The sequence below is a fragment of the Butyrivibrio sp. MC2013 genome (assembly GCF_000424585.1).
Classification (GTDB): Bacteria; Bacillota; Clostridia; order Lachnospirales; family Lachnospiraceae; genus Butyrivibrio.
Window position 1 is genome coordinate 1 of record NZ_AUKE01000021.1, and the last position, 57,671, is coordinate 57,671.

General features: G+C 43.6%; 64 protein-coding genes, 1 pseudogene and 1 other annotated feature (1 of these 66 running past the window's edge). Of the genes and pseudogenes, 6 read left to right on the plus strand and 59 right to left on the minus strand.

The features are described 5' to 3' along the window. From G636_RS0111175 to G636_RS0111225, 11 genes are all read right to left on the minus strand, one after another. The coding region (locus tag G636_RS0111175) for a reverse transcriptase domain-containing protein (protein ID WP_035779591.1) at positions 1–639 on the minus strand (639 nt) is incomplete at its 3' end. A 562-nt stretch (positions 640–1,201) separates the two neighbouring features. Beyond that, a complete protein-coding gene (locus G636_RS0111180; RefSeq protein WP_026508129.1) occupies positions 1,202–2,974 on the minus strand; it encodes an ammonium transporter in 1,773 nt (590 codons plus the stop codon). 110 nt (positions 2,975–3,084) lie between these two features. Further along, entirely contained in the window at positions 3,085–5,184 is a 2,100-nt protein-coding gene (locus G636_RS0111185) for a glutamine synthetase III family protein (protein WP_026508130.1), read from the minus strand. A 270-nt stretch (positions 5,185–5,454) separates the two neighbouring features. Further along, positions 5,455–7,164, minus strand: coding sequence for an asparagine synthase B (gene asnB, locus G636_RS0111190; RefSeq protein ID WP_026508131.1), 1,710 nt, complete (start codon positions 7,162–7,164; stop codon positions 5,455–5,457). Between the two features lie 131 nt (positions 7,165–7,295). Continuing rightward, positions 7,296–7,595, minus strand: a complete 300-nt coding sequence (locus G636_RS0111195; RefSeq protein ID WP_051226931.1) for an STAS domain-containing protein — start codon at positions 7,593–7,595, stop codon at positions 7,296–7,298. Positions 7,596–7,629: 34 nt separating this feature from the next. Beyond that, positions 7,630–8,040 carry an ATP-binding protein gene (locus G636_RS0111200; RefSeq protein ID WP_026508133.1) on the minus strand — a complete coding sequence of 137 codons (411 nt, stop codon included), beginning with the start codon at positions 8,038–8,040 and terminating at the stop codon, positions 7,630–7,632. Positions 8,041–8,094: 54 nt separating this feature from the next. Further along, entirely contained in the window at positions 8,095–8,511 is a 417-nt protein-coding gene (locus G636_RS0111205; protein WP_026508134.1) for a hypothetical protein, read from the minus strand. 1 nt (position 8,512) lies between these two features. After that, the gene (preA, locus tag G636_RS0111210) at positions 8,513–10,012 is read right to left on the minus strand and encodes an NAD-dependent dihydropyrimidine dehydrogenase subunit PreA (protein WP_051226935.1); all 1,500 of its coding nucleotides are present in this window, start codon (positions 10,010–10,012) and stop codon (positions 8,513–8,515) included. Positions 10,013–10,453: 441 nt separating this feature from the next. Further along, positions 10,454–11,548, minus strand: coding sequence for a nucleotidyltransferase domain-containing protein (locus G636_RS0111215; RefSeq protein ID WP_026508136.1), 1,095 nt, complete (start codon positions 11,546–11,548; stop codon positions 10,454–10,456). Positions 11,549–11,558: 10 nt separating this feature from the next. Continuing rightward, complete coding sequence (locus G636_RS0111220) at positions 11,559–12,440, minus strand: LysR family transcriptional regulator (RefSeq protein WP_026508137.1); 882 nt, start codon at positions 12,438–12,440, stop codon at positions 11,559–11,561. A 44-nt stretch (positions 12,441–12,484) separates the two neighbouring features. Further along, positions 12,485–13,957, minus strand: coding sequence for a sulfatase (locus tag G636_RS0111225; protein WP_026508138.1), 1,473 nt, complete (start codon positions 13,955–13,957; stop codon positions 12,485–12,487). A 253-nt stretch (positions 13,958–14,210) separates the two neighbouring features. Here G636_RS0111225 and G636_RS0111230 point away from each other — a divergent pair, with 253 nt between their 5' ends. Next, positions 14,211–14,792: a chromate transporter gene (locus tag G636_RS0111230; protein ID WP_035779592.1), complete on the plus strand. Its 582-nt coding sequence runs from the start codon at positions 14,211–14,213 to the stop codon at positions 14,790–14,792. Further along, a complete protein-coding gene (locus tag G636_RS0111235; protein WP_026508140.1) occupies positions 14,789–15,361 on the plus strand; it encodes a chromate transporter in 573 nt (190 codons plus the stop codon). Before G636_RS0111230 ends, G636_RS0111235 begins: the two co-directional genes overlap by 4 nt. 7 nt (positions 15,362–15,368) lie before the next feature. Here the strand turns inward: G636_RS0111235 and G636_RS18300 are convergent, their stop codons facing one another. The 12 genes from G636_RS18300 to G636_RS0111295 all read right to left on the minus strand — a co-directional run bounded on the left by G636_RS18300 (position 15,369) and on the right by G636_RS0111295 (position 28,143). Then, positions 15,369–16,268: a helix-turn-helix domain-containing protein gene (locus tag G636_RS18300; protein WP_051226937.1), complete on the minus strand. Its 900-nt coding sequence runs from the start codon at positions 16,266–16,268 to the stop codon at positions 15,369–15,371. Next, positions 16,207–17,268, minus strand: a complete 1,062-nt coding sequence (locus G636_RS18305; RefSeq protein ID WP_081668393.1) for a Gfo/Idh/MocA family protein — start codon at positions 17,266–17,268, stop codon at positions 16,207–16,209. The genes G636_RS18300 and G636_RS18305 overlap by 62 nt, the downstream gene beginning before the upstream one ends. 34 nt (positions 17,269–17,302) lie before the next feature. Continuing rightward, positions 17,303–18,982 carry an extracellular solute-binding protein gene (locus tag G636_RS0111250; protein WP_026508141.1) on the minus strand — a complete coding sequence of 560 codons (1,680 nt, stop codon included), beginning with the start codon at positions 18,980–18,982 and terminating at the stop codon, positions 17,303–17,305. Positions 18,983–19,035: 53 nt separating this feature from the next. Then, positions 19,036–19,905 (minus strand): carbohydrate ABC transporter permease, encoded by an 870-nt coding sequence (locus tag G636_RS0111255; RefSeq protein WP_026508142.1) that lies wholly within the window; start codon positions 19,903–19,905, stop codon positions 19,036–19,038. 13 nt (positions 19,906–19,918) lie between these two features. Then, a complete protein-coding gene (locus G636_RS0111260; protein WP_026508143.1) occupies positions 19,919–20,839 on the minus strand; it encodes an ABC transporter permease in 921 nt (306 codons plus the stop codon). Positions 20,840–20,860: 21 nt separating this feature from the next. Beyond that, positions 20,861–22,018 (minus strand): Gfo/Idh/MocA family protein, encoded by a 1,158-nt coding sequence (locus tag G636_RS0111265; protein WP_026508144.1) that lies wholly within the window; start codon positions 22,016–22,018, stop codon positions 20,861–20,863. A gap of 118 nt (positions 22,019–22,136) precedes the next feature. Further along, complete coding sequence (locus G636_RS0111270; protein ID WP_026508145.1) at positions 22,137–23,042, minus strand: sugar phosphate isomerase/epimerase family protein; 906 nt, start codon at positions 23,040–23,042, stop codon at positions 22,137–22,139. An 867-nt stretch (positions 23,043–23,909) separates the two neighbouring features. Further along, the gene (locus tag G636_RS0111275) at positions 23,910–24,608 is read right to left on the minus strand and encodes a DUF975 family protein (RefSeq protein WP_026508146.1); all 699 of its coding nucleotides are present in this window, start codon (positions 24,606–24,608) and stop codon (positions 23,910–23,912) included. A 119-nt stretch (positions 24,609–24,727) separates the two neighbouring features. Further along, complete coding sequence (locus tag G636_RS0111280) at positions 24,728–25,549, minus strand: alpha/beta fold hydrolase (RefSeq protein WP_026508147.1); 822 nt, start codon at positions 25,547–25,549, stop codon at positions 24,728–24,730. Between the two features lie 103 nt (positions 25,550–25,652). Next, positions 25,653–26,258: a hypothetical protein gene (locus tag G636_RS0111285; RefSeq protein ID WP_026508148.1), complete on the minus strand. Its 606-nt coding sequence runs from the start codon at positions 26,256–26,258 to the stop codon at positions 25,653–25,655. Between the two features lie 386 nt (positions 26,259–26,644). Next, on the minus strand, positions 26,645–26,935 hold the full coding sequence (locus G636_RS0111290; protein WP_026508149.1) for a hypothetical protein: 291 nt from the start codon (positions 26,933–26,935) through the stop codon (positions 26,645–26,647). An 86-nt stretch (positions 26,936–27,021) separates the two neighbouring features. Beyond that, a complete protein-coding gene (locus G636_RS0111295; RefSeq protein ID WP_026508150.1) occupies positions 27,022–28,143 on the minus strand; it encodes a DUF362 domain-containing protein in 1,122 nt (373 codons plus the stop codon). 249 nt (positions 28,144–28,392) lie between these two features. Between G636_RS0111295 and G636_RS0111300 the strand changes: the two genes are divergently transcribed. After that, positions 28,393–29,283, plus strand: coding sequence for a flagellin N-terminal helical domain-containing protein (locus G636_RS0111300; protein WP_026508151.1), 891 nt, complete (start codon positions 28,393–28,395; stop codon positions 29,281–29,283). A 4-nt stretch (positions 29,284–29,287) separates the two neighbouring features. On the opposite strand, the gene metG is transcribed toward G636_RS0111300, so the two are convergent. The 15 genes from metG to G636_RS0111375 form a co-directional block, all read right to left on the minus strand. After that, positions 29,288–31,048 carry a methionine--tRNA ligase gene (gene metG / locus G636_RS0111305; RefSeq protein WP_081668397.1) on the minus strand — a complete coding sequence of 587 codons (1,761 nt, stop codon included), beginning with the start codon at positions 31,046–31,048 and terminating at the stop codon, positions 29,288–29,290. Beyond that, positions 31,032–31,288: a binding site (T-box leader), on the minus strand. (Overlaps the previous gene by 17 nt.) Positions 31,289–31,380: 92 nt before the next feature. Continuing rightward, a complete protein-coding gene (locus G636_RS0111310; RefSeq protein ID WP_026508153.1) occupies positions 31,381–31,974 on the minus strand; it encodes a TIGR04100 family radical SAM protein in 594 nt (197 codons plus the stop codon). Positions 31,975–31,994: 20 nt separating this feature from the next. Next, on the minus strand, positions 31,995–32,507 hold the full coding sequence (locus G636_RS0111315; RefSeq protein WP_035779593.1) for a TIGR04002 family protein: 513 nt from the start codon (positions 32,505–32,507) through the stop codon (positions 31,995–31,997). Further along, positions 32,504–33,373 (minus strand): pyridoxamine kinase, encoded by an 870-nt coding sequence (locus tag G636_RS0111320; RefSeq protein ID WP_026508155.1) that lies wholly within the window; start codon positions 33,371–33,373, stop codon positions 32,504–32,506. The genes G636_RS0111315 and G636_RS0111320 overlap by 4 nt, the downstream gene beginning before the upstream one ends. 52 nt (positions 33,374–33,425) lie before the next feature. Then, on the minus strand, positions 33,426–33,899 hold the full coding sequence (locus G636_RS0111325) for a GNAT family N-acetyltransferase (protein WP_026508156.1): 474 nt from the start codon (positions 33,897–33,899) through the stop codon (positions 33,426–33,428). 27 nt (positions 33,900–33,926) lie between these two features. Further along, positions 33,927–34,694, minus strand: coding sequence for a GNAT family N-acetyltransferase (locus G636_RS0111330; protein ID WP_026508157.1), 768 nt, complete (start codon positions 34,692–34,694; stop codon positions 33,927–33,929). A gap of 46 nt (positions 34,695–34,740) precedes the next feature. Beyond that, positions 34,741–35,532, minus strand: coding sequence for a ZIP family metal transporter (locus G636_RS0111335; protein WP_330363966.1), 792 nt, complete (start codon positions 35,530–35,532; stop codon positions 34,741–34,743). 14 nt (positions 35,533–35,546) lie between these two features. Continuing rightward, positions 35,547–36,218: a methyltransferase family protein gene (locus tag G636_RS0111340; protein WP_026508159.1), complete on the minus strand. Its 672-nt coding sequence runs from the start codon at positions 36,216–36,218 to the stop codon at positions 35,547–35,549. Between the two features lie 46 nt (positions 36,219–36,264). After that, entirely contained in the window at positions 36,265–37,128 is an 864-nt protein-coding gene (locus G636_RS0111345) for a GNAT family N-acetyltransferase (protein ID WP_026508160.1), read from the minus strand. Between the two features lie 109 nt (positions 37,129–37,237). Continuing rightward, a complete protein-coding gene (locus tag G636_RS0111355) occupies positions 37,238–38,314 on the minus strand; it encodes an acyltransferase family protein (protein ID WP_026508161.1) in 1,077 nt (358 codons plus the stop codon). A gap of 207 nt (positions 38,315–38,521) precedes the next feature. After that, on the minus strand, positions 38,522–38,956 hold the full coding sequence (locus G636_RS18310; RefSeq protein ID WP_242826961.1) for an AAC(3) family N-acetyltransferase: 435 nt from the start codon (positions 38,954–38,956) through the stop codon (positions 38,522–38,524). Positions 38,957–39,053: 97 nt separating this feature from the next. Further along, positions 39,054–40,193 (minus strand): RNA-guided endonuclease TnpB family protein, encoded by a 1,140-nt coding sequence (locus G636_RS0111365; protein WP_026508162.1) that lies wholly within the window; start codon positions 40,191–40,193, stop codon positions 39,054–39,056. Then, on the minus strand, positions 40,174–40,590 hold the full coding sequence (tnpA, locus tag G636_RS0111370) for an IS200/IS605 family transposase (RefSeq protein ID WP_026508163.1): 417 nt from the start codon (positions 40,588–40,590) through the stop codon (positions 40,174–40,176). The genes G636_RS0111365 and tnpA overlap by 20 nt, the downstream gene beginning before the upstream one ends. 131 nt (positions 40,591–40,721) lie before the next feature. Beyond that, positions 40,722–40,835: an AAC(3) family N-acetyltransferase gene (locus G636_RS21190; protein ID WP_256379607.1), complete on the minus strand. Its 114-nt coding sequence runs from the start codon at positions 40,833–40,835 to the stop codon at positions 40,722–40,724. Positions 40,836–40,860: 25 nt separating this feature from the next. Further along, positions 40,861–41,412 carry a TetR/AcrR family transcriptional regulator gene (locus tag G636_RS0111375; RefSeq protein ID WP_026508164.1) on the minus strand — a complete coding sequence of 184 codons (552 nt, stop codon included), beginning with the start codon at positions 41,410–41,412 and terminating at the stop codon, positions 40,861–40,863. A 153-nt stretch (positions 41,413–41,565) separates the two neighbouring features. Here G636_RS0111375 and G636_RS0111380 point away from each other — a divergent pair, with 153 nt between their 5' ends. Next, complete coding sequence (locus tag G636_RS0111380; protein ID WP_026508165.1) at positions 41,566–42,462, plus strand: ketopantoate reductase family protein; 897 nt, start codon at positions 41,566–41,568, stop codon at positions 42,460–42,462. Positions 42,463–42,567: 105 nt separating this feature from the next. Here G636_RS0111380 and G636_RS0111385 read toward each other — a convergent pair whose 3' ends face one another. From G636_RS0111385 to G636_RS0111400, 4 genes are all read right to left on the minus strand, one after another. Continuing rightward, the gene (locus G636_RS0111385) at positions 42,568–42,915 is read right to left on the minus strand and encodes a type II toxin-antitoxin system HicB family antitoxin (RefSeq protein WP_026498728.1); all 348 of its coding nucleotides are present in this window, start codon (positions 42,913–42,915) and stop codon (positions 42,568–42,570) included. Continuing rightward, positions 42,912–43,046 (minus strand): hypothetical protein, encoded by a 135-nt coding sequence (locus G636_RS20995; protein WP_256379608.1) that lies wholly within the window; start codon positions 43,044–43,046, stop codon positions 42,912–42,914. The genes G636_RS0111385 and G636_RS20995 overlap by 4 nt, the downstream gene beginning before the upstream one ends. A 112-nt stretch (positions 43,047–43,158) precedes the next feature. After that, a complete protein-coding gene (locus G636_RS0111395) occupies positions 43,159–44,106 on the minus strand; it encodes an L-lactate dehydrogenase (protein WP_026508166.1) in 948 nt (315 codons plus the stop codon). An 80-nt stretch (positions 44,107–44,186) separates the two neighbouring features. Then, positions 44,187–44,957: an ATP-binding protein gene (locus G636_RS0111400; protein ID WP_026508167.1), complete on the minus strand. Its 771-nt coding sequence runs from the start codon at positions 44,955–44,957 to the stop codon at positions 44,187–44,189. Positions 44,958–45,064: 107 nt separating this feature from the next. Between G636_RS0111400 and G636_RS0111405 the strand changes: the two genes are divergently transcribed. Continuing rightward, on the plus strand, positions 45,065–45,724 hold the full coding sequence (locus G636_RS0111405; RefSeq protein WP_026508168.1) for a Crp/Fnr family transcriptional regulator: 660 nt from the start codon (positions 45,065–45,067) through the stop codon (positions 45,722–45,724). On the opposite strand, the gene G636_RS20560 is transcribed toward G636_RS0111405, so the two are convergent. From G636_RS20560 to G636_RS18335, 13 genes and pseudogenes are all read right to left on the minus strand, one after another. Beyond that, positions 45,721–45,858 carry a hypothetical protein gene (locus G636_RS20560; protein WP_196803099.1) on the minus strand — a complete coding sequence of 46 codons (138 nt, stop codon included), beginning with the start codon at positions 45,856–45,858 and terminating at the stop codon, positions 45,721–45,723. The two genes, G636_RS0111405 and G636_RS20560, sit on opposite strands and share 4 nt — an antisense overlap. A 157-nt stretch (positions 45,859–46,015) precedes the next feature. Beyond that, positions 46,016–46,531 (minus strand): GNAT family N-acetyltransferase, encoded by a 516-nt coding sequence (locus G636_RS0111415; protein WP_330363968.1) that lies wholly within the window; start codon positions 46,529–46,531, stop codon positions 46,016–46,018. Between the two features lie 35 nt (positions 46,532–46,566). Then, positions 46,567–47,022: a GNAT family N-acetyltransferase gene (locus tag G636_RS0111420; protein WP_026508170.1), complete on the minus strand. Its 456-nt coding sequence runs from the start codon at positions 47,020–47,022 to the stop codon at positions 46,567–46,569. Between the two features lie 80 nt (positions 47,023–47,102). Then, positions 47,103–47,522, minus strand: a complete 420-nt coding sequence (locus G636_RS18315; RefSeq protein ID WP_081668401.1) for an SDR family NAD(P)-dependent oxidoreductase — start codon at positions 47,520–47,522, stop codon at positions 47,103–47,105. Further along, the gene (locus G636_RS0111430) at positions 47,513–48,127 is read right to left on the minus strand and encodes a hypothetical protein (protein ID WP_330363970.1); all 615 of its coding nucleotides are present in this window, start codon (positions 48,125–48,127) and stop codon (positions 47,513–47,515) included. The genes G636_RS18315 and G636_RS0111430 overlap by 10 nt, the downstream gene beginning before the upstream one ends. Positions 48,128–48,147: 20 nt before the next feature. Then, complete coding sequence (locus tag G636_RS18320; RefSeq protein WP_051226941.1) at positions 48,148–48,765, minus strand: class I SAM-dependent methyltransferase; 618 nt, start codon at positions 48,763–48,765, stop codon at positions 48,148–48,150. A gap of 139 nt (positions 48,766–48,904) precedes the next feature. Next, positions 48,905–49,327 (minus strand): GNAT family N-acetyltransferase, encoded by a 423-nt coding sequence (locus G636_RS0111440; protein WP_026508172.1) that lies wholly within the window; start codon positions 49,325–49,327, stop codon positions 48,905–48,907. An 87-nt stretch (positions 49,328–49,414) separates the two neighbouring features. Then, on the minus strand, positions 49,415–49,825 hold the full coding sequence (locus tag G636_RS18325) for a MarR family winged helix-turn-helix transcriptional regulator (RefSeq protein ID WP_051226942.1): 411 nt from the start codon (positions 49,823–49,825) through the stop codon (positions 49,415–49,417). Beyond that, positions 49,818–50,465 (minus strand): alpha/beta fold hydrolase, encoded by a 648-nt coding sequence (locus G636_RS18330; protein ID WP_051226944.1) that lies wholly within the window; start codon positions 50,463–50,465, stop codon positions 49,818–49,820. Before G636_RS18330 ends, G636_RS18325 begins: the two co-directional genes overlap by 8 nt. Before the next feature lie 187 nt (positions 50,466–50,652). After that, complete coding sequence (locus G636_RS0111455) at positions 50,653–51,510, minus strand: SDR family NAD(P)-dependent oxidoreductase (protein WP_051226948.1); 858 nt, start codon at positions 51,508–51,510, stop codon at positions 50,653–50,655. Positions 51,511–51,567: 57 nt separating this feature from the next. Continuing rightward, positions 51,568–51,990, minus strand: a complete 423-nt coding sequence (locus G636_RS0111460) for a MarR family winged helix-turn-helix transcriptional regulator (protein ID WP_026508174.1) — start codon at positions 51,988–51,990, stop codon at positions 51,568–51,570. A 30-nt stretch (positions 51,991–52,020) separates the two neighbouring features. Next, positions 52,021–52,251 carry an HPr family phosphocarrier protein gene (locus G636_RS20335; protein ID WP_026508175.1) on the minus strand — a complete coding sequence of 77 codons (231 nt, stop codon included), beginning with the start codon at positions 52,249–52,251 and terminating at the stop codon, positions 52,021–52,023. 142 nt (positions 52,252–52,393) lie between these two features. Further along, positions 52,394–52,708 (minus strand): annotated as a pseudogene (locus tag G636_RS18335) (GNAT family N-acetyltransferase); the annotation flags it as partial. Between the two features lie 47 nt (positions 52,709–52,755). On the opposite strand from G636_RS18335, the gene G636_RS0111475 reads away from it, so the two are divergent. Beyond that, positions 52,756–53,124: a hypothetical protein gene (locus G636_RS0111475; RefSeq protein WP_196803100.1), complete on the plus strand. Its 369-nt coding sequence runs from the start codon at positions 52,756–52,758 to the stop codon at positions 53,122–53,124. Between the two features lie 567 nt (positions 53,125–53,691). Here the strand turns inward: G636_RS0111475 and G636_RS0111480 are convergent. The 4 genes from G636_RS0111480 to G636_RS0111495 all read right to left on the minus strand — a co-directional run. Continuing rightward, positions 53,692–54,846, minus strand: a complete 1,155-nt coding sequence (locus G636_RS0111480; RefSeq protein WP_242826962.1) for an MFS transporter — start codon at positions 54,844–54,846, stop codon at positions 53,692–53,694. A gap of 208 nt (positions 54,847–55,054) precedes the next feature. Then, positions 55,055–56,050, minus strand: coding sequence for an SIR2 family NAD-dependent protein deacylase (locus tag G636_RS0111485; protein WP_035779594.1), 996 nt, complete (start codon positions 56,048–56,050; stop codon positions 55,055–55,057). A 20-nt stretch (positions 56,051–56,070) separates the two neighbouring features. After that, entirely contained in the window at positions 56,071–56,853 is a 783-nt protein-coding gene (locus tag G636_RS0111490) for a protein-ADP-ribose hydrolase (RefSeq protein ID WP_026508179.1), read from the minus strand. Then, positions 56,840–57,671 carry the 3' portion of a helix-turn-helix domain-containing protein gene (locus G636_RS0111495; RefSeq protein WP_196803101.1) on the minus strand. Its footprint extends 593 nt past the window's final position, so 832 of the gene's 1,425 nt are visible here — the last part of the coding sequence; its start codon lies off the right edge, out of view; its stop codon occupies positions 56,840–56,842. Before G636_RS0111495 ends, G636_RS0111490 begins: the two co-directional genes overlap by 14 nt.

Genomic DNA, 57,671 nt, shown 5'->3' on the forward strand with positions numbered 1-57,671 from the left:
ACTTTTCAGATAGCGCTTTATTAGTTGAACTACACGTTCATCCTTCACATTCTTTCTGAGGAGATTGATAAGGATTTCATGATTCAAGGTGTCGAAATACTTTGATAAATCCAAGACTACTGCAAAAGTGTAACCTTGTTCTGCGTATTCTTTTACCTTCTGTATAGCGTCCTTTGCGCTTCTGTTAGGACGATAGCCGTAGCTTCCGTCCACAAACAACGGTTCATAGATTGGCACTAACTGTTGAGTTATTGCCTGTTGGAGTGTTCGGTCTATCACGGTAGGTATGCCAAGCTTACGCACACCACCATCTGGTTTTGGAATCTCAACTCGCCTGACTGGCGATGGAGTATACTTACCGCGGTATATGCGGTCAATTAACTCCTGCTGATGTTCCTTAAGGTACGGAAGTGCCTCTTTGATGGTCATACCATCAATACCTGGCGCTCCCTTGTTTGCCTTAACTCTTTTATACGCTCTGTTAAAGTTGTCCTTATACAGTATCGCTTCCAAGAGCTTCGGCTGTGCACTGTCTCTTTCTTTCCATATCCGATTGAATGACCTAGGCGCTTTCGCATACCCTTCGTGTTCCGCACTATCTCTTTGCAAACAGCCATTATTATCCATGTTTTCTGCCATTAACGGTCATTCCTCCTTTCTCGGTCATACTTAAGACTCCTACTGATTCGGTCCTTCGGTTAGCATGTCCATGTTTCCATGTCCATATCCCTACTATGACCTCTGCTGACTTCTGCGTGTTCAGCACCGCCTCGTTTCCTTGTACGGTGGTTACTCCTTTCAGAGCGTTTCACACAGACCTCCCTAGGTACCACACGTTTCTTCCTCTCCATCCATCTGTCTCATTTATCATGCATGATTCCGTGTAGTTATTGGGCTTTGACTTGAATTGCAGCCTTACCCTCATGCATGACCTCATATGAGATTTCTGTTCGTCAGACCAGAGATTTGCCCGTGGGTTAGTGTGTTTCCCACATCCAGCTTCCTTCAGATTCCACCTCGCGGCGGACACCCTTGCCTTCGGCTATATCCTTCCCACTACCAGGCGGATTCGGGACTTTAACCCGTTAGAAACGTGCGCCGCTAGGCGCACAATAAAAAGGCACTTCGAGCATCTACTCGAAGCGCCTTTGCTTCACGAAAAGAATAATACTTCCATCGCGAAGCGGTGTCAAGAACTATTTTATTCAACATCCTGAAGAGCTTCAAAGTCTTCTTCACCGGTACGGATCTTGATAACCTTGCTAACAGGATATACGAAGATCTTGCCATCGCCTATCTTGCCGGTGTAGAGAGCTTTCTTGGCAGCTTCTACAACGCTTTCTACAGGGATCTTGGATACTACTACTTCCAGCTTGATCTTGGGAAGGAGGGTCATATCCATCTCTACGCCTCTGTACATCTTGCCAGCACCCTTCTGGATACCGCAGCCTGTAACCTGAGTAACTGTGATACCTGTTACGCCCAGTTCATTGAGAGCTCTCTTGATCTTGTCATAACGGGAAAGCTTGGTGATGATGACTACCTTGTTCATGCCGGTCTCAAGGCTGGTGCCTGCAGCATGATCAGCAAAGTTAACAACAGGTACGGAAGCCTTCTTTGCAGCGTCACTTGCTGCATCATATTCACTGATTCCTACGCTGGTGTTCTCGTTTTCGCTAAGGTATGCACCTGTCATATCAACGATGGAGAAGCCTTCATAAGCAGATGCAAGGCCATGCTCCATGGAATCCAGACCTTCGATCTCTTCTTCCTCAGATACACGAAGTCCAACAGTCTTCTTGATAACAGTAAATGTAAGAGTGATAGTAACAACAGTCCAAAGGATGGTCACGCCCATACCGCCAAGCTGCTTGATAAGCTGACTTGCTCCACCGCCGTAGAAGAGACCCTTAGTGATTCCTGCAAGCTCAAATCCGGGAGCTGTATCAGTAGCAAAGAGACCTACTGCAATGGTACCCCAGATACCGTTGAGCATATGTACAGCAACAGCACCTACCGGATCATCAACATGAGATACATGATCATTGAACCATACGCCCAGTACTACCAGGAGACCTGCTACAGCGCCGATTATAGCTGCGCCTGCGCAGTCAGTAACATCACAAGGAGCTGTGATAGCTACAAGGCCTGCAAGAGATGCATTGAGACACATGGATACATCAGGCTTGCCATATTTGATCCATGTAAAGCACATACATACAACAGTTGCTACAGCAGGTGCTACAGTGGTAGTAAGGAATACAGATCCCAGTGTAGGTATATCAGTTGCAGCGGCTCCGTTAAAGCCGTACCAACCAAGCCAAAGAATGAATACACCAAGTGCTGCGATTACCAGGTTGTGTCCGGGGAAAGCATTGACTTTTGTAACTTTACCATCTTTGTCCCTTTCAAACTTGCCAATACGGGGTCCAAGCATCCATGCACCGATAAGAGCACAGATACCGCCTACCATATGAATGCAGTTAGAACCTGCATAATCGTGGAAGCCCCACTGTGCCAGGAAGCCGCCGCCCCATGTCCAATGTGCTTCAATAGGATAAATGATTGCTGAAATGATCGCCGAGTACAAACAGTAACTTGAGAATTTGGTACGCTCTGCCATGGAACCTGACACTATGGTAGCTGTGGTTGCGCAGAATACAAGGTTAAATACAAATGCGGAATAATCAAAACCGCTATAGCTGGAAAATACATCAAAGGATAAAGCTCCTGCAAAACCATGCAGAACATTTTCTCCCAGCATAAGTGATGCACCGCAGATAAACCACATCACAGTACCTATACAAAAGTCCATAAGGTTCTTCATGATGATATTACCTGCATTCTTTGCCCTGGTGAAGCCTGCCTCACACATTGCAAAACCTGCCTGCATCCAGAATACCAACGCCGCGCCTGCCAAAAACCAGACGCCAAATACCTGACTAGTGATCACTTCCATAATCTGATCTGTCATATTTTTTTCCTCCCTTAATGAAATAATAAAAGCAGCCATCCCTGCAAATGTATGGTTTCCACAACGCTGCGGGATGACTGCTATTTTCTATTTTCTATTTTTGCCAAGAATTAATATACTGAGAAGAGAAGCTTGCCATAGCTGGGGAAAGGCCAGCATTCTTCGCTGGAGAGCATCTCTGCTTCGTCTACGTGCTTTCTGAGGTGCTCCATCTTTGGAAGCACATCATCTCTGATTGCCTTGGATGTCTCTAGCACGTCATCGTATTTCTTGAGATTCTCCAGTGCCTCTTCCAGATCTCTGACTCTGAGCAGGATGTAATCTGTCAGCTCTGACAGACGCTCCATGGTAGCGATCTCATAATTGCACTTTACATTAGGGCTTACTGACTTCATAAGAGATGTGGTCTCTGCCAGTCTGTGGAGATAGTGCTCAATTGCAGGCAGATAGTTCTTTCTGACCATATCTACCATGGTGAGACCTTCGATATTTACTGTCTTGCAGTAGTTCTCCAGCATGATCTCACATCTGGAATTAAGCTCTGTCTCTGTGAATACCTTGTGCTCAGTGAGCATGTCCACATTCTTCTGATCCAGAAGACGAGGCATAGCATCTGCTGTAGTCTTGAGGTTTAAAAGGCCTCTGACCTCAGTGGCTTCCTTAACCCATTCATCACTGTAGCCGTTACCGTTGAAGAGGATCCTCTCATGAGCCTTGATTGTCTCCTTGATCAGTTCATGGAGCTCTGTTTCAAAATCCTCTGCCTTTTCAAGTCTGTCAGCAAACTGCTTAAGACTCTCTGCAACTGCAGCATTGAGCATGATATTGCAGCATGCGATGGAGTTGGATGAACCCAGTGAACGGAATTCAAACTTGTTACCGGTAAAAGCAAAAGGTGATGTACGGTTCCTATCTGTAGTATCTCTGGAAAATCTGGGAAGTGCATGTACACCCAGCTTCATGGTTACCTTCTCCCGGCCTACATAAGGAGTATCATTCTTGATAGCATCCAGGATAGCTGAAAGCTCATCACCAAGGAATATAGAAATGATAGCCGGAGGTGCCTCATTTGCTCCCAGTCTGTGGTCATTGCCTGCTGTAGCAACAGAGAGTCTCAGGAGATCCTGATAATCATCTACAGCCTGGATAACAGCACAGAGGAATGTGAGGAACTGCGCATTTTCATAAGGTGTCTCGCCGGGAGATAAGAGGTTCACGCCTGTATCTGTAGCCATTGACCAGTTATTGTGCTTACCGGATCCGTTTACTCCTGCAAAAGGCTTCTCGTGAAGCAAACATACCATACCATGACGTCTTGCTACCTTCTGCATGATCTCCATAGTCAGCTGGTTATTATCTGTAGCCACGTTTGTAGTGGAGAAGATAGGTGCCAGCTCGTGCTGAGCAGGTGCTACCTCATTGTGCTCAGTCTTAGCCAGGATACCCAGCTTCCAGAGCTCATTATTGAGGTCTTCCATAAACTCGCTTACTCTTGGCTTGATCACGCCAAAGTAGTGATCATCCAGCTCCTGTCCCTTGGGGGGCATAGCACCAAAGAGTGTACGACCTGTATATACAAGGTCAGGTCTCTTCTCGAACATTTCCTTATCTACCAGGAAGTATTCCTGTTCAGGTCCTACGCTTGTACGTACATATTTTACTTCTGTACCAAAGAGCTTTAATATACGCTTAGCCTGACGGTTAAGTGCCTGCATGGATCTAAGAAGAGGAGTCTTCTTATCCAGGGCATCACCTGAATAGGAACAAAAGGCTGTAGGGATACACAGTGTATGATCCTTGATAAAGGCATAGGATGTGGGATCCCAGGCTGTATAGCCTCTTGCTTCAAAGGTAGCTCTCAGTCCACCTGAAGGGAAGGATGAAGCATCAGGCTCGCCCTTGATCAGTTCCTTGCCGGAGAATTCCATGATCACGCCGCCGTCGGGTGAAGGACTGATAAAGCTGTCATGCTTTTCTGCTGTCACGCCTGTAAGAGGCTGGAACCAATGAGTAAAATGTGTTGCGCCTTTTTCTATTGCCCAGTCGCGCATTTCTGCTGCAACTGCTTCTGCTACAGCTTCATTTAATTTTACATTTTCATCAATGGTTTTTCTAAGTGAATTATAAACATCAGATGATAATCTGGCCCTCATCACCCTGTCGTCAAATACCATTGAACCAAAAATCTCAGGTACATTTGTTTTTTCCATACTCTTCCTCCTTATGCCTCATGAAAAATATTATTTTTTTGATAAAAATAGAATTTTATGGGAAAGAGATAGGCGCCCCGGAGTGTCTGCTTACTCCGAGACGCCTTTGTCTCATTCTGGCTCTGTTATATTTTTTTTACATTTATATACGTTTTATCTAATTTATCCCTGCACCATTGCTCAGATAAATATTTAAATGAGGTAGGTGTCAAAAGTTCATATTCGATTTCGAGCAAGCTCGAATCGAAATGACTTTTGACCCTTACGTCATCAGATACCACTATCACCGTAATTAGAAAGGACTCTTGCGGAAGGATCATTTACATTACACCCTTCCCAGTTCTTATTGGGCATCCAGAAATCTGCTACCATTTCTGACTGACCGGGATAGTATTTTTCGAAAATATCACGGTACAATAATGATTCCTTGGTAAAGGGCCTTGCATGTTCATATTTACTAATGCCCTCTTCAAACTCTTCATCTGTATAGCTGCGTTCTGCAAGAGCAGCCAGATCATCCTTGAGTGAATGACCTACAGCATCTGAAAATGCTGCCTTTTCTCTCCAAAGGATACTCTCAGGTATAAGCTCATCTGCTTCAAAGGCTTTCCTTAGAAGGTATTTGCCCTTGCCGTAGGTGTTCATCTTCATGGCAGGATCTATGGACATGCAATAGCTTACAAAATCCAGATCTCCAAAGGGTACTCTTGCTTCTAATGAGTGTGCGCTGATACAGCGGTCTGCTCTGAGCACATCATACATATGTATCTCGCGAATGCGCTTCTCGGATTCCTTTTGGAATTCCTCGGCATTTGGAGCAAAATCAGTATATTTATATCCGAAGATCTCATCTGAGATCTCGCCGGTGAGGATAACTCTGGAATCAGACTGCTCATGGATCGCCTTACACAGAAGGTACATACCCATAGAAGCTCTGACTGTTGTGATATCATATGTACCAAGAGCCTTGATAACTTCTTCTAATGCATATACAACATCCTTTTCACTGATAATGACTTCATGATGATCGGAATGAATGTAGTCAGCAACCTCTCTGGCATATTTCAGATCTATGGCATCTATGTCCATACCGATGGCCCAGGTCTGAAGAGGCTTATCTATCATGGATGCTGCAATGCCGCACACAAGTGATGAATCAAGTCCGCCTGATAATAGAAATGCAACAGGTGAATCGGAATCCAGACGCTTGGCCACTCCTTCTACGAGGAGATCATGGATGTGGTCTGTAACACTGTCCATATCATCCTTTACAAACTCATCAACCCTGGACATATCCCTGTAGCATACAAATTCGCCATCCTTGAAATAATGTCCCGGAGGAAAAGGATATATCTTATCAGTAAGAGCTACTATATTCTTTGGCTCAGAAGCAAATACATAGGAGCCTTCCTCTGTCCTTCCATAATACAAAGGCCTGATACCTATGGGATCTCTGGCTGCGATATAGCTGTCAGTCTCGACATCGTAGATCACGCAAGCGTACTCGGCATCCAGCTTTGCAAACATCTCTGTACCATATTCATGGTAGAGCGCCGGCAGGATCTCACAATCAGAACTGCTGATAAAGCTATAACCTTTATCCTCAAGCTCTTCTCTGATCTTTCTAAAGCCGTAGATCTCGCCGTTACATACGCATAAGATCTTGCTCCCTTCAGGAAGCGTCCTTTCTGTGACAGGAAGCATGGTCAGCTCTTTGGGCCCTGTCTTTCCAAGCTCTATAGCTCTCTCCTTTTCTTCTGCAGTCAGCTCCTGCCTGATGGTCTTCTTGTCTGCATAAGCAAAAGGCTGCATTCCCGCACAGGTAAGTCCCATTATTGAAAGTCTGTTAAAACCCAGGTAACCATTGCCCGTATTTATGATCCTGGCCGCATCCGGTCCTCTGGAATGAGTCCTTGAAAGGGCATCTTTAAACTTGTCAAAACTTACATCTTTACCTGTGACTGCAATAATGGAACACATACTGCTTCCTCCTAAAAACGCGCAAAGGCGCCTTGGAGCTTTTTCTCTCCAAGACGCCTTCGTCTTTATAGTTTGTAATCATATTCCTCTTTTTGAGTCTTGTCAATCGTTTTTTTATTTTTTGTCACAAACTACTGAATAGTCAGGATATCAGAGAAGCCGGTAACTTCAAATATCTCCATGATCTCGGGGGTTACGCCTGTTACCAGCATGTCGCCTTGCTTGTTCATAGTCTTCTGTGCGGAAAGGAGTACTCTAAGGCCTGCACTGGAAATGTACTCAAGGGCAGACAGATCGAATACAAGATGGCTTGTAGCATCCAGCTCGCCCTTCAGTTCCTCTTCCAGCTGGGGAGATGTAGTGGTATCCAGTCTCCCGTGTAATGACACCTTAAGATCTCCACCATTCTGCTCTTTGCTGATGTTCAACATTTTACTCTTCCTCCTTCACATCTACTATTTATGATCAGCCTATCTTCTTGATAATACTGGTCTTGTTCATATTATTGACGTATTCGTATCTCACATCATCCATGCTCTTCTTGACCATAAATATACCAAGGCCGCCTATCTGCCTCTCTTCTGCAGGCAGAGAGACATCCGGATCCTCCCTGGAAAGAGGGTCATAGGGTATACCGCTGTCTATGAAGCTGATGATCACAGCGCCCTCTTCTTCATCATAGTCAAAGGTGATCGTGGCCTTACCCGAACCTTCAGGATAAGCATAGTTTGCAATATTGACAAAAAGCTCCTCCACAGCGATATCTATCTGGGTCCTGGCTTTCATACTGCAGTCATAATGATCCAGATTCTCATCGATGTAATCAATTACTTTTGGGAGATTATCTACTACAGCGTCTATCTCTATTCTGTTCACGTCATCCCTCCACACCAGAACGATCATAATATAGTTCGTGCGAGTATATACGATCTATTTATCATCCGGAGACCAATTAGCCTGCAGGTCCTCAACCACTATATTCTCATCTACCTTGACGACGATCTGATAGTCATCCTCGTATACGATCTCACCGGGAAAATTGGTATAGACCACATAGTATGCGTGATTGTACCTTTCCAGCAGCCAGAGAAGAGGATTGATCATCTTCATCATCATATCGGAATTTTCCATCTTGAAATAGCAGATGACTTTTTCCTGCCTCTTGCACTGAGGAGGCCAAGGCAGCTCCTGAGCAAACCAGTCATCAATCTCTTTAAAGAGACCCACGTCCTCTTCATCCATGACACCGTCTGTCACCATCTGATTAAGCATGCTAAAGATTCCTTTGCCGGTCCTGGTATTGGCGGCAAGTTCTTTGCCCTGGATCCTGCAATATTTGAATTTCATATCAGCGCCTTCCTGCTATCCTCTTAGCTGCGGGGAAAATAGCTCCCTCCGGGCAGACCAGCATGCACAGATGACAGCCTACGCATTTGCTGCCATCAAGCCTGGGCACCCTGTCCTCAAACCTGATGGCCTGATGGCCACCGTCCATACAGGATATAACACAGCGGCCGCAGCCACTGCATTTGTCATGATCAAAGCCGGGAAAAAGGATACTGTCTCTCTCAAGTACATCGGTGCTATCACTCACCGAGTCGAGACCGGCTCCAATAATATCCCTGACTGACCTGATGCCCATCTGTGCCAGATAGTAATTAAGGCCATCCTTAAGATCATCAATAATACGATAACCATACTGCATTACAGCCGTGGTGATCTGTATAGAGCCTGCGCCCATGAGGATAAATTCAAGAGCATCCCTCCAGGTCTCAATGCCGCCCATTCCGCTGATATGAAGGCCTTTAAGAGCCTCATTTTGTCCAAGCTCAGCTATAAATCTAAGGGCAATGGGCTTAACAGCATTGCCACTGTAGCCCCCTATAGCAGATCTGCCCTTGACAGCAGGAGCTGACACAAAGGTCAGGGGGTTGACTCCTATTATACTCTTAATAGTATTGATGGCAGCCAGGCCATCTGCACCTCCTCTGAGAGCAGCTTCAGCTGCAGGGCTCATATTGGCCACATTGGGAGTAAGCTTGGCCAGTACAGGAAGGGTAGTGCCTCTCTTGGCCGCCGCAGTATAACGCTCAACAAGCTCAGGTATCTGGCCAATATCAGAGCCCAGACCATCCTCCTGCATATTGGGGCATGAGAAATTCAATTCTATGCCATCAGCCCCGTTCTCCTCGCAGAGCCTTGCCAGTTCCTCCCATTCAGCCTCATCCTGTCCCATGATGGATGCCAGGATAAACTTGCCGGGATACCTGTCCTTGAGCCTGCGGAATATCTCCATATTCTCGGCCACGCTGTGGTCTGAGAGCTGTTCTATATTCTTAAAGCCCACTATACTGCCGCTATCACCTGTGATAGCAGAGAATCTGGGTGATGCTTCATGGATATCAAAAGAGCATATAGTCTTAAAGCAGGCTCCTGCCCAGCCGGCCTCAAAGGCTCTTGCACACATATCATAGGTGGAGGCTACTACAGATGATGAAAGAAGAAATGGGTTCTCAAGTCTGCGACCACAGATATCACAGGCAAGCCTGTCCTCATCCTCCGGAATATCTATCTCGCTGCGTGGGCGCACCTCAGACTGCAGCCTGATCATGACATCTTTTACAGGGACTTTGCCTGTATGGATACAAGCCTTCTCACAAGGTGCATCACAATTTAAACAGGGATTATCTGCCGGAAGGCGAAGAGCAGCAATATCCTGGTTATCAAACCAGACGCTGCGAAGGATCCTTGCAGGGTCCATGACAGGACAGGCACTGCTGCAGGGAGCATCATGGCAAAGAGAACATGATAAGATATCAGAACGTTTCAGCACACGGTTAATCAGCATAGCAATCCTCCGTTGTGGAAAACTCACATTAATATAGTAACACGCAGACTATATATTGTGCAAAAATAATCGCTATACTGAACATTTCAATGTGTGCATGAAAAATTCTTTCTCATTTGCATCATTCCAAATATATAAAATAATCAAGATAACCCACCACCTTTAGGTGGTGGGAATATCTTGATTACGGGTGCGGGGTTATAAGCCCCGTACCCGTAGAACTGCGTCAGCAGTGATTTTATAACGAGCAAAAAGCGAAGCGTTTGCGAGTTTAACCTACAATATAGAAAGCAAAAGCAACGTTGACCAATATAGTCAAAGGTATATGACAGGTATGTCATATGATATTTATTCCGTTTTTATGCGCACTAGCCAAATGTCTATGACGCATATGTCACTTTTAGTTTGTCCACTCGGAACCAGGCTGGTCAATGTAAAATGTTATTTCTCCAGGTATACTCCGATAAACTCATCCACATCAGCAAAGCTTCTGACAGGAAGATCTATGCTGTCATAGACTTTTCTGTAGTCTTTAAGTGCATTATCAAAAACGCTGACGTTGTGATACAGGTCCCCGGGATCAAAGGCTGACATGATATCATACGAAGGGATATCAACTTCAGAAGCTATATCATCCAGCATGAACTGCAAACTGGCCAGATTCATAAATGAAGAGTATACATCTCCTCTCTCTGCCGCACCGGGCATCTTGTTTCTCCAATTGGAGAAGCTCTCTTCATAGCTGCCGCTGATATTGGAAGCAGAGGGCAGCTCTTTATCGCAGGTCGAAGAAGCCTCTCCTGCGCAGCATTCCTTAACGCTTAGGGCATCATCAGACCCATCTATGCCTATAAAGGAATAAAGGCTCCGGGTAAGCCCATCCAGGCTCTCTATAATAGTTGCAGAAGAAGCTGCTGATGCGATATTATGAACAAGCTCTATATATCCCTCAGGAAGCTTTATGGCTTCCAGCTCTTCAAATACTCTCTTGCTGCCGCGGCGAAAATAGCTGCCATTCCAGATCATCACTGCATCCATACTGCTATAGATGATCTCTGCAGCAGTCATGCGAAGTCTGCCAATTCCGGTCCCAGGTGTATAGGAATATTTCATGATGCCCTCGGCTATATCCCTGGCAATCTCATATCTCTCATCAGAAGATAGTATAGCCGCAGCCTTGCTCCTAAGGCTTTCCAGTCTCTCTAAAACGCTATCATCCCTGCAATATACTATCTCTGAATCCATGAGCTTGCTGATATTGGCCTGTCTGCAGAGAGCATCCTCCTCCAGCATATGCCAGCCGGTACAGTAAATATCATAGCCCACCGCTTCATCCTCTAATATGAAGCAGTCTGCCAGGCAATAGCCCTTATCATCATTTATCACGATCATCAGATCAAGGTCTGAGTGTTCATGGACATCCCCCGTCAGAGCAGAGCCATACACTCCTATAATATCCAGTACCCCTGGGCAGTCCTTCCCTGCCTTACTGATAACCGCATCTATCATCTTTTTGTGTGAATCTCTTAGGATCATGATCTCCCCCCTATTTGGACTGATACTCCCTGTCGCAATAATCTATAAAGCTGTTAATAGCGCCGTTTATATGCTTATCCTTATGGATAGCCAGATTAATGGTCCTGTTGCCATCCATACCTTCGATAGTTATCTCAGATAGCCTTCCTTCCCTGATATCATCAGCCACCACAAGAGATGAGAGGAGGGCTATGCCCTGACCTGCAAGAGCAGCCTGTTTCATGGTATGGACGTTGGTGCAGGACCATTTGATATTGTAAGCTATACCTTTATCATCCAGCATACGAAGGAGTACGTTGCGGGAACTGGACTCAGGCTCTCTGGTGATCAGGTCCTGTCCCTCCAGCTCTCCAGGCGCTATCCTCCTGCCTGCAAAGGGATGATCCGGGCTGGCCACAGCCATCATCCTGTCACGGCAGAAGGGACGAAGGAGCAAATCCTGACTGAGAATGCTGCTCTCTACAAGCCCCAGATCAAGCCTGCCATTTAATAGCTCCGATTCTATATATTCTGTATTATTTACAGTGATCCGGGCCCTGATCCCGGGGTGCTGTTTTTCAAAATCCGCGATCAGCGGCAGGAGTATCTCTTCGCCCACAGAAACTGATGCTCCGATATGTATCAGGGCGCCATCATCCCTCTCCTTCATAGCTCTGTCCAGGCTGTCAAACTGAGCCAAAAGGGGTCTGCAGTATTCCAGCAGTCTCTCCCCATCCGGGGTCAGTATCAGCTTCTTCTTGTATCTCTCAAAAAGCCTGACACCATAATGCTCCTCAAGTTCTCTGACAGCCTGGCTCACACTGGGCTGGGAAATATATAGCATCTCTGCGGCCTTGTGCATGGTCTTGCCATCCACCACAGCTGCGAATATCTGAAAATGTCTAAGTGTCATGATTCTCCTAACTAAGTTCAATTATAAAGCATGCAACTGCTTCATCAGTCATCGGCTGTAGTTAATCCCACTCTTATATACTGCTCTTTTGGAGCTTCATTAGCCTTCATAAGCTCTATCATCAGCCCTGTCATCTTCTGCTCAAGCTCCTCATCCTCAAGAGGATGCAGCTCCTCAGGGTCAGTTGTGAGGTCATAGAGCCTGCTGCCCTGTCTGTATGCCCTGTCATCAGTCCCGGGCGTCAGCTTCATCAAAGGAAATCCCTCTGTAAAAGAGAAGTCTCTGCAAAGCTCGGCCCCTTTAAATTCATCCGGAGAATATGAAGATGACATATGCATGGGCATAAGAGTGTAATCTCTAAGGGGCTGGTTGTCTTCATTTACAGGAGCTCTCATATATACGTGCTCTCCATCTGTCACATTGATATGGCCTCCAAAGATGCCAAAGAGGGCGCCATCTCTTACAGGCACATCCTCTCTGATGACAGGTGTCAGAGAGCGCCCGTCCATATGACGGGGACCTTCTATGCCAAAATAGTCCGCAATGGTGGCAGGGATATCCACAGTCTGAGCCAGGCTATGCCTCCTAACGCCCGGATGAGGTGACCTGGGATCGTGGATAAAGAAGGGGGTATGGATGAGTTCATCATACTGAGGGCAGATATTCTTGCCCATCCACTCCTTCTCTCCCAGCATATAGCCATGATCTGTATTGACTATGAGCATCGTATCCTTCCACATATCCTCTGCATCCATGAGATCCAGGAGCTGTCCCAGGTAATGATCGCACATACTCATAAGGGCAGCATATTCCATCCTGGCATGCTCCGTCTCCTCAGGAGTGCAGTGATTTACCCCATAATCCGGCCAGTCAAAATGGTCACCGTGATAATCGTGGGGATAGAGATCCTTGTAATGCTGCTGGGTAAAAAATGGCTCATGGGGATCAAAGGACTCTATCTGAAGGAACCAGTTATCATCATGGTAATTGCGCCTGATAAAATCAAGTCCGCAGGAAAAGGTCCTGACCTGAGGCATATCCTCTTCCTTTGTAAGAAACTGTCTGTTGATCCAGTCATGTATCCACAAGGGACCACTCTTGTCATAGGCACACTTTGGTATATCAGGCTTCCTGACCTGGCCCTTCCAGCCATCACCCTCCTGGCCCCTGATCATATCACAGCTGTCATAGCAGCCCAGATATCCGCTGCCGCCTACCTCCCAGTAGTGATAATGATCAGTGGAGATATGGGTATAGATACCAGCCCTTGAAAGCCTTGATATAAGGGAATCATCATAGGGCTGCAGGGGCGACCAGCCTGTATGCAGGAAATTGTAACGGCCGGTGTGAAGCTCTCTCCTGGCAGGCATACAGGGCATACTGCCTCCATAAAAGTTATCAAAGATGGTAGTCCTCTCTCCCAGCCTCTGAAAATTAGGGAGAATAGTAAAATCGCAGCCATAGTTAGGAAGAAATCTGCGATTAAGGGAATCAAAGAGCAGCATTATAGCTTTCATGACGGACCTCCTATAGCATGTTAAATTATTTCAGCAGAGCAAATGCGGTATTTATTCCACCATCCTGCAAAGCCCCACAATTATCATATTGATAGGTTATATCAATCATTTAGATAATGTTAATATAGTTTTCAAATCGATTATGCTTTACTAAAATAGAATTGTCAACATTCAAAAATTTCTGCTAAATCAAAATGCTTTTTACTATTTTGCTTGCATGCGATCATCGCAGATTATTCACAAAGGACACCTTATGAATAATAAAGATATTGATAACAAGAATAGGATTAAGATACTACCGTCCCTTTTTGCCACGGTTTTTGCACTAAGCGCATCTACCTTTGGCGGCGGCTTTGTGATCGTAAGCCTCCTCAAAAAGAAGGCAGTGGAAAAATATCACTGGCTGGAGGAAGATGAGATGCTGGATATCACCGCTCTGGCCCAGTCTGCACCGGGATCCATCCAGGTAAATACATCACTCCTACTGGGCTACAGGCTGGCAGGTATCCCGGGAGCAGTCACGGCAATAGTCGCTGCCATCCTGCCTCCCCTCATATTATTGTCAGTGATCGCATGCTTTTACGACCTCTTCCATAACAATCCTGCCATCAGCATGATGCTCACAGTGATGAGAGCAGGCGTAGCCGCAGTGATATTTGATGTGGTGATAGGACTGACAGGCAGGCTGATCAGATCAAGGAGTCCCCTCCACATATCCCTGATGCTGATATCCCTGGCCCTTTTATTAGTAGTCAGGGTCAAGGCTGTCTATATCATCATACTCTGCCTGATAGCAGGCACTATATATGCAGTGGTAAAGGAGCGCCGGAAATGAACGAACTCATATCTCTATTCCTTAGCTTTTTAAAGGTGGGACTCTTTAGCGTAGGAGGCGGCTATGCAGCCATACCTCTTATCAGTGATCAGGTAGTGGACACCTATCAGCTCATGAGCGCATCGGAATTTGCAGACCTGGTCACCATAGCAGAGATGACACCGGGACCTATCATAATAAATGCAGCAACCTTTGTAGGAATGAGGGTAGGAGGCATAGCAGGCGCACTGATCTGTACCCTGGCTTCCATAAGCCTGCCTGTCATCATCACCATGACTCTGGGCATTATATATTACAGGTACAGGCAGCTGGATGCAGTGCGCAATGTCATGTCCTGTATGCGCCCGGGAGTAGTAGCTCTGATCATTGCAGCAGGGATATCAATTGCATCATCAGCCTTTATGCCCCAGGAAACTGTAAGCCTCTCTACCATGTCAATCACTATTATAGAGATGATTCTCTTTGCAATAAGTCTGATAATCCTAAGAAAATATAAAATAAATCCCATTGCCATAATATGGGGCAACGGGATTCTGGGCATTGCTATTTACCTATTTACTCTTGTTTAAAACCTGTTCACTTCCCGGGCAGGGTGACGTCCGGCGCCTGGAGGCGCTGGTACTGCTTGGGTGAGACTCCGGAATATTTGGAGAAGGTCCTGGAGAAATTAGAATAATTGCGAAATCCTACCATAAAGCACACATCACAGGGAGGTACCTGATCCCTGAGATAACGCTGTGCCAGGGATATCTTTTTGTTGATTATAAACTCCTGGAGGGATATGCCTGCAAACTGTTTAAAGCAACGGCTGACGTAGCTGCTGTTGTGATGCAGATGATCAGCCAGCATCTGTATACTAAACTCCTCCTGGAGATGTCTGTCTATATAACGAATGGTCTCGGATACCAGTTCGGGCATGATACTCATTTCCTTGCGAGATGCAGCATGGCCCTCACTGGACTGCCTGTTGGCCAGGACCAGGATCTGCCTGGCATAGGTCTCCGCCATAATGTCAGAGCCGTATTCATCAGAGGACAGGGCATCTATCAGCCCAAAAGAATATTGCCGGAAGCTCTCAACTGCATCTTCCGACAATTGTATCACGTTGAATCTTCCATTTCTTACAAAGCAATCTGTCAGATCTGTCTTGTCCGTACTAAGACTGTTCATCAAGGGCTCGCTGATGTTGACCACTATCCTGTCATATTCATTTACATCGATCATCTCACACATATGAAAATCATAGGGATTGATGCATATAAGCTGCCCCGGTGTAAGGCGGCGGCCATACTCACCTATGTAAAAATTGACCTCACCCCCTAAAAGGAGCAGCATCTCATATCCATTGTGATTGTGCATGATCGCCGGTTCCGTGGAATCGGGACTTGCAGAATAAACAGGTTCTTCTATGGTCTTATACTCGCACAGAAGATCCTCTTTGATCAGCGCAAACGTCTTGCCCGGTAAAAAATCCATAACTTTCCCTCCTGCCTGCTGCCTTGTACGCTTCAAGTAGCAGCCTGACAGTATTTTCAATATCATAAATCTCTATGGGGTAAGGGCGATCCTCCTCAATGCAGCGGTAAAAATCGCCGATAGCAGCCAGATGTCCTGCGCCCCAATAACTCTTGCCCAGTCTGTCACCTACCATAAAATTGCTGGATATAGAGCTGCCATCAGGTCTGTAGATAGTCAGCAGTGTATCCTCAAGTCTGATCCTGATCTTCTCGCACTCCAGCTCTATAATGGGCGGCATATCCTTTACATAGGAGGTAGTAGCAAAAAAGCAGGCCCTGCTATGGGGATAGCTGATATATGCTGCAACGGTATCCTCCACCTCTATATCCTCAGACAGATGCTGCCTGTCAGTCACAGCCCTGATAGATATAGGCTCTTCGTCTGAGAGAAACTGTATGAGATCCAGCGTGTGGATAGCCTGATTGATCAGCACACCTCCGCCCTCTGTAGATAGCTGTCCTCTCCAGAGAGAGTCTTCATAATAACCATCCTCTCTCCTCCAGGTCACAAATGCCCTGGTCCCAAGGAGCTGTCCATAGATACCGCTTTGCAGCATTTTCTTGGCATAGAGTACATTCTCATTATATCTGTTCTGAAAGCAAAAGCCCAGCCTGGCATTATCTGCCCTCTTATCATATGCCTCCTTAAGCCTTGTCCACTGCTCCATGGATATCACAGGGGGCTTTTCCATAAATACATGGATCCCCCGAGCTAAAGCCAGCTCAGCCATTGGTACATGAAGGTAATGAGGAGTGCAGATATGCAGGACATCTATTTCTTCACGATCAAGCATCTCTTCCAGGTCATCATAAGCTCTTGCCCCGTATTCATCTGCTATTTTCACGGCCCGGGCCATATCTATATCAGCCACCGCCACCAGCTGATGGGCATCAAGCCTTGCTAACGCCTGTCCATGCACAGAAGCAATAGATCCACATCCTACAATTGCACTCCTCATGTCATTCCTCCAAGTTTGAATTATTATCTTTTATTTATGAATTAGTAAAATGTTCTCTTCTCTCAGCCTCAACCGTCTCAACACCGGCATCCTTAAGAGCTTCTTTATAAGCTTCAAAGTTAGCCTCAAACTCGTCCTCAGGGCAGGTGATCAGCTGAACGATCCACTCTTCCTTGACCAGGTTGATATCTGCAGAAAGCTCTGCCTGTGAAGGTGAGGTATAGAGTGAGTCATCAATATCATTGATATAATCGCCTGTAAGAGCATTCTTGTAATCAGCAACTACATGATCCTCGTAGCCGGGATACTTGAAGGAAACGCTCTTACTAAAGGTCTCATCATCTACAAAGTAACCTGAATTACCCGTGAGGAACAGGTCGCCTGCGATCCAGTCTTTGTCTGTTGTGTTGTAAGCAGCATCCTTAACAATAGGGCAGCCATCTTCCATGGTGTAATGTTCATCTTCAAAACCATGATAGATAGTAAATCCGCCTTCTTCTGTGCAGAGCCAGTCAAGGTATGTCATGCAGGCTTCTACAGTCTCAGCATCTGCGCTCTTGGGGCAAAAAGCAATAAGTCCGCCGGGTGAATAGATGGTGCTGTACTGCTTGCCATCCCAGATATTCTTAAGAGGTGCTATGGATACAAGATCTGCATCAGGATCATTTTCCTGAAGTGTCTGGAGGCGGCTGCCTCTGGAGAGGTCTACAGATGCGATAACGTGATCTTCAAATGTAGCATATCTGCCGTTTACGATAAAGCTGGTGAAGTCTTCTCCTGAACGGGCATAATATTCCATGTCCATAAGACCGTTGTTGTAGAGCTTGTTCTTGAACTTATAAAGCTCCTTCATACCTTCATCATAATAGTCTCTGGTAAGCTTGCAGGCGATAAGTGATTCAGTAGGATCTGTAGCAAGCTTTGAGAATGCACCCAGGAAATATCCGTCATCCCATGAGCTAAAGCCCAGGACGTCATTCCTGCCATCGGGATTGTCTTTTACCATTTTCTCTACAAAATCATAGAGCTCATCAGGAGTGGTAGGCTCTTTAAGTCCCAGCTCGTCCATCCAGTCTTTTCTCACATAGAAATTACTCCTGGCTGTGGTAGCACGCCTTGCAATAATGCCGCAGAGCTCGTCTCCTCCTGTGAGCCTGCCGTAGTCTATAACTTCCTGGCCCAGATACTTCTTCATATTCAGAGCCTGATCGTCACCGTCTATAAACTCTGACAGATCCCATACACCGCCCTGTTCAAAATATTCCTGTGCTATGGAATAGGTATAGGTCAGTACTATATCAGGAGCTGTGCCGCCAGCCATAGCGCTTCTAAGCCAAGTCACCTCATCGCCTCTGGGAACAGGCACAAACTCAACATTGATGCCTACTTCCTTCATCTTGTCCTGTATATACTCTGTCCATCTGTTCTCTGTGATAGTAGATCCTGCAGGAGAATTCTCTCTATCCCAAAGCTCTACCTGGATAGTCACATCATCAAAGTGCTTGGAGCCAAATGTGGTCTGATAGCCGCTGGAGCTCTCAGTAGCCTTGTCATCAGCCGATGCTGCAGGTGTTGCAGAATCAGCGATACTGGCATCAGAAGTGTCCTTCTTTGCAGTACCTACTGATGCACCGCTGGCGCTCCCGCAAGCTGCCAGCGTACCGGCAAGCAATGTTGCTGCCATAAATGTGGAGATCAGTCTTCTTTTTTTCATACTTTTTTCCTTCCTTTCCTTAAGAGAATATAATGTCTCATTATTTCCATTTGTTAACCCTTTACAGAACCCAGCATCACACCCTTGACAAAATACTTTTGAAGCCAGGGATATACCACCAGGATAGGCAGGGTTGATACCGCAACTGTTGCCATCTTCAGCGACTGAGGCATGACAACGGTGCCGCCTACATCATCTGCTGCACTTCCCAGCTCATTACCAAAGAGAAGGGATCTGAGTCTGAGCTGCAGGGTAAATTTGGCATCATCCTGTATATAGATAAGTGCGTCGAAGTATGAATTCCAATAGCCTACGGCATAGAAGAGGCCTATAGTAGCTATGACTGCTATGGACAGGGGCAATACGATCCTGACCAGTACTGTCATATAAGAAGCTCCGTCTATCCTGGCTGCGTCTGTAAGGCTGTCAGGCAGCTCCCTAAAGAAGGTCCTCATGACGATGAAGTTAAAGACGCTTATGGACTGAGGGATAAAGAGAGCTCCCAAAGTGTTGTATAGACCCACTCCCTTGACCACCAGGAAGGTAGGGATCATACCGCCGCCAAAATACATGGTAAAAAGGATAAGACCTGTCATGACCTTTCTGCCGGGAAGATCCCTGATAGAAAGAGCATAGGCCGCAAGTATGGTGAGCAGAAGACTTAGAGCCGTACCCATAAGTGTGATCTCTATGGTAGTCCACATGGCTGTCCAGATTGTCTTTCTGCCCAGGATCATCTTGTAGGCTTCTATAGTAAAATCTATGGGATAAAAGGTGACCTTGCCTGAAAGTACCGGATTGTAACCGCTAAGGGAGCAGGCCAGTACATTTAGAAAAGGATAAAGGCAGGCAAATGCCAGAATTGTGATCAGGATATATATGATAAACATTCCTGCTGAAAACTTAAGTGTCTTTGCTTTCATATCGCTCCCCCTGTTAAATGATTCCGTCTTCGCCAATGGCCTTGGCAAATCTGTCTGCTGCCAGCAGTATGACAATGTTGACCACTGACTGGAAGAGACCTATTGCTGTAGACTGGCTGTACTGAGCCTTTTCGATACCAATCCTGTAGGTATAGGTACTGATAACCTCAGATACACCCATGACCTTGGCATTACCAAGAAGCAGCGGTGCATCCAGTCCAATGGACATCATCTTGGATATATTCAGGATCAGCATGGTGACTATGATCGACTTGATACTGGGAAGAGTGATATATATGAGGCGCTGGAACTTGCTGGCGCCGTCCAGATAAGAAGCCTCATAGAGCGTCTCATCCACTCCCGTCAGCGCCGCCAGATATATGATGGTGCCCCAGCCTATCTCCTTCCATACATTGCTGACTACGTAGGTAAATATCCACCAGCCGTTAGAGCTAAGGAAGGGCACAGGCCCTACTCCCAATCTCTGAAGGACTGCATTGATGCTGCCCTCCTGCATTGCAAACATATTGGTAGCGATACCTGCCACAACAACCCATGAAATAAAATGAGGCAGATAGAGAATGGACTGGGTCAACTTCTTAAATTTCACTCCTGCTATCTCATTGAGCATAAGTGATACGATGATGGTAAGAGGAAAGCTCACTGCAAGAGCGCAGAGATTCAGCACAAAAGTATTTTTTATAGCTGACCAGAAATTCTTATTGGCAAAGATCTTGCGAAAGACCTTGACGCCGACCCAGGGGCTTGCGAATACCCCCTGGAAAATGTTGTAATCCTTAAAGGCAATGGTGATGCCGTACATAGGTATATACCTGAAGATGATAAAGTATGCCATAACAGGTATGAGCATCACGTAGATCCATTTATAGTTCCAGGCTTTTCTAAGTGTACCCCCCACTCTTTTGGTCCCCATAAATACCTCCATAACAAGCTATTAATATGTTCCAGATGTGTCAAAGGTAGCTTCCTGTATCTGAGTCTTGGCCACGGACAAAGCTCTGTGCTCGTCAAGCTTACTGAGAAACAATTCTTCATCAATAGGAAGGCTCACCATCTCTCCAAGCCAGGAAGACAGGTGCATGGCATTGGACAGCTCCAGGCCTCTGATACCTTCTGTGCCGTCTGCAACCAGCGCTTCCCCCCTAAGGATGCAGGCTGCAAAAGCCTTCATGACACCTATATGCTGAGGATTCTCCCCGTCAGTGACAAGCTCTGCGTACGCCCCCTCCGGCTTAGCAAAGCCCTCCGTAGCCGTATAGCAAAAATCCCTCTCATTGACACTAAGCTCGTAGAAGCTAAGCCTGTCATCTTCGCAGATGAGCCTGCCCCTTTCAAGCGTGATCTCCAGTCGATTGGTCCCGGGTGCATCTCCTGTACTGGTGACAAATACTCCTGTAGCTCCCCCTTCAAATTCCAGGTAGGCTGTCACATCATCCTCCACCTCTATGTCATGCCATTTGCCATTGTGGCAAAAGGCCCTGACCCTCACAGGCATACCGCATATCCACTGGAGAAGGTCCAGATTGTGAGGACACTGGTTAAGAAGTACGCCCCCGCCTTCTCCCGACCAGGTCGCTCTCCAGCCTCCGGAATTGTAATAGGCCTGGGTCCTGTACCAGTCTGTGATGATCCAGTTGACCCTCTTGATAGCCCCGTAATCACCACTGTCCACTATCTCTTTCATCTTGCGATAGAGGTGATTGGTACGCTGATTGAACATCATGGCAAATACCCTGTCCGTTGATGCAGCCACTTTGTTCATCTCTCTGACCTGCGCTGTATATACTCCTGCCGGCTTCTCGCACAGTACGTGGAGTCCATGCTCCAAAGCCCTGATCGTAAGCCTTGGGTGTTCGTAGTGAGGAGTGGCTATGAGCACTGCATCGCACTCACCGTCATCTATCAGTGCATCCCCATCTTCATAGATGATCACATCCTCCGGCAGATGCTCAGCTGCCCATTCTCTCCTTATCTCTCTGATATCCGCCACTGCCACGAGAGACAGCTCCGGCACCAGGCCTTCCATAAGGGACCTGGCATGGGCACTTCCCATATTGCCGATTCCAATGATGCCTATTTTGACCTTGTCCATATGAGCCCTTTCTACCTCGATCCTTATTTACTATTGCCTTTTATATTTTTTGTTCTGTATTTTCTATTAAGTTCATTTATTGATATTTTTAGTTTTTATCCGTTAGCTTTACTGACAATCACAGCTGCTCCAATAGATCTATGAGGGCTTTGTAAGCAAGGGTAAATGCTTCATCCCCCCTTAGCCTGCGTTTATCCTCTCTAGCAGCAGCGTTTTCCGGATCAGCAGCCGCCTCGCCTTTATCAAGGAGCTGTCTCACTCCTGCTTCCAGGCCTGCAAAGCCTGCAAAATCCGTAAGGTGAGGTTCCAGTGACAGATAGCCCTTATAGCCTGCTGCCTCAAGCCCGGTCAGTATCTCCCTGATATGTCCGTCGCCCATACCTGCGGGAGTAACGCTGCCATCCTTAAATAGAGCATCCTTGATATGAACATGCGCTATATAGGGTGAGAGCATATCATAAGCTTCCAGGGTATCCTGATGGCACTGAACGAAATTGGCAAAATCAAATACCGCCTTAAAATGCTCTCCATAGAAATGCTCCATGAGTTCCAGGCACCTTGCTGCATTATCACCGTAGATACCCTTCTCATTTTCATGAAGGAGGATCACATCACTCTGCTCTGCAAGCTCCTTCATCCTGCCTACACGCTCCAGCACTTCCTCTCTGTAAATCTCTGCATCCTGATCCTGGGGAATATAGAAACTAAATACTCTGATATATGGCGTCTCCACAAGATGTGCCAGCTCTGCTGCATATCTAAGGAGTTCCATATGTCCGCCGGTATCCTCGCGGATATCGATCTTGCCAATGGGAGATGCTAGAACGGATACTCCCATGTCATGTTCTCTAAGATAATCCCAAACTGCCCTTGCTTCCTGCAGGCTATGATCCACAAAGCCTTTGCCATTTGCTCCCCTAAGCTCTATCATGCTGATACCCAGCTTATGCAAAAGCTCAACCTGCAGGTCCAGGGCAGGAGCTATCTCATCTGCAAAACCTGTAATGACTGAATCTTCAAGCATACAACTCCCCCTTTTCCGGTAAAAGACCCTGCTGCAAGGCGCCCCTTCTCTAAGTGCCTGCCGGTCATTTACCTCTCCCTGAAATTATGATAGCCCAAAACATTTCGCAATAAATACACACTATCCACCTATTTCTTTGCGTTTTATGACGTTACCTTTTTCTCGCTGCAAGTTTTGTTAGGCGCTATAGTTGAAGCTTCTTTTACACGTTCGCGACACTCCAAATGGGTTTTTACTAAATTCTTCCGCAGCCTTATTATCAATGCGCCGCACTCGAAATAAACTCGCAGGGCGAGTAAAGAGAAATGTACAATAATTGTCATTGATTTTAGATATCCCCACCGCCCTGCTCAGACAAATTTCTCGTGGGCGCTGATAAGGCTGCGATCGAAGAATTAAATAAAAACTACCATTTGAAGTGAATGCTCACTTTGTAAAAGAAGCTTCAGCTATAGCGCATTTACAGTTTTGGCAGACCAAAAAAAACATACATTCTTGGATAAGACATCCAAGAATGTATGCAAATAGGCCATTTGAGAGCGGCTACGGCCGCTGGGCCTATTTGCCAGCAACATGTTCTCACGAAACACGCAGTAAATGCGTGTTTCTGAACGGTCATCTAATAATACATACATTCTTGGATAAAACATCCAAGAATGTATGCAAATAGGCCATTTGAGAGCGGCTACGGCCGCTGGGCCTATTTGCCAGAAACATGTTCTCACGAAACACGCAGTAAATGCGTGTTTCTGAAGGTACGTCTAATAACATATACTTTTATGCGCAGAAATCGGAGCCTTTACGACGCAGAAAAGCCGGTCACCATGAGGTGGCCGGCTTATAAGCAAGGTTATTGATTGGTTGTTTTTATCCTCTGTTATTCTTGAGCTCAAGATAGAGAGCTGCATTGGCATTCTCCATATAAGGTGTAGTCCATAATATACCCACGATATCAAGAGTGATGGCTGAAAGGATGATCCATCCGATAAAAGACAGGTCAAAAAGGAATGCCTTGCCCTTATTGCCGTTCATCATCTGGCGGGATCTGGTGATCACCTCGGTAGCGGACAGCTCAGGCTCATCCTTAAGAATATAAGGCACCATTCTGTAGGAATAGCTCTTTACAAGGCCGGGGATGACAAAGAGAAGTGACCAGAAGAAAATGAAGAGGTCTTTTAAGAACAGGGTAATGAATACACGGCCATAATCGCTAAAGCCCTCAAGGATAACATCAAGCTTCTGTCCCGGATTCTCCACATTCTTTTTGAAAAAAGAAGCACAGCCTACCTTAATAGGATTGTATATAAAAATCTTGAGTACCAGAGATATAGCATACGCAACTGTCATCGCCCCAACAACTGCAGCTGCTACGATCATAAGCTGATCCACTGTCATTTCAGAGAGCAGGGATTCTCCGGCAGACGCCGCGCTGCTCGCGGACCTTCCTCCGCCTGCTACTGCAGTACCCGCAAACAAAACTGCAAGGATACCTGCTATTACACTATTGAGGTAATTAGCCTTAAAAGCTGCCTTTCCTCTACTCTTAACCTCTTTAATAGTCCACATAAGCATTTCCTCCTTTATTTAAATGTCATTTAACTTATCGTTATTTTAACATATACTTATATGCATATAAAGAATGAAATTAAAAAAGACGATAGTGATAAGAGGTCTTCCTATTTGATCTATATTGCCGTAAGAAATGAATCTATAAGGCTGTTAATCTCATCAGGCCTGTCGGTGTTGGAATTGTGGCCTGCGCCTTCTATCCAGTGGATGGGGATGCCGCTCACCTTGTGCCAGGCCTTATTGTATCTGATGCAGGAGCCTGCATGATCTTCGCTGCCGCATATGAGCATGGCTGGACACTTTATCTCATAGGGGAGATTCTCTTCCACAGCTTCTGCCAGCATACGGTAACCGCTGCCGGCAAGGCGTGCATAGCGCTCCTGATCGCCGTCATAGGTCATCATAAATTCCAGCATCAGTTCCCGTCCGTACTCAGTGGTGGCTACGCCCTCTGTGCCCTGGCGAAGCAGCGTCTTCCAGGGATAGTGACGATAGACAGGCTCCATGCGCTTTAATAGCCATATCTCTATACCTGTCATATAGCGCCTTTGAAGAGGCGCAGAATCTATGGATACAAAGCCCCTGAGCTTATCAGGAAATATCTGGGCATACATCTGTCCCAGGTAGCCGCCCATGGACTGCCCTATGATCACAGGATGGTCAAAGCCTATCTCACGCAGGATCTCATCCAGCCATACAGCCTTATCCCTAAGGCTAAAGGACAGATCAAAGGGCCAGGAAACCGCATGTCCCGGAGCATCCCACACAAAAACAGGGAAACGCCCTTCAAAATGCCTGATCTGCAGGTCAAAAAGCCTGTGGTCCGCTGTCAGCCCGGGGAGAAAGACAAGCTGAATGGGAGCATCTGCCCCAAAGCATTCCGTGTTATACCAATAATGTATCGGACCATGATCTGTAGTATATATGCCCTCATTCATGATTATCTCCCCTTTATCAGACCTTCATATTCTCCCTGTTCAATATTCGCTTTTTTTAAAACAGGTCCTGTTTAAGATCAATCTCTGCCAGAATACAATCGGATCAAAACTCTTTTTCATAGTGATCATCCACTCTCACAAAGCCTGTTTCCCGAAGATATGCCTTGTGATAAGTGTCATCACCAATATAGATAAGCTTTGCTATGCCCTCTCCCCTGAGTCTGGAGAGGAGAAATCTGCCAATGGAAAAATCCCTGTATGGAAGGACGGAATAGTCTAACATTATCCGAAGTTCACCCCCTGAAAGCTTACCCAGCATGATCCCTACAGGCAAGCCATCATGACAGACCGCAAAGCCTGTGTCCGCCTCTGAGAAATCAAGAGATGTACCGGGAAAGCACTTAAGGATATCCGCGCGGTTGCGCTCTATCATATGCTGCACCAGGCCGTCGGAAGGGCTGACCCTTATAAAATCATAATTTTTCTGACTGGCGGCCGACTTCATAAGATAGTAGATATTGATAGCCACCAGGCACAGGTTCATCACCACCGTAGGATAGGCACCTATGATAAGACCGTATATCACGCATACCACACTGCCTATGGAATTGACAATGCGGAGCTTGTACACCGACACCATGAGAAAAGAGATGAGTACCAAGGCCGAGCCCAGATAGCCTATGAGCTGGATCACAAAATCATTGTTCATATATCCCTCCATGTATGGAACAGATCACGAAATTATATCCATAGTATTATTTATCAATTCAATAATAACATCTCCCGGGCAATGCTCATACTACTTTCTTATGGACGGTATACACATAACGCCTCCGCAAATGAAAAAACGCCTGCAGAAGGGAGCAATGATGCGTATTAGCGAAGGTCGGATAAGTTTAAGAGCCCCCGGCTATATGTCCTTTATTATGTTTATGGCGTGCTGTCTGACGGCGGAGTCTGCTTGCAGACTTTGCCGGAGTTCACGCCATATAATAAAGGATATAGAGCCGGGGGCCATAAACTTCCGACCAAAGCGTTAGCATCAGTGCTCCCTCTGCAGGTATTTTTCACTGCGAAAGGCTGAGCCGGGTTGGTTTATTGCAGGTCCTTTAGTCTCATCATGAAGATGGAATACTCATCATTCCAGGCATCCAGATCAGGAGAATTCTCGCCGCCGCCGTTGGTGCTGCGCTTGATCTCGGCGTAGAACTCCTCTCCTTCATTAATGAGCTCCATTACTGATATGGGCAGTTCATGCTCTGCTGCTATAGCGCAAAAATCCGCAAGGGGATTGTCCGACTTTTCTGTAGCCAATAACCTCTCCCTGACCACTGCATCTTTTTTGGCTATATCCATTAATCTTGTAAGCTTTTCTGATAAATCCATGACTGTCCTCTTTTCTTATCTTAATAGTCTGTTTTTTTACTCTTCCATGGCTTTAAGCCTGCCGCTTGCAGCAAGGTCATTTACTGTCAGATTTTGACAAGCTCATAGTCCCTAGTTCCCAGTCCGATCTTCTCTCCATGTTCAAGAGTCTCTTTCCATTTAACATTGGGATTGGAATCCAGGAAATGATCATGATGGTGGTGCCAGCCCTCTTTGGCCAGGTTGTCACCCAGCTGGCTGTTGCGGATAGGCTCTGCCTGCTGGCAAAGGTCTGCGCAGGCCTGGTCTATTGCCACCGGGTCAAAGGATGCCAGCATACCGATATTGGGCAGGATGGGCGCATCATTTTCGCCATGGCAATCACAATTGGGAGACACGTCCATGATCAGGCTGATATGGAAGCAAGGCTTGCCATTGCATATAGCCGCAGTATATTCAGCCATTTTACAGCAGAGAGCTTCCAGGGCACTATCAGTCTGAGCGCTGATAGCATCAAAGGCACAAGCGCCGATGCAGCGTCCGCAGCCCTTACACAGCTCCTGATCTATATATGCTTTGCCACTGTCATAGGATATGGCATCAGATCCGCACTCTCTGGCACACACATGGCAGTTCCTGCACAGATCGGGATCTACCTCAGGCTTGCCGTCATTGTGCTGCTGCATCTTACCGGCGCGGCTGCCGCCGCCCATGCCGATATTCTTGATAGCACCGCCAAAGCCGGTCATCTCATGCCCCTTAAAGTGTGACAGGGAGATGATGATATCTGCATCATAGAGGGCCCTGCCTATCTGAGCTTCCCGGCAATATTCGCCACGTGGAACAGGGACCACTGCTTCATCAGTGCCCTTAAGACCATCAGCTATGATCACATAGCAGCCTGTAGTCACACTGTTAAAGCCATTAACTTCTGCATTATAAAGGTGGTCCACGGCATTCTTGCGGCTGCCGGGATAAAGGGTATTACAATCGGTAAGGAAGGGCTTGCCTCCCAGCTCTTTGATCAGATCAGCTACCGCCTTGACATAGTTTGGTCTGATATAAGAATAGTTGCCCAGTTCACCAAAATGCATCTTGATAGCTACAAACTTCCCTTCAAAATCAATATCACCTATACCCGCTCTGCGACAGAGATTCTGAAGCTTGACGCCCTGGCTGACCTCCAGCCTGGTCCTGAAATCCGTAAAATACACTTTAGATTTGCCCATGAAACACCTCCATAAAATTGATAAAAGTTCCTATATAGGATTTTATCAGATATCCGGATGCTTTTGACCAGCCGCTTCATAAGACCTATAAAAAGGATAAAAATTTTTTCAAAAAAGCATTAATATAATCATGTAAACATGCCGATAGAAAAAATAGCAGAATATTATGAGGAAATGCAAGGACGCATTTCTATGCCCTATTCCCGGATAGGAACAGGGCATGCCATTCCAAGGAAAGGAAGTAACACAATGGTAATACAGCATAATATCTCATCTATTAATGCCGAAAGGCAAAACAGTATTGTAGAAGATGTACAGCACAAATCAGCTGAAAAGCTGGGAAGCGGCTACAGGATCAACCGTTCCGCCGATGATGCAGCAGGACTGGCCATATCCGAAAAGATGCGAAGGCAGATCAGAGGGCTCTCCCAGGCTTCTTCAAATGCTCAGGACGGCATTTCTCTGATCCAGACAGCAGAAGGTGCCCTGACCGAAGTCCATGACATGCTGCAAAGGATGAATGAGCTCTGCCTGCAGGCTGCCAATGGCAGTATTACCTACGATGACAGGGCCAATATACAGGACGAGATCAGCCGTATTACCGATGAGATAGACAGAATCGGATCTTCTACATCTTTTAACACCATGAATCTCTTCGATGGAGACCCCGGAAATCATAATAATACATCTGCCATCCCCGAAAATGGCGGCAGTTCTGATTCAGGTGAGGATTCCGGTCCTCTCTCTGTTAAGCTGCAGGTTGGCGAAAATGCTGAAGGTTCCTTTAAATTCGAGATAAACACTTTAAACTCTGATAAACTGGGCATCTCTGCCATCAATGTTGCCGATCAAAACGGCGAGAGTGCCAGAAGAGGCATTGACCTGGTCAAGAAGAGCATGGAATACATATCCGGCGAGCGCTCTGCTCTTGGTGCTGTCCAGAACCGTTTAGAGCACACTATCAAAAATCTTGATAATGTCCATGAGAATACTAACGCTTCGGAATCCAGGATCAGAGATACCAACATGGCATCAGAGCTTATAAGGTATTCCGGCAACAAAATATTGGCCCAGGCAGGTGAAACTATCCTGACCCAGGCCAATCAGACAAATATGGGTGTTATGAAATTCCTGCAGTGATCTGTCAGATAGATAGTTTGGTGCGCTCCTCGTCGATCACTTTTTTATCAAGCCTCTCAAAGAGTATTTCCAGCTCGGGTATGACATATCCGGGCTTAACTTCCGTGTAGTTCCAGTCGTCTGATATACCAAGCCAGCTGCAGACTTTCTCAGAGGAGAAGGGAATAAAGGGTGCCAGGATGACAGCGAGGTTGGCAATGATCTGCGTACACTGATACAGGGTATTCTCGCAGGCCTTTGGATCCTCTGTTCTTGTTTTCCAAGGGGCCTGCTCGTCAAAATATTTATTGGCTTTTCTGACCAGTTCAAATATTCCTTCAACGGCGTCTTTGAAGTGGCCCTCTTCTATTCTCTTTCCGGTAGATATATAGAGGTCTTTTAAGTCTGCCTCCCAGGCTCCAGGGAGTCTCCCTTCAGGTACTACTCCGTCATAGTATTTTGCTATAAAAGACAGGGTCCTGTTTATGAAATTGCCGTAGGCGCCCAGCAGCTCTCCGTTGTGGTTGTTCACATATTCGGTCCAGGAGAAATCCGCATCCTTCTTTTCAGGTCCATTGGCCAGGAAATAGTATCTTAGTGAATCCGCATCATATCTGTCCAGCAGGTCTTTTACCCAGATGGCATAATTTTGACTGGTAGAGATCTTCCTGCCCTCAAGTGTCAGGTATTCACTTGATACGATCTGATCCGGAAGATGATAGCCGCTGCCATTAGCAATAAGGAGCGCAGGAAGGATGATCGTATGGAAGGGAATATTGTCCTTGCCGTGGACATAGTAGTGATAGGCAGCAGGGCCAAAGAGCTCATCAAAGCTTTCGCCCCTTTCATCTGCTGCACGCTTTGCAGCCGAAAGATATCCCAGGACATTTTCGGCCCAGATATAGATTGTCTTATTCTCATATTCCTTCTTGGGAACAGGAATGCCCCATTCCAGATCCCTGGTGAGGGCGCGGTCTCTAAGTCCCTCGTCAATGTAGCGTCTTGTAAAAGCGATGGCATTTTTTCGCCAGCTTTTGCCGTTATCAAGGAGCTTTGTCAGCTCTTTCTCAAGTTTGGATATCGCTATGTAAAGATGTGTCGATAGCCGGAATGTCACCGGCTTCTTACAGACAGCGCAAACAGGCTCCTTAAGGCTCTCCGGATCAAGGACAGTACCGCATATATCGCACTGGTCACCTCTTGCAGCCTCGCCGCATTTAGGACATATGCCTGTAACGAAGCGGTCTGCCAGGAAGGTATTGCAGCATTCGCAAAAGGCCTGGGGGGTCTCTTTTTCATATACATATTCGCTTTCATAGAGCTTCTCATGGAAATCCCTTATGAAGTTCTTGTGATGCTCATCTGAGGTCTTGGTATAGCAGTCATAGCTAAAGCCAAGGCGTCTGAAGCAGTCCACAAATTCCTCGTGATAGTGGTCGCTGACCTGCCTTGGAGTCTTTCCCTCAGCTTTGGCTCTGATAGCCACAGGTGTCCCATGGCAGTCGCTTCCCGATACAAAATAGACCTTGTCTCCACAAGCCCTGTGATACCTTGCAAGTACATCTCCCGGCAAAAGGCCTGCGATGTGCCCGATGTGCAGTGAGCCATTGGCGTAGGGCCAGGCTCCTCCGATCAGAATATTTCTGTTCATTTTACTATCCTCCTTTTGGTGACTATAAATGTTAAATAGTTTCCTCAGAGGAGAGCTCTTTTTATCTGTCAATCCGGATTTGCGGGTACAAAAAAGCTCTCTTCTCTGAATTGAATAATTCAGGGACGAGAGCATAAGCTTCGTGTTACCACCCTAATTCACCCATATCTCACGATATGAGCCTTATCAACTACGGAAGGGAAATGACCCAACGATAGTCTAGCACTGTAACGGGCGCACCCGTCGTAGCCTAAGTTCACACCTCGGTACGCAGCTCCAAGACCATGTTCAGATGCCGCTTGCTCACCGGCTCTCACCAAACGCCGGCTCTCTGTAAAGCTCCTGACAACCTACTCTTCTTTTCACAGCTTTGTTACAGATTAAAACACCGGTCTTAAAAAGTCAACAGCTGTTCTTGTTCACTCAAAAAATGGTCCATTAACCCCGTCCCCCCCAGGGGCCATCTTTTAACTAAAATGACGGATTCTAAGTTCAATGCCAGTCTCATTGGATAAACGCTTACACTGTTCAATCTCATCTGCAGGAAGGACATCAACTATTGACCACTTAACATTACCTATCTGCTCTTTACATTTTTTGGCAAAATCGATCATCTTTTCAAAGGCGCCATCCACCTGTGGTCTTGTAACCTCATTATATTTGTCGCTGTCAGGAGCATTGAGACTTATTGACACGCTATCGATCACCTTGGCAAGTTCAGGTACTATATTCCTGCCGTTCTCCACATTCCCCAGGCCATTACTGTTAAGGCGGGTCTTAAGTCCTTTCTCCTTTGCAGTTTTGGCTGCTTCAAGCAGAATATCCAATGCACAGGTCGGTTCTCCGTAACCACAGAAAATCAGCTCGTCAAATCCTGTAAAATCAAAGTTTCTTATTGCCTCTACAACCTCCTCTTTGGTTGGATTCTGTTGATGCCAAAGGGTGTCTGCATCTCCAATTCCATCCTTCAAAAAGCGAATGCAGAAAGTGCATCTGCAATTGCATTTATTTGTGATATTTGCATAAACCGATGATTTGTACTTGTATAAAATATCCGCCATTCCTTGATTCTCCTTACAGTTTATTCATTGCCAAAACTAAAAAATGTCTTCTTGATACCTGCGCCTTCAAGTGCGGTCACTGCTATGTAGAAAAACAGTGCGCTTCCGCCTGACTGTACAAAACTACCGGTAAATGAGGTCCAAAGCGCAGCTTGGCTCCCGAACAGAATAGCTTCTGCAATGTAATAACCTGTAGCTGATATGATAAAAGAAATAATAGGAGCGATCATATTTCGACCAGACAGCATTTTGACTTTGCGGCTGGAAAATGGCAATACTATAAGCATCTTGATAATTACCGTAGGCAAAGCCCATATAGGAGCAGTCAAAAGGTCCGCTATTCCGCCTCCAAGGGCTCCAACTGCCATTGCATAAGGAGTAGGCAATAACACAGCTGCCAGATAGATCATGGTATCTCCAAAATGTACGTATCCTCCATTCATTCCTACCGGTATATGAAATATGTACGCAGTAAAAAGAACTGTCAAAGCCGTCATTAGTCCTGTAATAGTCAATAATCTGTTTTTATTCATAAAAATCTTTTGCCTCCCGGCCCCTCTGCCAATATTTGTTCGTAATCAACTCCGTAGTTTCTGTCTGTGGAAGAAGTAGCTTCAACAGATCGGTTAATAAATTCCGCTGTGGTCCTGACTGCCTCGAGTATATCTTTTCCCTTAAGGATATTTCCCATAAGTGATGCTGCGAAGAGATCACCGGTTCCGGAATAGCTCAGACCGTTATGACTGCTTTTTATAACATGACTGCCATGTTGAAAAACAATGATATTGCTGATAATGTTTTCATCCAAAGACACCCCGGTAACAACGGTGCTCTGACTGTCACTGCTTTTTATTTTTGAAGCCAGCTTAATGATCAGCTGCGTGTCTCTTTTTTCTTTAAATTCCTTTATCACCGATTGCGGATCTTCATCAGCGAGAAGACATAGCTCTGTGAGATTAGGGGTTATTATATCCGCCATAGCCACAAGCTCTTTCATCTTTATAAGCATCTCATCTGAATAGTTAGAATAACGATCTCCGTTATCCCCCATAACAGGATCCACAAGGAATATAGTCTTCTCTGTCCTAAACGCCCTTGCAAAAGACTGCACATCATCAATGACCTTCTCACCAGGCATGAAGCCAGTCAGAATACCATCAAAGGTCTCATTTCTCTCTTTCCAGTCTCTGATAGAATATTCAACCATATCTGTAGTATCGTGAATATGATATGATGGGAATCCTGTCTGAGAAGTCAATACTGCGGTGGGTACCGGGCAAACCTCGATGCCCATTGAACTCAAAACAGAAATATCTGCAATCAGTGAGCATTTTCCAAATCCCGACAAGTCATTAATTGCTGCAACTCGCATTTTCTCCGTTCTCTCCTTTGCTGTCATATTGAGTCATCTGCAATTATATTTCAAGTTTGGTAATATATTAATATCCAATTCAAATAGTTTTATTAATACCAGATATATCATCAAGCTGGAGCATTATCTCTTCATCATTCATTTCCCCGGTAGCTCTGAATCCTGCTTTTTGATAGATGGATAATGCAACTTTGTTTGTATCCTTCGTTGACAGACGGATATTGTTTGCACCATGCTCCTTAAAATATCTGATTATTTCCTTAAGTGCAGCAGTTCCATATCCTTTTCCTTGAAAACTTTCGTCAATCATTAGTCTCCATAGCCAATACCTGTCATCAGGATCTTCATAATCCTCATCAAAGGCAAACATTGTGAATCCTACCATTTCTCCATCACAATATATTGCAAAGGGACGAGCTACTTTTGCATTTTCATTGGCAGTCTTCCAGGAAGCCTCATTTGAAGCAATGTATTGCATCTGGTCCTTAGCAACTCTAAGCCCAAAGCATTGCTCCATGTTTTCTTCAGTCAGTTTTCTAAGTTCGATCTTCATTTCAGCAATAGTCCCATGGCCTCTTTCTTAAGAATTCATCTCGTCAACAATACTTTTGGGCTTAACGCTCATCTCTACCCACGCAGGTATAAAGCCACTTTTCACTGCGTTCCTGGCAGATCTGATATTTGACCATGCAGAGCAATAAAAAGGGACTTTTCCTCTATCCAGGATTTCCCTTGAGAGCCTGCTTGTAAGCGCAGAAGCAATCCCTTTTTGCCTGTACCCCGGCAGAACATCTACACCTATCTGCCACATCTCATCACAGTCAGCTGAACATGCCGCAAAGCCTATCAATCTGTCATTATCATATGCTCCTACACCCAATACGTCCAAGTGCTTGCGGTCCTTACAGAGTGCATTACTCCATTCAGGCAGATACAATTCTTTGAAGTCCTCCGGGCCAAGTATGCGGGTTTCATACAGGCATTCCATATCAGCTATCTTATTAACATCCGGAAGATAATACTCCGCCATGAAGCATACCTTATGGCCCCGCTCTATCAGCTTGTCATTGAGCCAATGCATATTCGGCGTCTCAAAGCAGTGATAAAACTCAAACTTGCCAATATACTCCGTCACCAGATCGGATATTTCGTCTGTGGTGGCCGCAACGATGTTGCTCCCATAGGAAACAAAAGTGCATGAGATCGGCTCTTTATAGTACTTTCGCGCATTTTTGCCAAGCTTAAATGGCACAACGACATTCTTATCTGACAAAAAATCCTGCGCCTTACAGCCGATATCCTCTGCAGATTGCCTTAATGCAATTTCCTTTATCTCTCTGTTAGTCATTGATCAAACACCCTCTTCACCTGTAGTGCTTTATTCGTTATCATCTTCAACCCAGCCCTACATCCAGCGCCATCATGAGTATGAACCCCAGGGCAAAAGAAATTGTTCCGATATTTGAATGCTCACCTTCAGACATCTCAGGAATGAGCTCCTCCACTACAACATATATCATGGCTCCTGCTGCAAAGCTAAGCAGATATGGCATCATTGGAATAAACAATCCTGATGCAGCGATGACTAAAAGTGCACCTATAGGCTCTACAATTCCGGACAGGACGCCATAAAGAAAGGTCTTTCCCTTGGGAACTCCCTCACCTAAAAGCGGCATTGATACAATTGCTCCTTCCGGGAAGTTCTGTATCGCAATACCAATAGCCAGGGCAAGTGCTCCAGTAAAAGATATTGTACTGTTCCCATAAAGCCAGCCTGCACATACTATTCCCACAGCCATTCCTTCAGGAAGATTGTGAAGAGTAACCGCCAGGACAAGCTTTGTTGTTCTCTTTAGTCCGCTCCTTGGGCCTTCCTCATTCTTATCCAGATGCATGTGAGGTGTCACCATATCCATTACCAGAAGGAAAAGCATACCTATACCGAATCCAATAGATACAGGAAGAAAACCAAGTTTTCCCATTTCTACTGTCTGATCAAGCGCTGGAAGCAAAAGGCTGAAAAAAGATGCAGACACCATCACTCCTGAAGCAAAGCCTGTAAGGGCTCTCTGCATCCTCCGGCTCATTTCTTTTTTAAACAAAAATACACTGGCCGCTCCCAGCGCTGTCCCCAGGAACGGAATGATGATTATTTTCCACATAGCCGATTCAAACAATAGTCTCATTGCATATTGTCCCCCTACCAGATTAATGGTATAACCTTGTACTTTACTCGCTTTTTGTAATCGGAATATCCCTCAAGTCCATCTTCCAATACCTGTTCTTCATTGCGGATACGTTTAGTGATTATTGGAATATATACAAGCATGATAATAAAAGAAACGACCGATCCCAGTACAAGTGGCATAGATAAAAACAAAAGAAATGTACTCATGTACATGGGATGCCTGACAATCCCATAAAGACCGGTGTCTATAACCTTCTGATTCTCCTGCACCTCAACAGTTCTGGAAAGGTACGCGTTTTCCCTAAGGACTTCCGCATAAAGCATATAGCCAAGCAAAAACACTGCTGTTGCGGCATAGACAATCCAATTGGGCAAGATGGTCCAGCCAAATCTATAATTGAGTCCCGCCGCGATAAAAGCGGCAAGAAACATCAGCCCGCTCAGTAAGATGACCACTTTCTGCTCAGACTGTTCTTCTTTTGCATTCAGGCGCTTTTGCAATAACTCCGGGCTTTTCTTCATCATGACAAATCCTGCAGCAATCATGGGAACAAACATAATTGCCATCAAAAGCCATCCATTCCAATATGAAAAAGATCCCGCGGGCAAAAATAGAAGCAACCCTACAAGGAACACTCCAGATATCACTTTTGTTAATGCTTGTGTTAATAATTTTCTATTCATACTCTTGCAACACTTCATCTACGTATTCCTCTGTAGGATATGAACATTATGCATGTGTTATCGCCTGCATCATATATTCTTCGTTACTACTATCTTCGAAAAATTTACCTTTTACAAAAAAAGTAGTATCTTCCTCGTGAAGTTCGCATTTCTCAAAGCCATATGTATCTTTTGGTGTAAAACAAAGAACCACTTTCTTCACTTTAGAGCCAAAAGCTGCGATAACATCATCTACAGCACCACCTCCTATAATGGCATGAAGAATCAATGTATCATCCTCTATTTCCGCAACAGCATAGCTGTTACAATCAGCAATATAGAATAAATTCTCCGTCATAAACTGCGACAAATAAAACATATATAATCCGGTATTCCCTACCATATACATCTGAGCGTTCTGACTTTCTTTATCAAGTAGCTCTACAATCCTGTCAAAATCGCCTTTGTCCTTCAACGGAACCATCTCAGTTTTGCATTCATTAGATATTGTCACCACTTTTGTATACTGATATTCCTTTGCTTCTTTAAATCCAAATTTCGGATAAAACTCAAGCACAGAATCATTTGCGAAGAGATAAATACCATCCACCTTCCCCTCGTAGTCTTTCAGAATCTCTTCCATCAAAGTTCTGGCATATCCTTTTCCTCTGTGGTCATTGTCTGTCATAATTGTTCCGAGCTGGATCAACTTCACAATTTCGCCCTTATAATTCATGTTGCAGGCGTTGACCGAAACATTAGACACAACCTCTCCATCTATCACAATCGAATAAGGATTGTAGTTATCCTGCCAAAAACCATTCTGATACCAGTTCTCAAAGTTAAGACCAAAGGTCTTTTCTGCCAATCTATTGAATGATGCTCTGAGAGCCTCGTTATTCCGGTAATTCTTTTCTATACAAAAACTCATATTATTTCTCCTTAAATATCGATCGCCTTCAAAATATCATCCTGCGTCTCCTTAATGAGGGCTATACCCCGGAATTCATCTCCGAGGACGATCAGATTATCTGCAAAACTCATTCTTTCTTATCCTTTTTTATTCCCAGAACACACCATCTTAAGACAGGTATACGGCTCATGAGCTCATACAGAAGGTAGGAACCTGCAAATGCTGCTATTGCGACCAACAGGTAAACGATGGCAGGGGCAAGGAACGGACATAATGTATGCAAATACCATCCGCTGGCCGCGATCATCAGATAATGGAATACATAGAGGCCCCATGATTTTTTGCACATCCACTTTGAGAAAGCATTCATGGAATTGCCCCACTTTTTCATGAAGGCAAGTATACCGAGAGTTCCAAACCATGCATATACATTGCACATGATCGTATCCAGCACCACGTGCTCCGGATAAGGCTGACCAATATATAAAATCACGAAGGCCAAGCAGGATGCGAGGGCAAGGATGCTTAATAACAGCCAGTTTTTACCAAGTCGCTCCATCACGACCTCATGGGACAATACAAAGTAGCCGATCAAAAAGCCCAGTCCGTAGATACCGAATCTGTATACCACTATTACAGGTGTATTAAGTATCTGCGCTGCTCCATATACGGGTATGACAAGAAGTAAAACTATCAAAAGATTGGCTTTGCCGCAGATATTATAGAATCTGTCCTTATCGATCTTTCTGATCAGTACCACTATCAGGCTGAAGAGCCAGAGCATCTGTAGATACCACAGAGGGCCTGAGCCGCTAACTGCCATTATCAGGAAAAGGATTGGCCCCGGCACATTGCCCATGGAATCAAATGCACCGGATATCAGCATATTGTAGTAGCCAAGAACCCAGCCGAAAACCAGAAGGCCGATTGTTGATGGCACAAGATATTTTCTCGTCCTTACTCTGATGAATTCCTTATCTGTTCGTTTAAGGAGTTCATAGCGGGCTGACATACCGGATACCACAAACAGAAGTAACATGAACCAAGGATATACAATGTACTGATATGTATCCTGGGGCTGATGTTCACTAAAATGGCCTATGATCCCATACTGAGTTACACCACTGAATATGTAGATTACATGATAGATGACAACCAGCACTACTGTTATCCAGCGAACATTATCCAAATATACCTTTCTCATATTTCTACCACCTTTGCTAAACATTTTAACATTTTTCTTGATCATAAAAAAGTAAGCTTCGCCTGTCTACCAAGCGAAGCTTACACATTTTGCTCTATTTGGTTAAATTTGGTTGCGGGTCGGATTGCTCTTAAACTTGTTTCAATTATGAGTATCTTCTTCGCCATGTATCCTTTGATAATTCCTCTTATCGGTTAATCCAATATGTTATTTTCTGTTACATTCTATCCACGATACAGCAAAATCTACTAATTCACGTTGGTTCATCAGCTTTATGTCAGCATTGCCCACTTTTACCTTACATGTAGTATAGGCTACTTCAAATGCCCTTCCTATATCTTTGAAGTCCTCTCCATCAACATACAATGTTTCATAAGCTTTCCAGACACGAACACCATTCTCCATGACTGCACTGTGTTCGATGCAGGTATGTTTGCTTGAGTATTCTGCACGAGCATCCGCTAAATGAATGGAAGTATTCTTATCATGATCAACTCCAATCAGTAAAACTTTCCCATCGAGTTTATAAAGCTTCCCAATTGGTGATGAGTCTCCAAATATATTCGAAAGGTCATGGTTCTCAGGTGAACTACTCCGACTTAATGCTTCGCATTTGAAGTCGGAGCTTCCTGCTTCAACCACTACTGCGTTGGCTACGATGTTACGTAACTCAATGACTTACACAATGTCCACAGGCGTATAAATTAGGGCTATTCCATCCCTACTTGTATATTTTGTTTTATACTACTTTGGAAAGTAGACGTAATCCTTCATTTAGGATATTGATGGCAGCATTTTGGTCGCGGCTTATTGTCAGCCCACAGTCACAAGTCATTTTACGGATCTGCAGGTTCTTCATCTCAGGATGTAATGTACCGCAACAATGACAGATTTGTGATGACGGAAACCATCTGTCTACCTTGATAAGATACTTGCTTCTGTCAGACAACTTATATTTAAGCATAGACAGGAACATACCATATCCGTTATCAAGAGTTGCTTTGCCGTTACCAAAACTTTTATTAGACATAGACTTCATATTCAGCGATTCTACGCAGACAACATCATACTGATTGGCTATCTCAGTAGATATTTTATGCAGATTATCAAGACGCTGATTAGCGATGTGTCTATGGATTTTGTTTACCTTACGGAGTTGTTTAATATAGTTAGCAGATTTATCTTCATGCTTTTTAGAACCTTGCATACGTGATAATTTGCGCTGGGCTTTAGCAAGTTTTTTATGGCTTTCACGATAATATTTATGATTAGTGCCTACATTACCATTACTGTCAACATATAAGCCGTCAGAAGCATAGTCCAGACCGATAGCATTAGTTTTGTCTGCTACATAGGGATTAACGGTATTATCAAACTCAAAAAGCACAGAGATATAGTATTTACCATCTGATTCCTGTGATACAGTAGCAGACTTGATGATCCAGTTATTATCAGGAATGCGATGGATAACAGCTTTTACTTTACCAATCTTAGGAAGTTTGATATATCCGTTATCTATGATAGCGACTGTACCTTTCTGATTATTTGTGGTGTAAGATTTGCGACTATGCTTCGCAGATTTGAATTTAGGAAATCCATTATTCTTTTTACGGGATTTACTAAATGTATTATGAAAAGCCTCTTGCAAGTCCATCTGCTTATTAGCAAGAGCAAGGCTGTCAACCTCTTTCAGATATGGATAATCTTTCTTGTATTTAGCAGGTGTTACAGTAGGGAATTTACCCGTAGACTTATATCCTTCAATCTTATCAGAAAGCATAAGATTATAAACCTTGCGACAACAGCCAAAGGTTTTAGCAAACATAATGCTTTGTTCATTTGTAGGATATGCTCTGTACTTAATTGCTTTGTTTGCCATCTTTCTTGCCCTGAGATTGAATGTATTGTTTGATAATGTCTACTGTAGCTCCACCTGTGGTCAGCAGGCAAAAGCTCTGTGACCAAAACATCTCTTTCCAGAGAGATTTACGTATCTTGGGAAACTCTTTCTTTATGATACGACTGCTTGCAGATTTGTAAGCATTGATAAACTTACTGATTTCAGTATTTGGCTGCCCCCTAAATAGAATATGAACATGGTCTGTGTCGTGATTCCATTCTTCTAACGTAATGTTATAGGCAGGAGCAATCTTTACAAATATCTCTTTCAGACGATTAGAGATAGTATCATCAATCACCTTATTACGATACTTTACGCACATGATTAGATGATAGTGCAGCATGAACACTGAATGATTATTTGTATCTAATCGCATTGTATTTACGACCTTTCTTATAAATACTACTGATTTATAATATAACTATAATGCTACAAGATACAAAAGTCAAGAAAACGCCGTGTTTATCGCAATTCATCCAGCCACCTGAAGAGGTGGGGGATTTCTTGCTAGCGGCGTGTTAAATACTTAGCATTCTTTCCCCAAGCCGCAACAGATCTGGCAGGATGGTCACTCCTTAATGTTCCAGGCCATGAACGGAACATTTCGGCAACCGCACCCATAGTGTTTGTCCTCTCCCCGTGTACTTTATTCCGGAATAAAATCCGTGAAAGGTTTCAGAATATTTAACAATCTTTCCGTAACATCATCTGCACTGCAGGACATATCACTGCTAATCCACCATTCTATTACCCCAAGAAGCCCGTTTACCAAAAACTGCGACGCAATTTCACGTGATGTTGCAATTTCTTTTGGCATCAATGTCATAGCAATCTCAACCTGGCTAAGCAGGGCGTTCGTGAGTTTCTTTCGAAACATCCCATACTTGTCGTTCTCATGAAGTAATTTATATATGTCGATATGTTCCTCCAGATATGAGAATACTTTTCCCATGGCGTCATAACGAAGATGTATTTCTTCGTCGCCACTACACTGCGACAGTAGCTCCTCCACATATATATCTATGCATTTTTCGAGGATATCATACTTATCTAAAAAGTGAAGATAAACGGTTCCCCGGTTAATATCCGCCCTGTCTGCGATATCATTTACCGTGATCTTTTCAAATCCCTTGTCTCTCAGCAACTCCATGAAAGTCTCTATAATCAGTTTTCTTGTACGCTGTACTCTTCTATCCATAGCACTCCGGTTAATTAACATTTTTATGAATTTGTTCAGTTTTCAACATCTGCATACTTTTAACGATTGTTTCAAGAAATTCTTGTCTATATGATTAGAGTATCAAACACATGTTGATTATTCAACACACATTCAAAAAGGAGAAATCAAAATATGAAGATATTGGTTTTCGGAAGAGGAGTTATTGGCTCTCAATATGGATGGGCATTGGAAAATGCCGGCCATACAGTAGATTTTTATGTCAGAAAAGAAAAGAGGGACATCTATGCGCAGGGCATCAATGCCATAATTCATGATGGTCGTATCAGGGAGTACCGGAAGTTTCACTGGGACATCAATTTAATTGATGAAATCAAAACGGAGCACGATTACGATTTAATATTCTTAAGCATTAACCCGGAGCAGGTTCCGGCCGCAATCGATTATTTGGCTCCAAGGATTGGAAACGCCACGCTGCTTTTCTTTTGCAACTACGGAAAAGATATTTACAAAGCAATCGGTTCAATTCCGGCAAATCAGGTTGTATTTGGTTTTCCCGGAGCCGGCGGTGGATATGAAGGAAACAATTTATACGGAATATTAATGAAATCGGTAGAAATCGGATACACAGGTATGGCATCAACCGGGCGGGAAAAAGAAGTCATAGAATTATTTAAAAGTGCGGGTTTCAAAGTTTCTTTACAAAAGAATATTTACGAATGGCTCTTTCTGCATTATATTGCAAATGCTGCCATGGAAGGGGCAGCCGCAGAAGCAGGCGGATTTAAAGAGGCAATCTCATCAAGCAAAGCGCTCGCCCACATGGTTATTAACATAAGAAAAATGAGTCCATATCTCAAAGCAAAAGGAGTAAAAAAGAACGGGTTAATTACCGTTATGAGTATATTTCCTCCAAAGCTCATGGGTGCGATCATGAAGAACCTGGTCTACAAACCCGGAAGCCCTATGCATATGGCTCAAAGCCATAACCATTTCAAGCCGGGGTATGCGGTAGAAGAGATCAAAGCCGACGCAAAAGAACTTGGCATCATTTTAGATTTTAATAGTTGAAACAAATAAAGAAAAGCCTTGTCATCAAGGCTTTTCCATTATAAAATCCATCTTTAGTTATCAGTTCTCGAATCGGCGGATTAACAAATATATTGCGTCTTTGGGCTAACCTTCTAGGATGTCCAGTTCATCATCAATAGCTCTGGATACAAACTGGTTTATTGTGATTCCTTCATTGGCAGCATATAATGCAATTTTCTTATGCTGCTCAGGCTTAATGCGAACATTGAATGAGCCTTTAAATTCTCGTTCAGGATCTTTTCCAATCTTCTGGCAGTAATCAAGGTAATTATCTATACAATCATGCAGGGACTGTGTAAGCTCTTTTACTGATTCTCCATGAAAATTCAGAGAGTCGTTGATGCCAAGAACGTGACCTATGAATATCTGATCTTCCTGGTCAAATTCTACTTTTGCATGATATCCATTGTATTCCATCAGTGAACTTATCATTCTATCTCACCTACTTCCTTAAGAAATGCTATGACCATCTTTACGTGATACCTGTACAGTTCTCTTATTGTAAAACTTGTCGGTGCGGGTTTTGACAGTATTTTTTCTAGTAATTTTGATTTCTTTGGCACAGTAATCCCTCTTGCAACTATTTTCTAGTTACAATATAACACTTTAGCCCTACCTCGTCAATTCCAACAGAGTAATCTGACAATATTTACGAAATATAACCTTTTTTGAGTTTCAAAGCGATTCGTTAATTACTGCTTTCAGAGTCTCCGATGACTTCAGTAGTGCCTCTTTTTCCTGCTCACTAAGTCTGATCGGCACAGAACCTTCAACTCCACCTCTTCCGACAATTGCAGGCATACTGAGTGCAACTCCATCAATGCCGTTTTCACCATGCTGCATGCTTGATACAGGCAAAACTGATTTTTCATCACGTATTATAGCCTCACAGATACGTCTTACACTCATGGCAATTCCGTAATAGGTCGCACCTTTTTTCTCAATGATCTCATAGGCGCTGTTCTTAACATTTTCAGCAATCTCTTTCATGGCTTTTTCATGTTCGAAATGCCCCCTCATCTCGCAGAAATCATGAATTGGAATCCCTGAGACATTTGCACTGCTCCATGCTGCAATCTCACTGTCCCCATGCTCGCCTATAATAAATGCGTGCACTGAACGGCTGTCCACATTCAAATGTTCCCCCAGAAGATATTTGAATCTGGCTGTATCAAGAACTGTTCCCGAACCAAACACCCTGTTTTCAGGAAATCCACTGAACCTGACTGCGGTATATGTAAGAATATCAACAGGATTCGCCACGATAAGAAGTATTCCCTCTTTGTTGTACTTTGCAATCTCAGGAATAATAGACTTAAAGATGCCTACATTATTTTTAACAAGATCAAGCCTGGTCTCGCCGGGTTTCTGTCCCGCACCTGCTGTAACAACCACAACTGCAGCATCCCCTGCGTCCTGATAATCACCGGCATATATCTGCATTGGCTTTGCAAAAGGAAGTCCGTGGCTGATATCAAGAGCCTCCCCCTCAGCCTTCTCTTTATTCACATCTATCAGCACCATCTCGGAAAAAAGCCCGCTTTCCATAAGGGCAAATGCTGATGCAGAGCCAACAAATCCACAACCTACTACTGCTACTTTTCTTTCGTTTAATGTTGCCATAGTGTGCCTTCCTATCTTTCATTATATTAAGTATAAACTCATTTATCTGAACCTTACGCAAAAAATGTTTGTTGTGAAATTTAATCAAGTACCTCCCCGTTACGAGAGATGGTTACAACCTGCCAGGGAAGGAACTTTCCACTGTTCTTTATAGCATTCTCTGCAGCCCTCTGGAGTCCTCCGCAGCATGGAACTTCCATCCTTACAATGGTCACGCTGACGATATCATTATTTGATATGATTTCTGTCAGTTTTTCTGTGTAGTCGCCATCATCCAGCTTTGGACATCCTATCATTGTAACTTTGCCCTTCATGAACTCCTCGTGCATATTGGCATAGGCATATGCTGTGCAGTCAGCTGCAATGAGAAGTTTAGCTCCATTATAGAAACCGGCCTGTGTTGGAAGAAGTTTTATCTGGCATGGCCATTGCATTAATCTTGATGGATGAGTGCTCATTCTTGAAATCATGTCCTGTCCGAAATCGTCGTTGCCCTGAGAAGCACTCTGAAGCTGCATAAACCTTGATCCAGGGCATCCATGCCCTGCGGCATGTTGTTCCATTTCATTCATCATCTTGTTCTCGCACTGATGCATATCTTTTACAATTCCTTTCTTTTCCTGCGCTTCCTTTACAGCTGCTTCATCATAAGCAGGCGCTTCCCTTTCTTCAAAAGAGATTGCTCCCATAGGACATCCCGGTAAACAGTCGCCAAATCCATCGCAGAAGTTCTCTCTTACCAGCTTTGCTTTTCCGTTCACAATATCAATAGCACCTTCGTGGCAGGCACTGGCACAAATACCACATCCATTGCACTTTTCTTCGTCGATCTTTATTATCTTTCTTACCATTTTTAAACCTCTCTGTTCTTAGCTTTAACCTTGTTCTGATGGTGTCAGTATAATATACTATTCATAACATGTATGTTGTTTAAACCACATTTTGGGAGCTATTTTTTATGAATCTTGAAGGTATAGAAAAAAGCAGACTGTTCCAGGGAATGACAGCAAAAGAGCTCTCTTCGTGCCTTGACTTCCTGGATGCAAAGAAAAAGAGATTCCGAAAAGACGATGTGATTCTCCACGCCGGAGAACAGACTTCCCAAATAGGCATGGTTCTTTCTGGTAGTGTTACTGTTGAAAGCAACGACATCTGGGGCAACCGTACTGTATTAAGCCATGTTGGAAAGAACCAGTACTTTGCCGAGACCTATGCTCTTCTTGGCGAAGTCCTTTTGGTGGATGTCAGAGCAAATGAGGAAAGCTGCATTCTCTTTTGCAATATAAAGAACCTTCTTGAAGATAGCAAAAAAAGCTCTCCCTGGAAGGAAAAGCTCCTTAAAAATATACTTATCATCTCATCACAGAAGAACCTTGTCCTCTCCGGACGAAGCTTTTATACTTCTTCCAAGAGCTGCCGCGGACGCCTCCTGTCATATCTCAATGCCATTGCACTGCAGTCTGACTCCAGAGAATTTGATATTCCATTCAACAGACAACAACTTGCTGATTATCTGAACCTTGAGCGCACCAATATGTCAAAAGAACTCTCACGCATGCAAGATGAAGGGCTTATAGAGTATAGGAAAAGTCATTTCAGACTTCTTAAGGCTGATTAGCCAATATATGCATCTTCTGCAACGTTGTAGAAATCGTCTTGCTCCAGCGTTCTTTTCAGAAGGAATGTATCACCTTTTTTAAAGAATGGACAGGTCTTCAACTCCCTGTTATCAAAGAGTACCTGTTTATCCATTAATATTCCTCGCTTATCCTGGAAATCAACTTCCAGGATAAGCGGCAATCGGCAATTTGATTTTTTTCGCAAATTTGAGCTTTTATTATTTTTGCGAATCAGAAAGCCATCTGGCGGTATCGATAATCCTTATTCCTTCATGCTGGCTTTCATCTGATCAAAAATTATACTGCATGAAATTTCCGTTATGCTTAAATCCATATGATTCGTACAACTTCACACCCATATTCGATGCTGTAATATAGATTGTTCCGCAGCCATATTCTTTTGCCTCTTTTACTACTCTGTCCAGTAACTCTGTAGCGATTCCCAATCTCCTATAGTTCGGATCGGTATACATGCTGGACAAGATACCTAATTTCCCTGAAGGGCATGTGAAGTATGGCGGTTTTTCCGCGAAGGACATACCACTTGTTCCGACTATCTTATCTCCATCAAATGCCAGCCAGGAAATATAGGTTCCGGCAGCCATATTTCTTTTATAAAAATCCAGCAGAGCCTCTTCAAGATTTACATCATTCGGTACAGTTTTTCCCTCTGATGTGTATTCTTCTGTCAGTTGATCTATTCTCATTCTTATGATCCTGTTTAATTCGTTCTCTGATAATCTTTTATAAACAATATCCATAAACATATCCTTCCATTCTGTCCATTCTATGTGGTTGTATTTCATTACTTCATCAGCCTTTTTCAGTAATATTCCTGCTATTACCTAAGTTCCATTTCATCATTCATTTTTACAAAGCCATACTTCTCATACAGAGGTCTTCCCATCTCAGTAGCTTCAAGAGAGATTGCTGTGATTCCTCTACTCTTTGCATCCTGTACAAGAAGATCCAAAGTCTTATAAGCTATTCCCTGCCTGCGATAATCAGATGCCGTGTACATATTCATGATGTATGCTTTTTCACCTGACGGATTATGATATGTTGGCATTACTCTGTAATAGCTCACTCCGCCGGCACCTATAAATTTGTTCTCGTCAAACACCAGATATGCTGTATGTGAGCCATCAGCCATAGCTTTAGAATAATAATCCCTGGATTGCCGCTCCACCTCTGACATATCAATGCTTGCATCAAGCCTATTTGCTGCCCTCAAAACTTCTATTCTTGTGGCGACAAGCATATCCAAATCTTCTATTGTTGCCTTTCTGAAATTCATTTATTTACCCGCCTCTGAATTGATCTCATCAACTATATTTGCTGGTTTTATAGTCATCTCGACCCATGCCGGAGCAAATCCTACCAGATTATATTTTTCTCAGATAAAAAATCCTCCGCTTTACATCCTATATCTTCAGCGGATTGTCTTATTGCCATCGAATGAGTAAGAGCTGCGATACCACCTTTCGCGGCTGAATAGCTCTCTGTCTGAGGCTGGCTCATCCGGTCTCTTGAAGATGCAATATTTATAACACAGGCCCCCTTTGCAAAATACGGCATGAAGAGCTTTGTAAGATAAAATGGAGCTGTAACTCCAACAGACAGTGCGTATTGAAATTCTTCATAACTGCACTCATCAATCCCCTTCATTGCAGGTAGTGCATTATTTATCAGGAAGTCCACATGCCCGGATTCTTCAATAACACTTTTGGCAAATGCCTCTAACGTCTCCTTGTCTGCCACATCTCCGACAAACCAGTCACCAGGCTTTATATCAATGCCTTCATTTTGTCCTTTGCCATCTTTTTTATCCCTCTATCACTCCACACATGAGCTTCGACATATCTCTCAGGACCATATTCCCCATCTGGGTTCCAGTCTTGGGGAAGGCCGTACTTTTTAATCACTTCTATTATCTCGTCATATGTGTAGAGCTTCTTTCTGTACTCTTTTCCATCATTGACCCGGTTACTGAATGTTGGATGAGAATCTCCATAGGTAAAAGAAACTGTGCTCAGATCCAAGTCTGCTGTATCTATCACTATATGATCACAGTCTTCGAACCAGCTCTGTAACCACGGACATTCACCAATCACCAGATAATGAGGGGCTTTCCGTTCGATCTTCCCACCCTTTTTCTGGAACTCGGTTCTTAGTATCTCTTCGAACCGCCTTCTATCCGCAATGTAACTGTCTTGCCTTTTGGCGCACATGGTTTCAGGCTTTTCGGCCTTTATAGTCAGAAGCAACTTTTGGGCTTCTTCTTCGCTTAGATCCGACAGATTCCGAAATGGGCCTGTTTTCTTATCAAAATAATGGTATAAAAGCATTGTATCCCCCTGACATAAATCAATTATTTTCCGAGATAACGTTCCACCGTTCATCTCGAAAAATTCGAATCTGTTTAATTCTTTGAATATATCACTACAAAACTTTTTCCTTTTGCAATATCCTTAACCTGAATATTATCAAAACCAGCTTGTTTCCCAATGGCTACCAATTGTTCAGGCTCAAACTTCTTGAAACCTTTTTTTGTATACGCTAAATCATCAAGAAATTCTTTCGTATAAACAACATTGTAAAATGAACCTCCTGCCTTTAATACTCTGTAAATCTCTGAAAGACCTTTTACAGCATCTCTCCAAAAATATACAGTATTTATTGATGAGACTGCAAAAAAGGAATCATCATCGTAAGGTAAATCACAACAATCTCCTATCTGCAAATGCAATTTTCCCTGCTTCGCTGCCGTTTTATTTCTCTCTGTAGCCTGTTTTAGCATATCCGCAGAAATATCAATTCCATATAAGTCAGATTTTGTTTTTTTATATAAGTACTTCAAGAGATAACCATTCCCGTACCCAATATCCATAACTTTGTCATCAGATTTAGCCTCAATTAAATCAACTGTCTTTTTATACATTGATTTGTTTATTACATTCATAATGACACAACAGATTCTTCCGACAAAGCCATGTGGATTTCCAAACTGGCTTCCTATGTATTCTGCAAATTTACTCATAACAGCACTCTCCGATTAATGTCTCATCGTATATCTGCTTTTCTATAACAGAATAGTATCGACTGCTTTTTTTATCACCATACGTCAAAAAATTCACTTTTCTTCACCCAATCCCGATTCTTGTCAATTATGCAGTGATTCAATCTTCAAATACCAACCATTGATTCATTCCGGCTCCTGCATCCTCATTCGGGCGTTCCACGAATCCGAGTTTTGCATAGAAGGGTTCTTTCCCTTTAGCAGAATTAAGATTAAGATTCACCATATAGCCTGGCTTCATATCTGCCTTAATCCTATTTATTACAGCTTCAACCAGTTTTTTTCCTATTCCCTGTCCCTGATATTCCGGAATAACGATTACATCTGACAGAAAAGCCACATATCCTCCATCCCAGGATAATCTTACAACACCTATTGCTCTTTCATCATCCCTGACACAAAGAACCATATACGCGTTCTCAACACAATTCTTAGCTTCTTCAAGCGGAAATAGCCTCCATCCGACCAATTTACGTAATTCCAGGTATTCCTCAGGAGAAATATAATCATCGTATCTAATCATTTATTATCCTCACCCTTATTTCCTTATTCTGGAATATATTCCGGTATAACTTATTATCCGGCATTAAATCTCTTATTCGTTAATCCGCTATACTTTATCTGCCAACTTATTCAGCACCGTCTCCAGTGTATTGATTTCGGAAGGAGTGAGTCCCTTATATAGGTCAGCCAGGCGGTCTGTGTTGGCTGCTGTAATAGCCTTATACTTTTCCCATCCCTCCTGGGTCAGGTAAAGTTTCTTTAAACGCTTATCATCTGCATTTTTCTTTATTGCGATCAAGCCCTCGTTTTCAAGAAGCTTTACGTTTCTCGCAATGGCAGCCTTATCAATGCACAAAAGTGAGGCGATACCTTCCTGTGTGATCCCTTCCGATGCACCTATATTTGATATCACAACACTTTCCGAAAAGGAAAGGCCTAAATCCTTTAAGAAGCTATTTGCATAATTCAAATAGCTTCTATACAGGATTCCAACATTTTGAAAAATGTTTCTATCCATTCTCTGCCTCCAAGAAAAAATCTTCTACAATGGCGATAAACTGGTCCGGTACCTCAAGATTTGTTACGTGGCCCGAGTCCACATATAAGTATTTTCCATCGCTGAGGCAACCCATGGCCACTTCTGCCATTTCCTTTGACATCGCCCCATCCAGGGTTCCATCTGCCAGATAACCTGTGTTGGCCTGAATCAACAACACCGGACAGTCTATCTTCTTTAGCGCTTCCTCATGATCGAAATCCTCATTCCAAGTGCCATCATAGAAGGCCGCTCCAAAAGTTGGATCATAATAGTCCAGCCCACGCAGCATTTCCTGAACTGACACAGGCATGAAGGCAATCTCAAGAGGCTCATCACTGTGGAAGGTGCGATAGATGGTCACCATACCCTTAATTAGTTTTTCTGCTCCCGGAAACACATATGTGGCAAAGAACTGCTTGCTGTTATCAATCCAGTACATGAGGTAATCGCCATCATAGTTCTCTGACTCCAAAGCATTGTGGCTCTGGGTAAAAGCTTTATTGGCAACAGTTGTCTTAACAGCAGGATTATTATATGCTGCAACATAAATGATCAGTCCACACAATATCAGTATGAGTGCGCAGATCAGTATCAAAATAAATCTTACCACTTTTTTCATTTCTTGATATCCACAAACAAATTGACTGAGTCAACCATACAATAATTTGTTGACTCAGTCAAGTATTTCGGGAATATTTTTTATCCAAGTTTGATAACCCGGAAAATAATTTTTCTTTGCTTTATTTTATTGACTATCTTGTATGTGCGAATGTGACAACATAGTACTGCATATAAATCCCTCCTCGTTATAGTCCGCAGTATTTCAGGCTCTTTTCCCAAAGTTCGTTCCTGTTTTCCTTAACATAGGAAAGCGCAGATGATTCTTTTATATTTGTACTACGGTCAAAATATTTACCAGAAATGTTACTGAACTGTTCATCTGTTGCTATCTGGAAAAGAGCTTCTGAAGACTTTTCAAGTTCTCCATATCTGTCTGGCATAGTTGTCTTTACCACAAGAGCCCTTGCCTTATCAGCATGGCCACCTGAGAAATTAGTTGCAGCCATAAATCCGGGATTAAAAGAGTTTACTGTAATACTATCCCCACTTTTTATAAATTCTTCATCTAACTTAAGGGTAAGATAGATGGCAGCCAACTTTGAGTAAGCATAGTTTTTCCTGTCGCCTACTGCTTCATAGGCAATATAATCTGCACCCTTCCATTCAATGCCTCCGGGAGGATTATGCATGTCACTGGTAACATTAATAATGCGACCATCTGCCGCAAAATGTGGAAGCAGAAGCTGTATCAAAAGAAAATGGCCAAGATAATTGGTAGCAAACACAATCTCAAACCCTTCTTCTGTCATGCCGCTGTCTCTCATTGATGAAATACCTGCATTATTGATAAGTACATCCACAGTGCCATACTCATTTATATATTTATCCGTAAAAGCTCTTACAGATGAAAGTGAAGATGTATCCAGCTTCATGCTTACAATGTTTTCATTGCCAGTCGAAGCTGAAATGTCTACCCTTGCCTGAGATGCCTTTACATCGTTTCTGCAGGCAAGGATAACTCTGTAATCACGAGATTTTGCAATCTTTTTGGCCGTTTCAAACCCAAGTCCTGAATTTGCACCGGTAATTATCACGTTTTTCACTGTCAAACCTTCCTTCATCCTTATGGTACTGTCTCCCGACACTAGAAGGCTTTAGCCTTAATTGTTCAAGTCAAGTACCTTTTTTAGTAGCCTTATCAATTCTTTAGTCTCGTCGCTCTGCAGATTTTTAGTCATCTCTTTTTCAATATCTGTTCCTACTGCTTCCAGCTCCTTTTGCCTTGCGTATGCTTCCTTAGTTGGAACAATATACCTGCTCCTTGTATTATTGGGATTGGTCCTATACTCTATAAATCCCTTTTTCTCAAGATTCTGTACAATACCGATGGTCGTAGGATGTGACATTGAATAAAATTTCTCAAGGTCAACAATCCTGACTCCATTGTCTGCCTCTTCAAACAGATATTTCATAACTTTATACTGCGCACCGGTCAGCTCAAACTTTTCCAAATATGAATTACATACTCTGTCAAACTCAAGGGATGCCTTTTTTATCAATATCGCTGCTTTGTCTATATTCATGACTGTTCTTCTCCTGTTCTGGTTCTTATATTATCCTGCATGCTTTTCCAAAAACGATATCAGTTCAGGGTTGTCACCATAAAAGCTTACCTGAAGTGCATTTCTAAAATCCAAAGCCATTACGCCTAAGATCGATTTTGCATCCAGCAGGATATGACCGCAGGAAATGTTTACATCAAAGTCGCAATCATTTGCCAGTTTTACTAATTTCCTGGCATCTTCAATATTTAGTTTTATATTGTTTATTACATGCTCATTCATAAACCGCACCTCTTTAATCATCGTAGGATACGACGTTATTGTATAGTAGGATGCGACGAATGTCAAGTCTATTGCAACAAAAATAAAGCACTGTAGTTTATACAGCGCTTCTTTTATCTCATCTTCAATATGTTCAAAGGTCTCATAATTCATGAAAATAAGGGCAAATATTTTCATAATGTCCATCTTTCATTCTGAATCCGCCCGGAATAGTTCCAAGCTGCTTGAATCCGAGGCGTTCATATAAATGCCTGGCATGTATATTACTCTCAACAACAGCATTAAACTGAAGTACTCTAAATCCCAGCTCATTCCCCTTCTTAAGGCAGTCCAAAACCAACTGCTCTCCAATATGCTTACCACGGGCATCTGATGAAACAGCGTAGCTTGCATTACAGATATGTCCGCATCTTCCAACATTATTAGGATGCAAGATATATAGCCCAAGTACCTTGCCATGACCTGCTTGGAAAAGAGTTTTATATGAAGCTTTTCCCAATTCTTTTGGCAGACAATGGCACGGAATTTTCAAATCCTGAAGCACTTGAGTTTGGACCGGATGGCGAGCGCCGTTCATGGGTGTTTTACTGCAATCCCTCCGCACCTAATGAGAAGGGTGCCTGCGAGAATAACCATGAATTCATAAGAAGAGTGATACCCAAAGGCAAGGATATCGGTAAATACTCCCAGGAGCAGATCAATCTCATGATGAACCATATCAATTCCTATTCACGTCCTGAGCTCGGTAACAAGCCCCCATATGCCATACTTGCCTTTCATTACGGAAATAGACTTCTTAAGAAACTAGGTTTTGAGAGAATTCAGCCTAATGACATCATCCTCAAACCATCACTTCTTAGGAAGCATGACTAATTGCAGCATTATCCGGAGCGGGAACGGAGTCAAGGGGACGCGTCCCCTTGCTGGCTCTTAGGGCAGCGCCCTAAGCCCCCGGAGGGCATTAAGGCTGATAAAACGTATATTTTCAGCCAGTAGTTATTTTATTCCGAGGTTTCTGCGTAGCAGGAACTTCCATTTCAATGAAAAAAGCCGGAGTTCTGCACAGTTGGATGACTTTCATACCTATCTCTATTAGGGGTGGAATTCACTAACTCTTAACAGGACAACGTGAACTCGACTTCTGATTGTCATGCACAGATTTCCGACTTTTTGGCTATTATAGCCTCAAATGTGGATAAAATCAACTATTTTTAGAACAAGTAAAATCCACCCTGTGGAATTTACTTCTACAAGGTGGAAGTTAGTCTTACAAAGTGGAATTAACTTTTACAATTGACCATAATCGACAATCAGCTTCTTTTACGGGATCTCTATCATGAAAATGTATTTTCTCTTTTTACAAAAGTGTTTCTATATGCACAAACTTGAAGTTGTGCGATTAACTTCCGGTATAATGCTCATTCCAACAAACTGGAATTGTTAGCACTCTGTCTTATTGCACCGGAGGCATAAAGCATAAAATGCAATCGCCAGAAACTGTGATACCACAGACACAGTGACAAGATACACAGGATTCAAATCATACAGGGCACCGAGAAGCCAACTGCCCAGAAACCACGCAATACCAAATCCTGTCTCAAATATTCCGAAACCGGTGCTTCGCATGGAACGCGGGACGATTCCGCTGACAGCTGCTTTCATAATACTTTCCTGCGCACCCATTCCAATCCCCCACAGAATTATCCCAGCTCCGATCAACCAGGCATTTCCAGTCATAAAAACAAAACATGAGAAGAATGTGCTGCATAGTGTGGAAATGATCAGAGCCTTCAGCCCGACCTTATCATAAAGCCAACCAAAGAATAGTGCAGCAAAGGCATCCACAGCCATTGCCCCAGCATATAGCAGGCTGAGCATGGATTCATTAAATGCTCCGGTATTAGCCGAATGAAGTGTGATCAGGGTGAAGTCTGCAAAGCCAAAAGCAAAAAAGCAGATGGCCGCCATGAACAGAACAAATGACTTCCTGAATTCAAAGCTTGCCGGTTTATCTTCCTGCTTTTCAAAGATCTCCGGATCAGGGTATCTTATCTTTGCTGTCAAAACAAGAGCTATGGTGATCATTGCAGGAACAAGCAGTATCGCAAAAGAGATCCTATACGTTGTAAAAAGGTCGTCTGTACCTTTTACAAGAGCTGTTACAAAAAGCAGTACCGGTCCGAGAAACGCGCCAAGCTGATCCAGAAACTCCTGATAGGCAAAGCCTTTTCCGGTTCCGATCTCGCTTGCCGCAAAGCTTACCAATGTGTTTTTGGCAGGCTTTTTTATCGCTTTTCCGATACGCTCCATGATCACAAGACCGCAGGCCCAAATCCAGCCATGTTCAGGTACGAGTGCCAGTGCAGGAATCGCCAGAGCCTGTATTACATAGCCTGTGATAACAAATGTCCAGTATTTCTTCGTTTTATCTGCTATAAATCCGGATATGAGCCTTAGTGAATACCCGCACAATTCTCCTATACCGGACACAAATCCTATGGTTGCAGCGGATGCCCCTGCGAGGTTCAGATATTCGCCCAATATGCTTCTGGCGCCTTCATGAGTCATGTCCGAAAACAGACTTACGATTCCCATCAGGGTTATAAATATTATAGCGCCAGACAAAGCCCTTTTTTTATCCATGTTCTACTCCACTAATCCCGATTTGCTTATTTCATTATCCTGGAATATAATTTGCCTCTAAAAACTGCGATTCTTAATTATTCTATCATGAGCAACACAAATGTAAAAAGGGAGAAATGTATCTCCCTTTAATACCGATAATTTCTTTCTTTTTATGAAATTATGCCAGTTTATCCAAAAGCTCATCTATATCACTGTTAATGCATACGCTCCTATCTTCTATCTCTTTGGGACAGTATGCCTCTTTGTAATTCAAGCATGCATATGTAGCTTTTTCATTTTCCATTGTCATTTGCCAGAATGGATACTTAATTATTACTGGTGTATTGCTGCCTACCCCAAGTTCCAGGAAAAGCACATGCAGATTTTCATGTCTTCTAAGGAAATCAGAATAAGCCGCTGATGCTCTATGCCAGCCTCCATCTTCAAGGAATGTATCATCACTTCTAAGATTCATGGTGACATCACTTCCATCAATCGGACACTTTGGAATCAAACTGCTGTCAATTTCCATTCTGACCACGCCGCCAGATGGTATTGCAAAAATTCCATTCCCATCCTTAACAAATCCCTGAGATTTCATGGCATTCATCACCCAGTCTTCATTATCAAAGTTTTCCCTAATTGCCGGATTCAAACTTTGAAACAGACCAAAATCTCCCTGAGTGTAAAATAATCTTTTCTTATCAAAGCCTGCTTTCTGAAAGCAATGATCCACGTTTGTAGTAATCACAAAGTAATCTTTATCCTTAACAAGGTTATAAAGCTTTATATAAGTATCTTTAGGTGCATCAAGGTATCTGTTGATGTAGATATATCTTGACCAATATGCCCAAAACTCTTCCTTGGTTTTGTATGGGTAAAACCCGCCTGAATACATGTCCTGAAAACCATATTTTTCTTCAAAATCAGAAAACCACTTTTTAAACCGGTCTCCACTGTACGTAAACCCTGCGGAAGTAGAAAGTCCTGCCCCGGCTCCAATAACAATAGCATCAGCTGTCTTTATTTCTTCTTTTAATCTGTCAAGCTGCTCTATATCATCATCTTTCCCAAGGGACATACCGCTGTTAAAGCTATGTATGGCACTTAAACCTTTTTTTATTGTATCCTGATAGCCATTTGGCTGAAACGATCTGATCTTAGTCGTTGTCATTATAAAACACTCCTTACAGCTTAACCATTTAACAGTTTTTCATATATTTCAAAATCAATGTCCTTAAAAACATTGAAAACAATCTTCATCTCACTGCCCGTCTCATCAAGCCAGTTTTTAACTGTCTCTACAGCAATCTCAGCAGCTCTCTGATTTGGGAACATAAATACTCCAGTAGAGATACAGCAAAAAGCTATCTCAGTAACTCCATTCTTATCCGCAAGATCAAGGCACGACTTATAGCAAGAAGCAAGCAAATCTTCATGCTTCTTTGTTAATGGTCCCTGAACAATTGGTCCAACTGTATGAAGAATATAATCACATGGTAGGTTGTATGCTGGAGTTATTTTGGCTTGTCCTGTAGGTTCCGGATGTCCCTGCTTTTTCATTATTCTAAAACATTCGCCGCGAAGCTGAATCCCAGATTTCGAGTGTATAATGTTATCTGCGCAGGAATGAAGTGGCTGAAAACAACCACACATACGGTCATTGGCAGGATTCGTGATTGCTGAAATCCTTAATGCAGTTATATCTCCCTGCCAAAGATATAATCTGTCATCGTTTTTGGTAGGAGTTAAATCATTCACATCTGTAATTTTTACAGAATTATTCTCTTCTTTTAGATATTCATCCTGAATATCAAGAAATTCCTGACTAATAGGCTTAGGTTCTCTAACATTCATAAGTGCTCTGAGCATATCTTTCTGCTCATTAGTATCATTAGGAATTGTATAGCCTTTATAATTTAAATCTTCATCCAGCAATTGCTGAATCATCCATACTCTTTGCTCAGCATGATTCAAGAAAATCAACTCCTTTCTCTTCTGCCAATCTCTTAAATTCTCGGAACCTTTCCTTAGATGGAAACGCTATTTTTCCTCTAACTTTGCCCTCACGTTCCCATCTACTAATCGTCTCAACAGAAACTCCAACGAGCTCTGAAAATGCACGCTGTGACATTCCATATACATTTCTAAGAGACTTTATCTTAGCTCCAAATCCGTTTTGGCAAAAAACTTCATAATCATCAACCTTGGCCAGTTCCTCATCTATTGTGTCTAAATCAATCCCATGTTCTATAGCTACTTGTTTGATTTTTTCAAAATTTTCTCTTCCCGGTCTTCTGATTGTTCCTCTTTGAACTAATTCAGACTCCCAGATAAAAATGGTTTGTCTGCTTACTCCAATAACTTCTGCATACTTTTCTGCCGACATTCCACAGATATTTCTGATATATCTTAATTTCTTTCCACAACCTGTTACACAGAACCTATCGTAATCATCTTTGAATACATCAGGATTGTCATCTAAACTTTCAAGATTGATTTCTTTTGCTTCTGCAAGTTTCTTTAACTCATCGAAATACTGGCGCCCCATGATACATTGTCCTCGTTCCCATGTACAAACAGCATTTCCTGAACAACCTAGCATTTTACCAAAGTCATCAGTAAAAGCTCTGTACTGCAACCTAATATATCTAATCTTAGCGCCACTATTCTTCTCTACAAATCTTGAATACTCGTCCTTATAATAATCCGGATTAGCATTTAGCTTGTTAATGTCTATACCCTTTGCTTCTGCCACAAACTTTATCCTATTATAGGCCTTTCGAAGCGGTTTC

Excerpts from the sequence above, each read along its gene's own strand:
- G636_RS0111180 (WP_026508129.1), bottom strand. The coding sequence starts at position 2,974 with ATGACAGATCAGATTATGGAAGTGATCACTAGTCAGGTATTTGGCGTC.
- G636_RS0111185 (WP_026508130.1), bottom strand. The coding sequence starts at position 5,184 with ATGGAAAAAACAAATGTACCTGAGATTTTTGGTTCAATGGTATTTGAC.
- asnB (WP_026508131.1), bottom strand. The coding sequence starts at position 7,164 with ATGTGTTCCATTATTGCAGTCACAGGTAAAGATGTAAGTTTTGACAAG.
- G636_RS0111195 (WP_051226931.1), bottom strand. The coding sequence starts at position 7,595 with ATGTTGAACATCAGCAAAGAGCAGAATGGTGGAGATCTTAAGGTGTCA.
- G636_RS0111205 (WP_026508134.1), bottom strand. The coding sequence starts at position 8,511 with ATGAAATTCAAATATTGCAGGATCCAGGGCAAAGAACTTGCCGCCAAT.
- preA (WP_051226935.1), bottom strand. The coding sequence starts at position 10,012 with ATGCTGATTAACCGTGTGCTGAAACGTTCTGATATCTTATCATGTTCT.
- G636_RS0111215 (WP_026508136.1), bottom strand. The coding sequence starts at position 11,548 with ATGATCCTAAGAGATTCACACAAAAAGATGATAGATGCGGTTATCAGT.
- G636_RS0111220 (WP_026508137.1), bottom strand. The coding sequence starts at position 12,440 with ATGACACTTAGACATTTTCAGATATTCGCAGCTGTGGTGGATGGCAAG.
- G636_RS0111225 (WP_026508138.1), bottom strand. The coding sequence starts at position 13,957 with ATGAAAGCTATAATGCTGCTCTTTGATTCCCTTAATCGCAGATTTCTT.
- G636_RS0111230 (WP_035779592.1), top strand. The coding sequence starts at position 14,211 with ATGAATAATAAAGATATTGATAACAAGAATAGGATTAAGATACTACCG.
- G636_RS0111235 (WP_026508140.1), top strand. The coding sequence starts at position 14,789 with ATGAACGAACTCATATCTCTATTCCTTAGCTTTTTAAAGGTGGGACTC.
- G636_RS18300 (WP_051226937.1), bottom strand. The coding sequence starts at position 16,268 with ATGGATTTTTTACCGGGCAAGACGTTTGCGCTGATCAAAGAGGATCTT.
- G636_RS18305 (WP_081668393.1), bottom strand. The coding sequence starts at position 17,268 with ATGAGGAGTGCAATTGTAGGATGTGGATCTATTGCTTCTGTGCATGGA.
- G636_RS0111250 (WP_026508141.1), bottom strand. The coding sequence starts at position 18,982 with ATGAAAAAAAGAAGACTGATCTCCACATTTATGGCAGCAACATTGCTT.
- G636_RS0111255 (WP_026508142.1), bottom strand. The coding sequence starts at position 19,905 with ATGAAAGCAAAGACACTTAAGTTTTCAGCAGGAATGTTTATCATATAT.
- G636_RS0111260 (WP_026508143.1), bottom strand. The coding sequence starts at position 20,839 with ATGGGGACCAAAAGAGTGGGGGGTACACTTAGAAAAGCCTGGAACTAT.
- G636_RS0111265 (WP_026508144.1), bottom strand. The coding sequence starts at position 22,018 with ATGGACAAGGTCAAAATAGGCATCATTGGAATCGGCAATATGGGAAGT.
- G636_RS0111270 (WP_026508145.1), bottom strand. The coding sequence starts at position 23,042 with ATGCTTGAAGATTCAGTCATTACAGGTTTTGCAGATGAGATAGCTCCT.
- G636_RS0111275 (WP_026508146.1), bottom strand. The coding sequence starts at position 24,608 with ATGTGGACTATTAAAGAGGTTAAGAGTAGAGGAAAGGCAGCTTTTAAG.
- G636_RS0111280 (WP_026508147.1), bottom strand. The coding sequence starts at position 25,549 with ATGAATGAGGGCATATATACTACAGATCATGGTCCGATACATTATTGG.
- G636_RS0111285 (WP_026508148.1), bottom strand. The coding sequence starts at position 26,258 with ATGAACAATGATTTTGTGATCCAGCTCATAGGCTATCTGGGCTCGGCC.
- G636_RS0111290 (WP_026508149.1), bottom strand. The coding sequence starts at position 26,935 with ATGGATTTATCAGAAAAGCTTACAAGATTAATGGATATAGCCAAAAAA.
- G636_RS0111295 (WP_026508150.1), bottom strand. The coding sequence starts at position 28,143 with ATGGGCAAATCTAAAGTGTATTTTACGGATTTCAGGACCAGGCTGGAG.
- G636_RS0111300 (WP_026508151.1), top strand. The coding sequence starts at position 28,393 with ATGGTAATACAGCATAATATCTCATCTATTAATGCCGAAAGGCAAAAC.
- metG (WP_081668397.1), bottom strand. The coding sequence starts at position 31,048 with ATGCTCTCGTCCCTGAATTATTCAATTCAGAGAAGAGAGCTTTTTTGT.
- G636_RS0111310 (WP_026508153.1), bottom strand. The coding sequence starts at position 31,974 with ATGGCGGATATTTTATACAAGTACAAATCATCGGTTTATGCAAATATC.
- G636_RS0111315 (WP_035779593.1), bottom strand. The coding sequence starts at position 32,507 with ATGAATAAAAACAGATTATTGACTATTACAGGACTAATGACGGCTTTG.
- G636_RS0111320 (WP_026508155.1), bottom strand. The coding sequence starts at position 33,373 with ATGACAGCAAAGGAGAGAACGGAGAAAATGCGAGTTGCAGCAATTAAT.
- G636_RS0111325 (WP_026508156.1), bottom strand. The coding sequence starts at position 33,899 with ATGAAGATCGAACTTAGAAAACTGACTGAAGAAAACATGGAGCAATGC.
- G636_RS0111330 (WP_026508157.1), bottom strand. The coding sequence starts at position 34,694 with ATGACTAACAGAGAGATAAAGGAAATTGCATTAAGGCAATCTGCAGAG.
- G636_RS0111335 (WP_330363966.1), bottom strand. The coding sequence starts at position 35,532 with ATGAGACTATTGTTTGAATCGGCTATGTGGAAAATAATCATCATTCCG.
- G636_RS0111340 (WP_026508159.1), bottom strand. The coding sequence starts at position 36,218 with ATGAATAGAAAATTATTAACACAAGCATTAACAAAAGTGATATCTGGA.
- G636_RS0111345 (WP_026508160.1), bottom strand. The coding sequence starts at position 37,128 with ATGAGTTTTTGTATAGAAAAGAATTACCGGAATAACGAGGCTCTCAGA.
- G636_RS0111355 (WP_026508161.1), bottom strand. The coding sequence starts at position 38,314 with ATGAGAAAGGTATATTTGGATAATGTTCGCTGGATAACAGTAGTGCTG.
- G636_RS0111365 (WP_026508162.1), bottom strand. The coding sequence starts at position 40,193 with ATGGCAAACAAAGCAATTAAGTACAGAGCATATCCTACAAATGAACAA.
- tnpA (WP_026508163.1), bottom strand. The coding sequence starts at position 40,590 with ATGCGATTAGATACAAATAATCATTCAGTGTTCATGCTGCACTATCAT.
- G636_RS21190 (WP_256379607.1), bottom strand. The coding sequence starts at position 40,835 with ATGGGTGCGGTTGCCGAAATGTTCCGTTCATGGCCTGGAACATTAAGG.
- G636_RS0111375 (WP_026508164.1), bottom strand. The coding sequence starts at position 41,412 with ATGGATAGAAGAGTACAGCGTACAAGAAAACTGATTATAGAGACTTTC.
- G636_RS0111380 (WP_026508165.1), top strand. The coding sequence starts at position 41,566 with ATGAAGATATTGGTTTTCGGAAGAGGAGTTATTGGCTCTCAATATGGA.
- G636_RS0111385 (WP_026498728.1), bottom strand. The coding sequence starts at position 42,915 with ATGATAAGTTCACTGATGGAATACAATGGATATCATGCAAAAGTAGAA.
- G636_RS0111395 (WP_026508166.1), bottom strand. The coding sequence starts at position 44,106 with ATGGCAACATTAAACGAAAGAAAAGTAGCAGTAGTAGGTTGTGGATTT.
- G636_RS0111400 (WP_026508167.1), bottom strand. The coding sequence starts at position 44,957 with ATGGTAAGAAAGATAATAAAGATCGACGAAGAAAAGTGCAATGGATGT.
- G636_RS0111405 (WP_026508168.1), top strand. The coding sequence starts at position 45,065 with ATGAATCTTGAAGGTATAGAAAAAAGCAGACTGTTCCAGGGAATGACA.
- G636_RS20560 (WP_196803099.1), bottom strand. The coding sequence starts at position 45,858 with ATGGATAAACAGGTACTCTTTGATAACAGGGAGTTGAAGACCTGTCCA.
- G636_RS0111415 (WP_330363968.1), bottom strand. The coding sequence starts at position 46,531 with ATGAAATACAACCACATAGAATGGACAGAATGGAAGGATATGTTTATG.
- G636_RS0111420 (WP_026508170.1), bottom strand. The coding sequence starts at position 47,022 with ATGAATTTCAGAAAGGCAACAATAGAAGATTTGGATATGCTTGTCGCC.
- G636_RS0111430 (WP_330363970.1), bottom strand. The coding sequence starts at position 48,127 with ATGAACGGTGGAACGTTATCTCGGAAAATAATTGATTTATGTCAGGGG.
- G636_RS18320 (WP_051226941.1), bottom strand. The coding sequence starts at position 48,765 with ATGAGTAAATTTGCAGAATACATAGGAAGCCAGTTTGGAAATCCACAT.
- G636_RS0111440 (WP_026508172.1), bottom strand. The coding sequence starts at position 49,327 with ATGATTAGATACGATGATTATATTTCTCCTGAGGAATACCTGGAATTA.
- G636_RS18325 (WP_051226942.1), bottom strand. The coding sequence starts at position 49,825 with ATGGATAGAAACATTTTTCAAAATGTTGGAATCCTGTATAGAAGCTAT.
- G636_RS18330 (WP_051226944.1), bottom strand. The coding sequence starts at position 50,465 with ATGAAAAAAGTGGTAAGATTTATTTTGATACTGATCTGCGCACTCATA.
- G636_RS0111460 (WP_026508174.1), bottom strand. The coding sequence starts at position 51,990 with ATGAATATAGACAAAGCAGCGATATTGATAAAAAAGGCATCCCTTGAG.
- G636_RS20335 (WP_026508175.1), bottom strand. The coding sequence starts at position 52,251 with ATGAATGAGCATGTAATAAACAATATAAAACTAAATATTGAAGATGCC.
- G636_RS0111480 (WP_242826962.1), bottom strand. The coding sequence starts at position 54,846 with ATGGGAATCGTAAGTCTGTTTTCGGACATGACTCATGAAGGCGCCAGA.
- G636_RS0111485 (WP_035779594.1), bottom strand. The coding sequence starts at position 56,050 with ATGACAACGACTAAGATCAGATCGTTTCAGCCAAATGGCTATCAGGAT.